The following is a 40,994-nucleotide window of genomic DNA, read 5'->3' as shown; positions in this document are numbered from 1 at the left end:
ATATGACTGATTACCAGATAAATATACAAAATACTCGCTAATATTACAACTTTTTTTAATAAAAAAAACCGCCTCAGTTGTGAGACGGCTTCTTTCTGTAATTAAAAACGATATGAACCTATCTTATAAATACTTTCTGCAGACATATTCTACAGTGGTACTCAGAAGTTTATTTTTATTCAGATACATTTCCAGCACATCATAGTCATCCGAACTTACATTGATATACAACTGAACAGACCCGAAGCTTCTTCCATTTACATATTCCACATTTGCTGACAACACCTTGTGACAGATCCCAAACTGATGGTATATGGTATTCATCAGCTGTTCAAACTTCATTTTACCGTTCAGTTCGATTTCCAGGATCAATTCTTTTTTTGGCAGGTTTATATTACTGTTTAAAATCTGCAGGCTTGGATTAGGTGTTATCATAACAAAACTATTTGGTTTAAATACTAATGCTCATTTTTTCTACTGGGTTAAGCTTAAACAAAAATATAAAAAAATATTAGTCTACCAAATTAGTAGGATAATAATTTTAAATTTATTTTCGCTTTATTTTTTTCTTTCTCAAAATAAAATCCAAATAAAAAAACGGACTCTTCCGAATCCGTTATTATTTCTTTTTTTACAGTTATTTTATTTAAGAATTTTAATCCTTTCCAGCTTTTCTGAAGCAGCCAGTCCGTTAGGATTACAGCCGGGTTCACCTTCCGGAACTTTAAGGCCTTTCTTGCTGTAAAAATTCTCCCAGAAAGCATTGGTTTTTCCTGTTGCAGGATCAATAAAAGTCATGGGTTCCAGTGTAAAAATATGATCGTTCCTGAAAGCCCTTTCAATGTAATCTGAACAGTAATATGAGTTTTCATCCAGAATATAATTAAAATTGTAAGGTTTTCCCAACATAGAATTTGCTTTTTCTATGGCTGAAGGTATCGCATCCTGGAATTGGGCTTTCAGACGGTAAACAACAATTGCTTGTCCATCTTTAGACTGATCTTTCAGAAAATCTTTTAATTGCTGTTTTTGGGAACCGTCTTTTGGAGCGGCATGCAGAACATACAACTTTCCTTTGTTTCTTTCCAGGATTCCCATATGATCAAAAGAAGCATTTTTCTGCTTTTGGGTAACATTATTGATAGCGCCGGAAAGCCCGCTATTTTTCGCAGTGACAAATAGTAAATCTCCGTTTTGAAGCTCTGAAATTTTATAACTTTTGCAGCTAAAAACTAATAGTACTGCAAAAAAACTTAAGAAAAATTTACTTTTTAAAATTTGCCTCATAACAATCGATCCAGTCCTGAACCGTCATTTTTTTACTTACTTCTGCCAATAACTCAAAAGGAATATCATCCATTTTCTTGAAACGCACACAAGATTTCCCCATATCCAGCTTTCTTTTAGAATATTTGGGAAATTCTTCTACAAACCAATCCAGCAGATCCGGTTTTGCATACATTCCCATATGGTAGAATGCTATAAAATTCTTCTGGGAAGCAATACTGATGAAAGGCAAAGGCGTTCCCGGAGCGCAATGATACCCCGCAGGATATGTTTCCAAAGGCACACCCCAGCCGATCATTCCGTAGCTGCTGCCCTGAGAAAAACCTTCCGGTAAATTGTTGTTAATCGTGTCAAAAAGTTTTTTGAAAACCTCCTGTCTTTCTTCAGGAATCTTCGAAAGATAATCATCTAGTGAAACGGATTCTATCTGCATCTTTAAAGTTTTAATAATTTCCAAAATAACGAAAATTTAATAGAACAGGATTTTAAATCGGTAAGTTTTAATAAAAAAAATCAGCCTTAAAATTTAAAGCTGACTTAATCATATTTTTCCGAAGGAATTATTTCACAAAATTGTAAATGCTGAGCATCTGAACATTTTTACCGTCTTTGTCCAGGAACAGTAACTTATTAGTAGCCGGAACAAACTGCACCAAATTTCCATCGGTAAAGCCGTAATTCTGGAAAAAGTTTCTTCCTTTATAATCCAATGTAAGCTCTTTCGGGGTAAGACTTCCGAAATCGAAAGCTTTCATTGAAAAACCTGTATTTCCGAATGCTCCTTTTGGAAAAAACGCGGAAACATAAAGATTATCTCCTGATTCGATCACCTGAATTCTTCTTCCGGAAGGATTGCTTCCCAGCGGTACAAACTGCATTACCTCCCCTTCTTTATTGAATTTCATTAAAACCCCTACACCAAGCGTGTATACAGGATCCGGGAAACGGTTCATTGCCGTAGGCATCGGTCTCGAAACCGTTTCCTGCTGAACCGCCATTAAAACCTCATCGCCTTTTATGATGGTCTTAATTACTTTGACGTCGCTCATGTCTTTGGCTCCGGCAAGATTCGTATTGCTGATTACCGCTTTTCCTGATTTAATATCATAAAACATTACCGTTCCGAAAGTACTTCCGCCCATTGTAACCGCCTGATTTTTTCGTCCGAAAGTTACCAGATAGTCATTGTCATTTTTGCTGATTGCGTATAATTTTTCAGGAATATATTTATCATCAAAGGGTAAATCCTTATCCTCCGTATTGGAAACCATCTCCATTTTGTAAGATTCTTTCCAGCCGGCAGCTTTACGGAGCAAAACGATCTTTCCTGAATTCGTTAAGGTTAAAGATTTTTCCACATAATCGCTGCTTAGAGTAATTTCTTTGTTCCAAAGCGGCGTTAATGTTCTTAAATCAATTACTAAAACATCATTAACATTATCCGTTTTTTTCGTTGCATATCTGTCATTGAACACGGCCACATATTTTCCGCTCTCTGAAAAAAGAACGTAAGTCGTTCCGGATTTATTTGTAGACTCAATCGTGTATTTTGCGATGCTTTTCGTAGTAAAACTTCCTGATTTTTTACTGAAAACATGCTGAAAAACTTCCTTTCTGTTTTCCTTACCGAAATATTCTTCCGTAAATGCCACAAACCTGTCTTCGTCAATTTGCTGTGATCCCAGGTAATTGTGGAGAACGCCGTTGGTTTTATTCGCATAATCCTGAATATACGTGTCTACAAGACTTCCGTTCTGATCCAGTTTTCTCATTAATAATTTTTTATGAGGGAATACATTTCTCATTAATCCGTCGATATTAATCGCACTGAACATATAAGAGTTGTAATCGTCTGCCAGAACCAGCTTTTCATCGGTTTCAAGATTGTCATCGGTTGTAAATTTTGTTCCTTCCACAACCTTTACCTGAGCAAATGCACATACAGAAGCCGTGATCATTACTGAGGCAATAATCTGTTTAATCATGTTATTTTCTTTAGTTATTATAAATTTTTTCTTCTAATCTTTTTAATTCAAGATTGGCATCGTAGGATAATTTGATGTCTACCAGATGTTCCTGAAGTTCATTTAAATACTTTTCCGCTTCTTTAGAATTTCCCAAAGCAAGATTCAGCCTTATTAGATTAAAATAAAGATACTCTCCTATTTTCTGGTTGTACAAAGCTTTCTTATCACTGTAATTCACTTTTGTAAGTGCCGTTTTCCACATATCGATTCCCTTCTGCATATTTTCCATGGCTACTTTATTCGGAGCGTAGTCAGATTTTGCCTGAAGCTTTTTAAGATTAGTTGTTACGTAGATATAGGCTTTTTCCAGATCATCATAATCTCCTTTATTTTTTACCGTTTCTAAAGCAACCGAAGAGTTGATCACCTGGTATCCGAAATGATCATTAATAATATTTCTGGTACGGTCCATTGTTCTCTGGAGGTATGCTTTTTCGTGCGCATTCAGGTTGATTTCGTTGGTAGGCACACTTGCGATCTCTGCAAAGTCGGAAAAATAAGTTTTATCCAGTTTTACCACTCCGTTTTGTTTACCTATAATTCTCACCGGCTGGTTGGCAAATGTTTTCCCCTGATTGTCCTGAAAATTTGTTCTTTCCATTTCAATCTGCAGATCAAGATCATTTCCACCCTTTGAAAAACCTGCGACGTTTATTTGTGAAGCGAGAATTTTGTTGTCTACAATTAAAGCATCTCTCAGGTCAGGCTGTCTGTAAACCGGCATTGGAGGGATATTAAGGACAGGTCTTGAAGGCAGCGTCAAAACCGGTGCTCCGTTCGTAGTGGCAATTTTTTCAACCGCAGACAGTTTGCTGTACTCAGCAGATTCAAGTTTGAATTTTTCCTGAAGCTTTTTTACTTCAGCCTCATAATCTTTCAGTCTTTCCTGATGTTCGATCTTAGCTGTTTCTACATTCGCCTGATAAGTATTTACCTGATTTTGGTGATCTTCTTTAGACATCCTCAAAACATCCTCTTTAGTAATATTATAGGGAGATTTTACAGCAATCGTATAATTTCTGTTTGCAGCATTTGTAGCAAAAACAGGTTCTTTCAGCAATTGGAAGCTGATTGTTTCTTTATCAATTCTTTGAGCCAAAACAGACTGAACCGAAAATAAAACAGCAGGAATAAGGAAATGTATTTTCTTCATGGAAATAGTTAATTCTGCGCAAAAATAGAATAATTTATTAATAAAATATATTTCATAATTATATAATAACATTAATTCTTAGTAAATCATTAAGATTATCGAGAAATTCTTCTTAGATGCTTATTGTATTATTGAGAAATTAAATCTTATTTTTGCCATACAAATTTTTCAACAATGCCGAATATTTCAAACAGAGCACTGCACATGCCACCTTCGCCGGTAAGAAAACTGGTTCCATTTGCCCTGAAAGCAAAACAGAAAGGAATAAAAGTCTATCACCTGAACATCGGGCAACCCGATATCGAAACCCCGGAAACGGCACTGAATGCTTTAAAGAATATTGATCTTAAGGTATTAGAATACGCCCTTTCAGAAGGTAATTTAGAATATAGAAAAGCATTAACAGATTATTATCATTCATTAGGATTCAATGATCTTACAACAGATAATTTCATCGTTACCAACGGAGGATCGGAAGCTTTGAATTTTGCAATCTCCACTTTATGTGACGACGGCGATGAGGTGATTATCCCGGAACCGTATTATGCGAATTATAATGGATTTACAAGCACTTTCAATGTAAATGTTGTTGCTGTTCCATCAACCATAGACACAGGATTTGCCCTTCCTCCGATTGAAGAATTTGAGAAAAAAATTACAGAAAAAACAAGAGCAATCGTTATCTGTAACCCTGGAAACCCTACAGGTTATTTATACACCCGTGAAGAACTTCAGAAACTGGCAGAAATTGCTCTTAAATATGATATCGTGGTGATTTCAGATGAAGTATACAGAGAATATGTATATGACGGGAAGCAGCAGGTTTCCATGCTCGCTTTTCCTGAACTGGCAGAAAACTGTATTATTATCGATTCCGAATCAAAACGTTATTCTATGTGCGGTGTGAGAATCGGATGTATGATTACCCGTTCAAAGAAAATCCATGATGCGGCCATGCTTTTTGCGCAGGCAAGATTAAGTCCTGTTTTATTAGGACAGATTGCCGCTACTGCAGCACACCAGAATGACGGAGCTTATATAAGAGCCGTAAGAGAAGAATATACGCACAGAAGGAATGTATTGGTGGATGCATTAAACGCTATTCCGGGCGTAATCTGCCCGAAACCGAAAGGGGCCTTCTATTGTGTTGCCGAACTTCCTGTAGACGATACTGAGAAATTTGCTCAATGGTTGCTTGAAAAATATTCCAACCAGAATGAAACGATTATGGTCGCTCCGGCCGGAGGATTCTACAGCAACCCGGAATTAGGAAAAAAACAGGTAAGAATTGCTTACGTTTTAAAAGAAGAAGATCTGATAAGAAGTGCCGCTATTTTAAAAGATGCCCTTGACCAGTATAAATTAGAGTTAAGTCTTTAATCTCAAAAAATATAGTTATCAGCAATAAAAACCTGGATTAGGAAATTCATTCCAAGCTTTTATTGCTGATATTTTTTTTAATAAGATCAACGAATTTGTTTAAATAATCCAAATGCAGGAAAATTTTTCACTCAAAGCCCATAACACATTTGGCGTAGATGCAAAGGCGAGGTATTTCACGGAAGTACATTCTACCGAAGAATTAATTGAAGCGTTGAACGATCCCAAAACAAATACTTTACCGCTGCTCTTTTTAGGCGGAGGAAGCAATATTCTGCTGACTCAAGACTTTGAAGGATTAGCGATAAAGCTAAATCTTAAAGGCACTCACGAAGATTTCATCAACGAAAATGAAGTATTGGTAACATCAAAAGCAGGTGAAAACTGGCATGAATTCGTACTATTCTGCCTTGAAAAGAACTATGGCGGACTGGAAAATCTTTCTTTAATTCCCGGAAATGTAGGAACATCACCTATGCAGAATATCGGTGCTTATGGAACGGAGATCAAAGATACTTTTGTTAATTGTACCGTTCTTAACCTGGAAAACCTGCAGCTTGAAACTTTCAACCTGGAGCAATGCAGATTCGGGTACAGAGATTCTGTTTTCAAGCAGGATGGAAAAGGAAAATATGTCATTCTGGATGTTGCTTTTAAACTGTCCCGAAAAAATCATCACATCAAAACAGAATATGGTGCAATACAGGCAGAGCTGGAACATTTGGGAATAGAAAAACCTACCATTCAGGATGTTTCGCGTGCGGTAATCAATATCAGGCAAAGCAAGCTCCCGGATCCGAAAGAAATCGGCAACGCCGGAAGTTTCTTTAAAAATCCAACCATTCCTTTATCTCAATTTGAACAATTAAAGGAAAACTTTACAGAAATTCCGGGATATGACAACGGAGATTTCGTGAAAGTTCCTGCAGGCTGGCTCATCGAACAGACAGGCTGGAAAGGGAAGCAAATTGGAAATGTCGCTTCACACAAACTTCAGGCTTTGGTTATTATCAACGCTAACGGAAAAGCGACTGGAAAGGAAATTTTTGATTTTTCAACGAAAATCATTGATTCTGTGAAAGAAAAGTTCGGGATTGAGCTGGAAAGAGAAGTCAATATTATTTAAGATAATTATTAAAAAACTTTGTCAAAGTTCAGAACTTTGACAAAGTAACTACACATAAAACAAACAAACACACAATATGAAAATCGCAATTCTTGGGGCCGGAAACATGGGCCTCTCCTTTTCAAAATCATTTTTGAAATACGAACTGATAAAGCCGGAAAACCTTCATCTAATTACAAGAAATCAATCAAAATTTTCCAAAATAGCAGAAGAATTTCCAAAATCTAAGATTTCGACTTTTGATGAAGTCACAGAATTGAATGCCGACTTAATCATTATCTCCGTTAAACCTCAGGACTTCAATCATGTTGCGGAAAACTTCAGGTTTCGGCTTAAAGAGAACCAGATGGTTTTATCCATCATGGCCGGAATTAAAATCAAAAAAATTCAGCAATTATTACATCACCCTTTGGTTGTAAGAGCCATGCCTAATTCGCCAACACTTCTGGGGATGGGAATTACGGGGTATACTTCCGCATCAGGAATTTCCTTCAGTCAGCTCATCAATATTGAAAGATTACTCAACTCAACAGGAAGATCCGTTTATTTGGAAAATGAAGAATTGCTTGATGGGGTAACTGCGCTTTCAGGAAGCGGGCCGGCGTATTTTTATTACATTGTAGATGCCATGATTAAAGCCGGAGTTGAAATGGGAATTGATGAAAACCTGTCAAAACTTTTTGTAACGCAAACCATGCTTGGCGCTTACCACCTGATTAATAATTCTGATAAAAATCTGGAAGAACTTATTAAAGATGTTGCCTCAAAAGGCGGAACAACCGAAGCTGCATTGAAAACTTTCAATGAAAATAATTTTAAGGACATCCTGAAAAAAGGTATCCTGAATGCGGAAAAACGGGCTAAGGAATTGAACGGATAGCTTCAACTACGCTCAACATGCACAAGTACTTATAATTTCAAATAACCCAGTTTTTAAATCTTTTTTCAATAATTTTTTTCATTAAAAATCCTAAAAAGACACCAAAGGTATTCAGGAGAATATCATCTACTTCAAAAATTCCCATTCTGGAAAAATACTGGAGCGCTTCTATGATAACAATCGAGGATATGAAGGTGAACAATAACGTTTTCAAATCATCAAGCTTAGGAAATATCCACCCCAGAAAACCGAAAGGAATAAACATAATAATATTACCTCCAACAATTATTATAATATCTTTCCATGAAACAGATCCTTTTATAAAATTTATCGTTGAAAATATAGGTTCAATGGTTAGTAAATTATCTTCAGACTGAGTTCTGCCCATCCCGAAAAACATCAGGTACAGCAAAAATATGGTATAAGGAACAAAAACAATTTTATAAGATTTCTTTAACATCGTTTGCAAATTTATTCATTTCAAAAACATTAAATTTGTATTATAAATAAATTGAATGAAATACGTTTTACTTACGCTCATTTCAGCGATGCTATTATCCATTTCGTGGCCTACTTACGGAGTTCCTTTTTTTATATTTTTTGCGCTGGTTCCGCTTTTGATGATGGAACACGGCGTTTCTAAATTTTCTGGTTATAAAAGAAAAAGCTGGGTCGTTTTCGGGCTGTCATATTTGTGTTTTATAATCTGGAATGTGGTAACTACAGGCTGGCTGTACGGCGCAAAAAATCCGGATGGAAGCCACTCAATATTAGCCGTTTTATTCCCCGTACTGGTTAATTCCCTTCTTTATTCTTTGGTATTTCAATGTTATCACTGGTATAAAAATGCACAGGGAACGTATTGGGGACTGGCATTTTTAGTAGCCATCTGGATGAGCTTCGAAAAATTCCATTTGGGATGGGAATTCACCTGGCCCTGGCTGAATCTTGGAAACGTATTTTCAGACTATCCAAAAATAATTCAATGGTATGATACGCTGGGTGCTACCGGTGGAAGCTTCTGGATCTTACTGATCAATGTTTTGATCTTTTATACGGTGAGGATCTGGCAAGCCGGAAGAAAAAGAAAAGACCTTATCAAAAATACTTCAATCGTTGCAACGCTGATTATTGCCCCAATGATTATTTCAGTTGCACAATACCATAATTTTAATGAAAAACCAATTGGCAGCGTTAACGTGCTGATGCTTCAGCCTGATCTTGATCCTTACGCGGAAAAATATTCCAAAGACAGCCTGGTTATTGAAAATGATCTTCTGGATCTGGCCGAAAAAAATTCAAAAGGAAAAATCGACTATTATATTGCTCCGGAAACCGCACTTCCCGGCAGAGGCTCCATTTCCGAGCGGGGTTTTGAAAAAAGCATTATCCTGAACAATCTTAAAACATTTCTGTCTAAACATCCCGGTTCTGTTTTTGCTACAGGAATTTCTTCACACAAATTTTATACTTCCGAAGAAAACCTTCCGAAAGAAGCCTACCAGCTGAATCCCGGACTTTGGGTTGAGAGTTTTAATTCTGCCGTTCAGGTTATTCCTAACCGAAAAGTGGAAGTATATCACAAAGGAAAGCTGGTTCCGGGTGTTGAGATCTTTCCTTACATGAGCTATTTAAAACCTCTTTTGGGCGATGCGATGCTTAATCTCGGAGGAACGGTTGCTTCCCTGGGAACCGATAAAGAAAGAGTGGCTTTTGCGAATCCTTTCAACAAAGGCAAAATAGCGCCTATCATCTGCTACGAAAGTATTTATGGAGAGTTTACCGGAGAGTACGTAAAAAAAGGAGCCAACTTTTTAGGAATTATGACCAACGATTCCTGGTGGGGCGTTTCAGAAGGACACCGCCAACTTTTGTCTTATGCAAGACTTCGTGCGATAGAAACCAGAAGAGAGATTGCAAGAGCTGCTAACAGCGGAATTTCGGCTCACATTGATGCTAAAGGAGAAATCGTTGAAGATACTTTTTATGGCGATAAAACAGCTTTATTTGCAAAGGTAAGCCTGTATGATCAAATGACTTTTTATACAAGAGCCGGAGATCTGCTTTCAAGATTTTCAATCTTTGCCCTAGGCTTTTTGTTATTTTATTTTTTAATAACCTGGTTTCAGGAGAAGACCAGTAAAAGTCGTGCAGTATAACGCAGTAAGGAAAAGCACCAATAATTTCAAGTAATTATCAGTAACTTATTTGCAAATAATTTTTCAAAAGATTTGTCTATCTAAAAAATTCTTCGTTATTTTGCACTCTCAAATATTATAGTACAAATAAGAACATCGAGATATGTCAAGAATTTGCCAAATAACAGGAAAGCGTGCAATGGTTGGTAACAACGTTTCTCACGCTAATAACAAAACGAAGCGTCGTTTTGAAATTAACTTATTGGAGAAGAAGTTTTACCTTCCGGAGCAAGATAAGCACGTAACACTGAAAGTATCAGCTCATGGATTGAGAGTGATTAACAAGATTGGAATCGAGGAAGCTCTTGAAAGAGCAACCAGAAACGGATTGATTAAAAAGTAATTGAATCATGGCAAAAAAAGGAAACAGAGTTCAAGTAATCCTTGAATGTACAGAGCATAAAGAAAGCGGTATGCCAGGAATGTCGAGATACATTTCTACAAAGAATAAAAAGAACACCACTGAAAGACTGGAGTTGAAAAAATACAACCCTGTTCTTAAAAAAGTAACGGTTCACAAAGAAATCAAGTAATTATTAAAATATAATTTACCATGGCAAAGAAAGTAGTAGCAACCCTACAAACCGGGTCTAAAAAAATGACCAAAGTGGTGAAAATGGTTAAGTCTTCCAAGTCAGGAGCTTACATTTTCGAAGAAAAAGTAATGAATGCAGACGAAGTTGACGGTTATTTGAAAAAATAATCTACACTTTATTTACAATATAAAAAACTACTCAGCTTTTGGGTAGTTTTTTTGTTATCTTTGCTTTAATCTAGCTGGAAGGAAGCTGGGAGCCGGAAGTTATGTGAACTTCGGGCTTTCATCATCATGCCTTCATCAATAACATAAATTCCGTAATTCATAAAGATGAGTTGGTTTAAAAAAATTTTTAAAAAAGAAGAGAAAGAAACGTTAGACAAAGGATTGGAAAAATCCAGTCAGGGCTTTTTCGAAAAAATGACGAAAGCCGTAGTCGGTAAAAGCAAAGTAGACGACGAGGTTCTGGATGACCTTGAAGAAATACTTATTGCCTCTGATGTCGGCGCATCTACCACCATCAAAATCATAGAGAGAATTGAAGAGCGTGTCGCAAGAGACAAATACGTAAGCGTAAATGAACTGGACAAAATTCTTCGTGAAGAAATTTCAGGATTACTGCTGGAAAATCCTCATGCAGGAACCGGAAATATAGATTCTTCCAAAAAGCCATACGTCATTATGGTGGTGGGAGTAAACGGTGTAGGAAAAACAACAACCATTGGCAAACTAGCCCATCAATTCACATCAGAAGGGAAGAAAGTTGTACTGGGAGCTGCAGATACATTCCGTGCTGCCGCAGTAGATCAGCTGGTAATCTGGAGCGAGAGAGTGGGTGTTCCCATCGTAAAACAGGAAATGGGATCAGATCCTGCTTCTGTAGCTTTTGACACCGTACAAAGTGCTGTCGCTCAAAATGCGGACGTCGTCATCATTGATACAGCAGGAAGGCTTCATAATAAAATCAATCTAATGAATGAGCTTTCCAAAATTAAAAGAGTAATGCAAAAAGTTATTCCGGATGCGCCACATGAGGTTTTACTGGTTCTTGACGGCTCTACCGGGCAGAACGCTTTTGAACAGGCTAAACAATTCACTGCCGCTACTGAAGTAAATGCTTTAGCAGTAACTAAATTAGACGGAACGGCAAAAGGAGGTGTTGTAATTGGTATTTCAGACCAGTTCCAGATTCCGGTGAAATATATAGGGGTAGGCGAAAAGATGCAGGACCTGCAATTATTTAATGGTACAGAGTTTGTAGATTCATTTTTCAAGAAGAGATGATCTAAAAAATCATGTTTTCCCAAAATAGCAATAAACCAAACTATAAATATTAACATTAAAAAATGCAACTATGGGATTTTTAACATGGATTATTTTCGGACTACTGGCCGGAGCACTTGCTAAAGCGATAATGCCAGGAAAACAGGGAGGCGGAATGCTTATCACTATGATTCTGGGTATCATCGGAGCTTTTATCGGAGGAGCAATAGGCGTTTATGTACTTCATTGGGGAGATGTAGATTCTTTCTGGAATTTCAGAAGCTGGATCTTAGCCATTGGAGGAGCTTTGATTGTTCTTTGGATTTACGGAATGCTTACAAGGGAAACCAGGGCTTAGCCAATAAAAATTAAAACGGCGGATTTGAAATTCAAATCCGCCGTTTCTTTGTATAATATAATTTAGTTAATTTTAATCTGATAAGGCATTTCCATTTTTATTTCGGATTGCAGTTTTCTCTTTTCTGTAACCTGTTGAAGGATTTCATAGTTTGATTTTCCAATTTTATTTTTGATCACTCTTGCCGAAATTTCATCTTCATTCAAATCATTAAAGATCTGCTCGAAAGGAGTCATACTTTTCGGATATGAAGCCACAGCATAAGATTTCAATCCCGCTTTCTGTGCGGCAAATTTTACAGCATCGTTTAATGTTCCCAATTCATCTACAAGTCCTATTTGTTTAGCCCTTGTTCCGCTCCACACTCTTCCTCCTCCAATAGCATCAATCTGTTCGAAAGTCTGTTTTCTGTTCTGCGTTACAAAATACACGAATCTTTTATAGGTACCTTCAACACTTCTTGTGATAAGGTTTACCCCGTAAGGAGTGACCCCATTTAATGCCGAATAATACTGAGAATTCGCATTTGTTGAAACAATATCAGAACGGATCCCGTTTTTATTGGCTACATCCTTGAAATAAGGAATGACACCGAAAACCCCTATTGATCCTGTTAAAGTATTAGGTTCAGAATAAATTTTATCTGCTGCCATCGCAATGTAATAACCACCGGACGCAGCATAATCACCAAAGGATACAATGAGCGGCTTTTTCTTTTTTAACTGCTGAAGCTCAAAAAGAATCTCATCTGAAGCATTGGCGCTTCCTCCGGGAGAATTAATCCTGAATACAACCGCTTTTACTTTATCATTATTCTGAAGATCTTTAATGTATTTGATGTATTTTTCAGAATGGATATCATTATATTCATCACCTCCATAAATTGATCCTGAAGCATATAAAACAGCAACTTTATCTCCAGACTTTTCACTATCAGAGTAAGAAGCAATATATTTTCCTAAAGAAATTTTATTTAATTTTTCATCATCCTTTATGTTCAATTTTGATTTGATGAGCTGATCATATTCGGTTTTCTGGATCAGCTTATCTGCCAGTTTATATTTAAGCCCCAATTCAGGAATCATTCCATAAAGACTGTCAACTACTGTTCTGAAGGCAGCGGTATCAATTTTTCTTGAAGCTGCCATTTTTGAGGATGTATTTTTCCAGATATCATTCAGAAGCGTACTGAGTTGTTCTTTATTTTCCGGAGAAATATCGTTTCTCAGGAATGGTTCAACCGCAGATTTGAATTTTCCATGACGGATTACCTCAATACCGATACCGTATTTATCTGCAAAATCCTTAAAAAAGGTTACTTCCGTAGCAAGCCCTTTAAGTTCGATCATCCCCGCCGGATTCAGATAATACTGATCTGCAACAGATCCTAAATAATAAGATGCTTGGGAAACAGCATTTCCGTAAGCATATACAAACTTTCCGCTTTTCTTAAAATCTGCAATAGCCTCTCTCAGATCATCAATCTGGGTGACACCGGCGTTCAGATTATCCGCTTCAATACTGATTCCTTTAATATTATCATCTGTTTTGGCTTTATGAATCGCCTCAACTGCATCATAAATCAAAACATTTTTATTCTGCTCGCTGATATTAAACAATCCCGTCTGCTCTTCAGTAGGACTGTCAATAATATTGGTTTTAAGATTAATTGTAAGTACAGAATTCTTTTTTACAACCACAGATTTTTCACTACCCATAGCACTGAAGACCAGCATTATAATGAAAAAGAAGAAAAACACGACACATAATATGACAATAGCCACTATATTTGCCAGTACATTTTTAAAAAAGCTTTTCATAAACAATCATTTTTCAATATGTCGCAACATAAAGTCGTTTTGTTACTGGGAAGTAATCTCGGGGATCAAAAAAAAAATCTGCAGACCGCTCTGGATAAAATAAAACTGGCGGGAAATGAAATATTTAAAGTAAGTGATTTTTTAACATCCGAAGCCGTGGAATTTGCCAGTTCCAATATTTTTTGTAATATTGCATCAATAATATTCACTCATCTTTCTCCATTTCAACTCCTTACCCTATTAAAAAGTATTGAAGCAGAAATGGGACGAACAGACGATTCTGCTGTAACCGGAGGCCATACCGACAGAGTTATTGATATTGATATCGTTATGTTCAATGAGATAAAATTTATATCAGAAAGGTTAAAAATCCCTCATCAAAAACATCTTTCTGAAAGAGAATTTTCAAGAATATTATTAAAAGATTTTATCTAAAAACATAAAAACATATTGTATGAAATTAAGTTTATTGTTATTGGCTGCAATGCCTGTTGCAATGTATGCACAGGATAGTATTGCTGTCAGATCAAATGATATGTATCCTAATACATTTTCTTCGGGTTCTGCTCATGTACAACCTTTCAACAATGCATCCAGACGATTTAATGACTGGTCTGTATCCATTGGCGGAGGTGCTGCATTTATGGTTCACTCAGACCTTAAATCTATTACTGATCAAAAGATTAACTGGGGCTATAATTCGTATATAAGCCTGGACAAACAGATCTCTCATCTTTTCGGAATAAGTCTTATTTACCAAAAAGGTGAAACAACGCAGAAAGCACAGCTGGAAGGAACAGCAGGAATCGCTGCGGGAATCGGGGAAGCAAAAACGAAATATAATCAGATTGCTTTAATGGGTGATGTCAATTTTTCAAATCTTTTGAGAAGAGTAGACAATCATTCCCCCTACCGATGGGCCATGCATGGATATGCAGGTATAGGTATCATGAGCTTTAATACTTCACTGCATGATAATAATGAATTCAGATGGAGTACCGTACCCGCAAGAATTCCTTTGTTTATCAATCAGAAACTGGATATAAATTCCCTTTATTATCAATTGGGGCTTGGTATAAAATATAATGTATCCAGGCTTATTGATCTTGAAGCCAGAACCATGTATATGATTAGTGGTGACGATGAGTTTGACGGCGGAGGATATGCTGGACCGGCAGACTATGATCCGAGTTCTAATGTTTCTAAATACAACATGATCAATAAAAGAAGATCAGATAATGCATGGACCGTAAATCTCGGACTCTCTTTCAAACTGGGAAAACATATGACTCATCTCGCATGGCATGATCCTCTGCAGGAAGCATATTACAGAGCCAGTGTCCTTGAAAATAAGAGTCCGGAGCTTATCGTATGCGAAAAAGGCGATGCAGACAACGATGGTGTGTGCGACGACTGGGACAGACAGCCTGACACTCCTTCAGGAGCAAGGGTAGACGGAGCAGGAGTTGCCCTGGATATTGACATGGACGGCGTTATAGACCTGAATGATAAATGTGTAACCGTGCCGGGTCCGGTTGAAAATCAGGGTTGTCCTACAAATAAATAACTATTATTGAATAACTAAAAAAAATACATATGAAATTAAGTTTAGCAATTGTTGCATTAGCATTAGCTGTTCCCGCAACAGGCTTTGCACAAGACTCAACAGCAGTCTCTTCAGGCAGAGAATACCCAAATACATTCTCTTCAGGTTCCGCAAATATTTCCACGTTTACAAATAAATCAAAAAGATTCAATGATTGGGCAATCTCGTTTGGCGCCGGTGTGCCATTGGTTCAATCTGCGGATTTAACATCCATAAAAAATGGAAACGGTAAAGACTTATTTGGTTATTCAGCATACGTAAGTATTGATAAAGCAATTACTAATGCTTTTGGTATTAACTTACAATATGACAGAGGAGAAACCAGACAAGGCTGGTTCAATACTAAAAAAGATGCGCCTGCCAATGCTTCTATAAATCGACAGGTTGGCGCGAGAACACAGTATGATGCTATTTCATTAATAGGAGATATTAATCTCTCCAACCTGTTCAGAAGAATGGATAACCACTCTCCTTTCCGATGGGCTTTGCATGGATATGCCGGTTTGGGAACTTTGGCATACCGCGCCTATCAAAAAGATGAAACAGGAGACAGGATGGTTGCCGAAGTTAAACCATTTAAGCTGGGATCCATGTTCGCACAAGCCGGTGCAGGTCTTAAATTCAAGGTAAACCGAAGAATTGATCTTGAAGGAAGAGTAATGTATGCAATTACCGGTGATGATGAATTTGATGGCGGCGGTAATAAATACAGCGCTATCAATCAGCAAGAAGAGCAGGTTTCCGATAATTTCTTCAATGCAACATTAGGGCTTTCATTGAAATTAGGGAAACATGAATCTCATTTGATGTGGCATGACCCGCTTCAGGAAATGTATTATAAACTGGATGTTTTGGCCAGTAAAAACCAGGAGATCGAAGTATGTAAAAAAGGCGATCTTGACAACGACGGCGTTTGTGACGACTGGGACAGACAGCTTGATACTCCTGCAGGAGCAAGAGTAGATGGCACAGGTATCGCTCTTGATACTGACCTTGACGGAGTAATTGATCTTTACGACAAATGTGTAACCGTTCCTGGGCCGGTTGAAAACAACGGATGCCCTACGACGCCGGCACCTGTAACAAACGGACCGGTAGTCGAAAACGAAACAAAATTAGACGGAATTGAGTTTGATTTAAATTCAGACAGAATCTTACCTTCGAACACTCCTATCCTGAACAATGCCGTTAATTATATTAACTCATCCAACGGAACTTACACCGTGATCGGAGCAACGGATACAAGAGCTTCTGAAGCCTATAACCAAAAATTGTCTGAAAGAAGAGCAAATAATGTTAAAGATTATCTAATCCAGAACGGTGTCCAGTCGGATAAATTAAATGCTGTGGGAAAAGGTGAAAAAGCTCTTAAATATCCTGAGTGTAATCCCGCCACAAAATGCCCTGAATGGAAAAACAGAGCCAACAGAAGGGTTTATTTCGAGGCTAAATAGTATTTAAAATTTTTAAAATAATATTAAAGTCACGCTTTGCGTGACTTTTTTTGTCAGCTTAGTTTCACTATTTTTATCTCATGATTTCCCAACAAGATTTTCAAGAATTAAAATTCAAGACCTTACAATATTTTTGGGGCTATGATACCTTCCGGGATTCCCAGGAAGCCATTATTGATTCTGTTATTAATGAAAAAGATACACTCGTTCTTTTACCAACAGGTGCGGGAAAATCTCTTTGTTATCAGCTTCCTGCTTTATTGAAAGAAGGAACATGTCTGGTTATTTCGCCTCTTTTGGCATTAATGAAGGATCAGGTAAGCCAGCTGAAATCAAGAGGAATTGAAGCCGAATATTTGTCTTCTGAACTGGATGAATATGATGCTGAAGGTATTTATGACCGATGCAAAGAGGGATTAACCAAGTTACTTTACATTTCTCCTGAAAGATTAACCAATAAACAGTTTCTCCAGAATATCGAAGAAATTCAAATGTCTTTTATTGCGGTGGATGAGGCACACTGTATTTCAGAATGGGGGCAGGATTTCAGGCCTAGTTATCAAAATATTAAAGAATTCAGAAGAAATAATCCTAAAATACCGTGCTTGGCCTTAACAGCAACAGCAACACCGAAAGTTTTGGATGAAATCAAAGCAAAGCTTGAGCTTAAAAATCCCCAGGTTTTCCAGAGAAGTTTTAAAAGAGATAATATCAGAATTTTCACGGAAGAAGTTTCCGATAAATTTCAGAAAATTTATGATATCCTGAAGTTTACCAAACAGTCAGGTATTGTTTATGTCAGAACCAGAAAAGAAGCAGAGCTGCTGAGTGAGTTTTTACAAAAAAACCAGTTAAAAAACGTTGATTTTTTTCATGCAGGTCTTACAACAAAGGAAAAAAATGCCAAACAAACCATCTGGAATAACAGAGATAATCATGTTCTGATCTCCACGAATGCCTTTGGAATGGGAATCGACAAAGATAACGTCCGTTTCGTGATTCACTACTCTCCTGCTCCTTCAATAGAAAATTATTACCAGGAAATCGGAAGGGCCGGAAGAGATGGTGAAGAAAGCTTTGCCTTCTTACTCTGGAACAGGCAGGAACTTTCCAATTTTGATGATATTCTAAAAAACCAAATTCCGAATAAGGCAGAATTCTTAAAGATTCTTACCTACCTCTACTCCATTTTTCAGGTGGCGGAATTTGAAATGCCTGAAAAAGTTTTTGAGCTTAATTTAAACGGAATCCAGAATTTTACAAAACTTTCTTTAGCCAAAATTAAAAATGTTCTGAATTTTCTTCACAATCAGGAAATTATTTATTATAATGATCATAAAAGTCTTTCATCTCTTCAGCTTTTGATGCAGGCCGATGAAATTGACCAGCTTCCGCATAAAGATGCTTATTTTATTGAACTCATGCTTCGTACAGTCTCGGGAATTACCACACACAAAGTTATGTTCAGTGAGCAGCAGGTAAGCAATAAGATCGGCGTAAGTATTCATTTAATTAAAGAACGATTAAAAGAAATTCAACAGAAAGGATATATTGAATACGTAGACGGGGCACTCTCCAGCGTTAAATTTTTAAAGCCGAGAGACGAAAGATTGAATCACTCCCAGTACTGGAAGCTTTTTGAGCATATTCAGAAAAACAAAATCCAGAAATGGGAAGAAATGAAATTTTACATTGAAGACAACCGTTACTGTAAAATGAAGCTGATTCTTACCTATTTCGGCGAAAAGAAATCTAAAAACTGTGGAAAATGTTCAGTCTGTGAAAGAAACAGGCAGTCTATTTTTGGGAAAAATATTTCTTCTGAAATCATTCAGGTTCTTGCTAAAAAGGCTTGCACCATAGAAGAAATTTCCATCCAGCTGAATTATCATCCGAAAGAAAGTATCCTAGAAACCCTTATTTATCTTTTGGATTCCGGTAAGGTAAAAATGCTTAATTTCAGAACATATGCGATTGTCCAACATGAGTAATCAGTAATGCGTAATGAATAATAAATTTTTAATAATTTTTTTTAATCTTTTAATCCTTTGATAAAGACCTTATCTTTGCGGTATGAAATCATTGAAAGTCGTTTTTTTAGGCACCCCGGAGTTTGCAAAGACTTCTTTGGAAGCCATTCATCAATCTCATCATGAAGTAGTGGGTGTTGTAACCGTAGCGGATAAGGCGAGCGGACGCGGACAAAAAGTTAACCAGTCACCCGTAAAAATTTTTGCAGTGGAAAACAATATTCCTGTTTTTCAGCCTGAAAAATTAAGAAACCCGGAATTTTTGGAAGAATTGAGAAAACTTGATGCCGATGTTTTTGTAGTGGTTGCGTTCAGGATGATGCCGAAAGTGCTTTTTGAAATGCCAAAGATGGGAACTTTCAACCTTCATGCATCGCTGCTTCCTGATTACAGAGGCGCTGCCCCTATTAATTATGCCGTAATCAACGGTGAAGAAAAAACAGGAGCCACTACTTTTTTTATCAATGAAAAAATTGATGAAGGAAATATTCTACTCCAGGAAGAATTACCGATTTTCCCCAATGAAAATGCAGGAAGCCTTCACGACAGGCTTATGGAAATGGGTGCAAAACTCGTAGTGAAAACACTGGACGGATTAGCTGAAAATTCTATCACCGAAAGACCTCAGCCCCACGTTGAACATCCTAAAAATGCTTATAAAATTTTTAAAGAAGATACTAAAATAGACTGGACCAAAAATTCCAAAGAGATTCATCAGTTTATCCTGGGGATGTCTCCTTATCCTGCTGCTTTTACGACATTAAAAATCGGAGATGAAGAAAAAGGATTAAAAATTTTCGGCGGTGAATTTAAAGTTGAAAGTCATGATAAGGTAGCCGGAACTTTGGATATCTCAAAAAACGAATTTAAAGTCTACACTGCAGACGGAACATATTTCCCTTTAGAATTGCAGCTGGAAGGAAAGAAAAGAATGAACATCAAAGACTTTCTTAATGGATTCAGAAGCTTTGAACAAATAAAAATGGCTTGAGAAATTCTCAGGCCATTTTTATTTGTTGTCAATGGTAATTTTTCTTCGCAATTGATAGTCAATTTAAGCTAAACTAGGTAAATTGACAAGCGTAGCGAATTGACCATTCACTATTCACTTTTATAGCTGCACCATCTCCGTCACCTCAACATCATACCCTCCAACCTGAGGCTTGATATTAGGATTCTGAGTGATTACCTTAAATTTATTGATTCCAAGATTTTTCAGGATCTGCGTTCCGATCCCGTAATCTCTGTAATTGTAAGCTAATGTCGGGTGCTGAACCTGTCCGTCCTGATAATTCAGGAACTGCTGAAGCTTTCTTAATGTATTTTCGGAATTGGAAACGTTATTGATGAAAATAATAGCTCCCTTTCCTGCTTCATTCACCATACCGGTTACTTTTTCCAGTAAAGGCTTTTCACCGTTATTTAATCTTGTAAGTACGTCAAAGTAAGAATCGGAAGACTGAACTCTTACCAAAACAGGCTCATCCACTGTCCATGCACCTTTTGTTAAAGCAAAATGAATCTGATCATTTGAAGTTTCCCTGAATGCAAAAAAATCATACTCACCATAAGCCGTTTTTACCTTTCTTTCTTCAATTCTTTCGATAAGATTTCCTTTTTTTAGCTGATAATGGATCAAATCTTCGATTGAAACAATCTTCATATCATGTTTCTGTGCAAAAGCATACAATTCCGGTAAGCGTGACATCGAACCGTCTTCGTTCATGATTTCACAGATCACCCCTCCTTCTTTCAATCCTGCAAGGCAGGTAAGATCAATGGCAGCTTCTGTATGTCCTGCTCTCTTCAATACACCTCCTTTTTTTGCACGAAGCGGGAAAATATGTCCGGGACGCATAAAATCGGTTGGTTTTGATCTTTCATCCATCAAAGCAAGAATGGTTTTCGCTCTGTCGGCTGCGGAAATACCGGTTGATGTTCCGTTTCCAAGAAGATCTACCGATACGGTAAAGGCAGTTTCCTTCGGATCACTGCTTCGGCTTACCATTACTTCCAACCCAAGTTCATCACATCTTTTTTCAGGCAATGGCATGCAGATTAAGCCTCTTCCGTGAAGAGCCATAAAATTAATGATCTCCGGTGTCGTCAGTTCTGCGGCACAAAGAAAATCACCTTCATTCTCCCTGTCTTCATCATCTACTACTATGATTATTTTACCATTTTTAAGGTCTTCAATAGCCTCCGGAATAGTATTTAATTTAATATCAGACATTTTTACTTTAAATTTTCGCAAAGATACTCATAAAATAAGCATCTCCCAATTATGATAAGGGTTTGTTATATTTTTAATATAGCGTCTTTAGCTTTTCTGAAAATCGAATAAGAATCTAATCTTTTCTGATGGTCATAAATATGAGAATTAATCATCAGTTCATTAACATTAAATTTCTCCTGGAAGCTTTTAAGCTGTTCTTCAATTTCAGCCTGATCACCTATGAGCGTATAGCGCAGTTTCTGTAAAACCATTGTTTTTTCCATCGGTGACCAGATGTTATCCATATCATCAACCGGCGGAGCAAAAGGCTTTCTGTCGTTTCGGATGATATTAATAAAAGCCTGGAATAAAGTGGTGGAAATTTTGTGGGCTTCTTCGGAAGTTTCTGCAGCTACCCCATTGATACAGGCAATAATATAAGGTTGGTCACAATATTCTGATGGTTCGAAATTCTGTCTGTAAATATTGAAAGCCATTTCCATCTGTTCCGGAGCAAAATGCCCGGCAAACGCATAAGGAAGTCCGAGTTCTGCCGCTAAAAAAGCACTATCCGTACTCGAACCCAGAATATACAAAGGAATATCAAGACCTTCTCCCGGAATGGCCCGTACCAATGCTTCAGAATTTTCTTTAGAGAAATATTTCTGTAACTCCAGGATCTGTCTTGGGAACTGCTGATTGATAATGGCCGGATTTCTTCCTAACGCCTGCGCTGTTAAGCCGTCGGTTCCGGGAGCTCTACCCAGTCCCAGATCAATTCTTCCCGGAAAAAGAGATTCCAGGGTTCCGAACTGTTCGGCGATGACCAGGGAGCTGTGGTTCGGAAGCATGATTCCTCCTGATCCTACCCTGATTTTTTTGGTTCCGTTGGCAATAAAGCCGATCAGAACAGAAGTAGCCGAACTGGCGATGCTTTCCATATTGTGGTGTTCCGCAAGCCAGAATCTTTTATAATATAAATTTTCAGCATGATTTGCCAAAGACAAACTATCCTGAAAGGTATCGTGAATGGTCTTTTCCTGTTTTACCGGAGCAAGATCCAGCACGGATATTTCGAAGTTTTGCATAATTTTAAATTTTAGGCTCTAAAAACCAAGCAAATTTAAAACTAATATTTTGCATTAGTTACTTTTTGTAATTGATAAGACTGATCGGTGAATTCAGGGAAAAGCTATTGGAAATTTAATATTCTTAATTTATCCTACATCAATCTTTATTGTAAAAAGATGTCAGCGGTACCATAAAATTATAGGCTCATGTTAATCAGGATTTGCTCAATAAATAATAAGAAGGCTGGAATTGGTTAACCAGCCTTAATATTTAATTATTTTCCATTCTTATAACGCTTGTAAGTCTGTTTGGATTTTCCTTTTTCCTGATTCTGCATAACAAGTATATCATCAGTAAGCTCATGAATTTCAAAGGTTTTTTGCTTTCCTACCATTGTTATTTTGAGGATTTTCTTGGATTTTTCAATCTTATAAGGTCCTGTCATTCCTCCGATCATCGCTTTCGTTTTACCATCTTTCATTTCCAATGTGGCAGTACTGTCCTTTTCAAATGTAAAAACTCCGGTGGCAGTGGTATTTGCAAAAGAGTCCTGATACCAGGATCCAATTAAAAGATTATAATTTAAATCCTCTTTTTTATCAGAATTCAAAAACAATAAAAAGAAAAAAGTAAATAAATATTTCATGATAAATAGTATTTACTGTTAAAAATACAAAATTATTTTTAAAATAATTAGATCTTTCCTTTTTCTTTCAGGTAATTAAAATGATTAATTAAAATCCGGATTTCATTAAATTCAAAATGGCTTGGCAATGCATTTTTCCATTCCGTTAAAGTTTCTTTAGGTTCAGATTTAAATAAGTCTTCAAAAGCTTTGATTTTATCCGAAGTAATCACCCTTGAAATATCCAGCAATCCCTGCTCTGCAAATTTCGCCAGATGCCCGATTACCGTTTCTTTTACCAATCCTCTTTCTAAAGCAATCTCTGAAATGGTTTTCCCCTGTTCAAACAACTGAAAGGTGAGAACCTGGGACGGTACTTTGGCAATTTTCATGCTTACTTCCTGATTATTTTTTTCATCCAGAAGTTTCGTTTCCAACAGATGAATTTCTTTCAAACTGTTTAAATATTCTTCAATATCCTCCAGCCAGTTTCTGAATTCTTCGTTGTATTGTTTTAAACCTTTCGTTCCTTTAATTTCAGCATAGAAATCCTTCAGCGGACTGAAAACTTTATCCCTGATTTCTGTAAAAAAGAAATTAACCGCACCTTTGGTTTTATTTTCAATTTCAGACCATTCTTCTTTCTGTTCGATAAAATTATTAACCTTCTGGGAAATGACTCTTTCCAGTTTTTCAAATATTTTACCGAGGTTTACAATTTCAGGTTTTAGCTGATTATACAATTGTTTTGTTTTAAGATGATCAAGACTTTTCGTAACAATGGATAAATTATTCCATTCTTCCACCTCTTTCAGCAACCATTGGGAATCTACCGTACGAAGAACCTTTCTGATACTGTAATCATACTTTTCATTATTTAAAATAGTTTCAACCTTATCATTGGCTACCGTATCGCTGTGAAAGTGAAGAATTCTGTTATCTTTAAAAATGACCTCCGGGGTAATTCTTGATTTTAAAACAATACCTTCCAGTGTTCGACAACGGGATAGCGCTACATACACCTGCCCTGCCGTGAAACTTTTCCCTGCATCAATAATCACTCTGTCGAAAGTAAGCCCCTGGCTTTTATGGATGGTAACTGCCCAGGCGAGTTTTATCGGAAATTGTTCAAAACTTCCCAACACTTCTTCCTTGATATTTTTATCGGTATCAAGGAAATATTTCTTCTGTTCCCAGACTTCCCTTTTTACCGTAATTTCTCTTTCGCTGCCGTCAAGAATTACCTTGATTTCATTTTCTTCCAGTGCGGAAATTTCACCAAGTTTTCCGTTAAAATATTTCTTCTCTCCGGAAATATCATTACGGATAAACATAATCTGGGCGCCTATTTTTAAATCTAAAAACTGCTCATTCGGGAACTGGTTTTCCTTGAACTCTCCGAAAAGTTTGGCCTCGTAAGTTTTAGAACTGACCTTTAGTTCATCCAGCTTTTCCTGATTGATATCATCTGCCATTTTATTATGAGAACATAGGTAAACATACGGCTCGCCGCCCATGTCAAAATCAGGATCGTATCTTTCATTTAGATGTTCAAAATCAATATTGGCCACATCGCCGTCCCGGATGGCATTCAGGATGGCAAGAAAATTTTCATCAGACTGCCGGTACACTTTCGTAAGCTCAATCGTAATTAAAGGAATTTCCTTAATGGCGTGACTGTCGAAGAAAAACGGAGAATGGTAATACATTTTTAAAATATGCTCATCTCTCACCACCGGCGGAAGCTGATACAAATCTCCGATGAATAACATTTGAACTCCTCCGAAACGCTGATTATTTCTCCGGATAAACCGCAGGGAAAAATCCATCATATCCAGAACATCGGCACGAAGCATGGAAACCTCATCAATGATGATGATCTCTACTTCCCGCAGAAGTTTCAGTTTATCTTTCCGGTATTTGAAATGCGGCATCAGGTCGGCAATATTATTTGCCAGACTGGTATCAATTCTTTCAGTTGTCGGAAGAAAAGTCCTCAGCGGAAGCCCAAACATAGAATGAATAGTAACGCCGCCCGCGTTGATCGCAGCAATTCCTGTAGGTGCAACAACAATATGTTTTTTGCGGGTTCGTTTTACAAAATCATTAAGAAAAGTGGTTTTTCCGGTTCCCGCTTTTCCTGTTAAAAATACACTTCGGTTGGTATGTTCTATTAAGTCAAAAAAATGATTGTTCATCGCCGTCAAAATTACGGAAAATGAAATGTAAATCCTTACCTTGGCATAACTTTTGAAAATTCTTCAACATAACGAGAGAAAAACAACTTATGAAAATCCCTGTATTAGCCATTTGTACGATGCTTCTTGCGGCTTCCTGCTCTTCTACAAAAAATACGGACGCCAGTCTTCCTAAAGATATTTCGGAAAGACCTGCTGATGAAAACAGCCAAAAATATGATCAGGCTCAGCTGGATAAATTAAAAGCTTCTATAGAATCTGAAATTTCAAAAGAAAAATGCACCAATGCTGCAGAGTGGACATTTGCACCGATGGGAGCCAAAGGATGTGGCGGACCTCAGCTGTATATAGCTTATCCTAAAAAAATGGAAACTTCCATCTTACCAAAAATCAATGATTATACGGAAAAGGTAAAAGCATTTAACCAAAAATATTCTACGGTCTCCGACTGTATGATGGTAATGCCGCCTTCATCAATAAAATGCGTCAACGGAAAAGCCGAACTGGTGAATTCTTAACAATTTATAAAAAAATCTTGCTCTACACAGCAAGATTTTTTATTATGACAATTTAAATTTGGAATGGCTGATTCAAAATAAATTTACCTTTCACAATTCACTATTGCCCATTATCCTTCCACGTGCTTTACGTTTTCTTTGTACCATGAAGAATATTTCACATAATTATCGGCAATTCTGTTTACCTCTCCTTCAAGCAGCTGGGAATTAATATCTTTAATTTTTCTGGCCGGAACACCGCCCCAGACTTCACCGGATTTGATGTGTGTACCCTGCGTTACAACAGAACCTGCGCCTACAATAGAATTTTCCTCAACAAGACAATCGTCCATAACAATTGCTCCCATCCCAATCAATACATTATCTTTAATGGTACAACCGTGCACAATGGCATTATGACCGATAGAAACATTATTCCCTATATTCAAAGGATGTTTCTGATAGGTACAGTGCAGCATCGCATTGTCCTGAACATTCACTTTATTTCCCATCTTTATATAATGAACATCTCCCCTGATTACCGCATTATACCATATACTGCAATCCCGTCCCATGGTAACATCACCGATGATGGTGGCCGTTTCTGCCAGAAAGGTATTCTCTCCTATCTGCGGTGCTTTCCCTAAAAGTTCTTTGATCAGTGCCATATTTAATTTTAAATTTTGTAGTAATTGATTGAAATTAGGATTATCATTCATGATTTTTAAATCACGTCGATAGCAAAAATCTAACTTCTTATCTCCCGCTTCTAATTTCTAATTGCGTATTTTTGTATTTCAAATTTAAAGAAAAAATGCATACTATACTTATAGAGCCTACTGAAAACCCGAAAGTGATGAAATTTGTGGCGGATTATAACCTGATTCCCGGTTCCCTGGAACTGGACAGAGATTCGGACATTTCAGAAATTCCCATGGCACAGGAGCTTTTCAACTATCCGTTTGTGGAAAGAATTTTTATTACGGCTAATTTTGTAGCAGTTGCAAAACAGGATACGGTAGCATGGGAACATGTTGCTGAAAGTCTGAAAAATGTAATTGAAGACGAGCTTCTGGCCAATCCGAGAATTTATCTTCAGAAGAAAAAAGAGCTTTACCAGATTTATGCTGAGATGACCCCGAATCCTAATGTGATGAAATTCGTCTCCAACAGATTGCTCATGGAAGGCTTTGTTGAAGTGAAATCGAGAGACACTGCAGACGGTGTTCCTTTGGCGCAGGCAATTTTTAAAGAATTCGATTTTGCCAAAGAAGTATTTATTTCGGACAATTTTGTTGCCGTAACAAGAGACAATTCCGTAGAGTGGCATCAGGTAATGATGACAGTGCGTGCATTGATTGCAGAATATCTTCAGAACGGAGGAGAAATTTCCAATATTGAAGCCCAGAAACATGAAAATCCTGTAGAAAAAATCATCAACAGAGATTATACGGAAGACGAGCAGAAAATTTCTGACATCCTTAATGAATATGTGGCACCTGCCGTAGAAAACGATGGAGGAAAAATATCCTTAATGGAATATGATCAGGAAAATAAAACGGCAAAAATGCTCCTGCAGGGAGCTTGCTCCGGCTGTCCAAGCTCTACTGCTACCCTGAAAAACGGAATTGAAAATATCTTAAAACAATTTGTTCCCGATCTGGTAGAACATGTAGAAGCCGTGAACGGATAATATAATTTCGCAGAAAGATTGTAAACTTTAAATAAAAAAACTTGGAGAAAGAATTCTCAAATTCAAAGAAAGGAATTTTATTGGTAAATCTCGGTTCGCCAAAATCTACGGATGTAAAGGATGTAAAGGAATATCTTGATGAATTCCTGATGGATGAAAAAGTAATCGACTACAGATGGATCTTCCGTGCACTTCTTGTACAGGGAATTATCCTGAAAACACGTCCACCGAAATCCGCAGAAGCCTATAAAACCGTCTGGACGGATGAAGGATCCCCTTTAATCGTTATTACCGAGAAAATTCGTAAGAAATTACAGAAACAAGTGGATGTTCCTGTAGAAATCGGGATGAGGTATGCCGAACCCAGTATTGAAACGGGAATCCGTGCTCTTGCTGAAAAGGGCGTTACCGAGATCGTCCTTTTCCCGCTGTATCCACAGTATGCAATGAGTACTACAGAAACCGTTATTGAAAAAGCTGAAGAAGTAAGGAAACAGAAATTCCCGGGAATAAAAATCAATTACATCCAACCATTCTATAACCGTGAAATGTACATCAATTGCCTTGCCGAAAGCATTCGCGAGAAGCTTCCTAAAAATTTTGACGCACTGCAATTCTCTTATCACGGGGTTCCGGAAAGGCATATCTTTAAAACAGATCCCACCAAAACCTGCAATCTCAACGATTGCTGCACAAGGGAGAATAACCCGAGTCATCAGTTCTGCTATCGTCATCAGTGCTTTAAAACTACAGAAACCGTTATTGAAAAACTGAATCTGCCGAAGGAAAAGGTTATTGTATCGTTTCAGTCCAGGCTTGGAAAAGATAAGTGGATCGAGCCTTATACGGATGAAACCTTTGAAACCATCCCTAAAAAAGGAATTAAAAATCTTGCGGTTGTCTGTCCTGCTTTTGTTTCCGACTGCCTGGAAACACTTGAGGAAATATCGGTTGAAGGGAAACATCAGTTTACAGAAGCCGGAGGAGAAAATTTCCATTATATCCCCTGCCTGAATGATGAAGACCGGTGGATTGAAGTCGTTAAAACATTATGTGAGGAAAAACTCAATGAATTTTATTTAGTTTAAATATCAGCCTTCAGTTTTTGAAGGCTTTTTTATCATTCGATATTTAATTTCGTAAAAAATACCATTACCCCCCCAAATTCTAATCAATTATCAAATATTTTATATTTTATACCTAAATACCCCTAAAATTTTTAGCAAAATAATTTAAATTTAAATATTTTTCTTACCTTTACCCCAACAAAACAACCTCATTAACCTTTAAAAATAAAAATGATGAGTGCAACTGCAGAAATTTTAAAAAGAAAAATTGAGAATTTCGGTCCTGATGCTTTAGAAGCTTTTGTAAAAATGATGGAAAGCTTTGAAGAGAAGAACACTCCTGCGATTTCACCGTTTCATATGGATGAAATTCTGTACAGGATTCAGTTTCACAATGAAAATCCTTCTACCAAACTGGATTTTTACGAAAATATTTCAGAGCTGAAAAAGTATTGTGCCTAAATGAAAATTCTTCTTTCTTCAATTGCAAAAAATGATATAAGGCTCCTTATGAGGGTTTTTAGTGCAGAAAACAAACAAAGAGGAATCGACTTTCTGGAAGGCCTTAAAGCAACCATCAATGGTATAGCGCAGCATCACGAAAGATGTAACGGGATTAACACCTGCTCAATGGACGGCTTTCCTGTCACTATTCATTACGTTTTTGAGAATGAAGAAACACTTTTTGTAACCGCTATATTTAAATTAAACTGATTTCCAGACTATTATTATATGAAGCCTTGCAGATTTCATCTGTGAGGTTTTTCTTTTTAGTTTATAAAATTATCTTCAAGATTTTTGAAACCTTAAAGGTTTGTTTATGATGCAAATAATTTACTGTTGAAAAATTAAAAGTTATGAAAACTTCAAGTTACCTCACCGGAGTTCTGAACTCGCCATATCCCATCAGTCCATCGTAATTTCTTCCGAAAGGGGCATAGTATAAAAATGCCTGATAGAGATTTTCCGTTTGCCAGAAATTCCCGTTGACTTCCCCGAAATTAAGGCGTCTGTCCGGATTTTTTGTAGCGAGGATATAGTTGTAGAAACCTTGTTTAAGATAAATTCTGGCGACATATTTTTTGTTTTCCGAATCGTATTGCATCAGGTTTTCTTTACCAGGCTTGAAATCATTGAAACCTCCCAATACGTAAATTTCTTTATCTACAGGATCCGAATCAAGGGAAAAATACACCCAGGAATAATCTGCTTCTCTTTCTGCATCTCTTTCCCTTCCCAGATCATTTCTTCTGTAATACCACGCGCCATTAACATCGGGCTGATATTGATAATTTAACGGAAAAGCCCACACCGGATGAAGAAACGTGTTATTGACACCATCTTTCACTTCTGTTGCGCGAACCATATCTGCAGCCATATTCATGTTTTTATTATCAAAATAATAAAACTCATTATTTCCGGGAAAAACCAGAGAAAGCTGCTGAAATAACAATTGATTTCCGAGTGTTGCGCTTGGCTTTAAATTATTTACAGCCATGTTAGGATTATTGTTCTGCATAACATTCAGCGTCATTGAATTGACATTGGAGGAAAGATCCCCACCTTTGGAAACCGCTTTCACCTCGATTCTTTGATTGGCTTCGGGATTTCTGGCATCGGCAAATCTTGAAACACCTACCGCCAGTGTTGCGGCATCTTCCACAAGATAGAATCTTCGCTTGAATAAGGGCTGATCTGCTGAGTTTTTGTAAACGATAATTTCATAATTCCCTGAAATTTTAAGCTGCATTTTATCATTCGGGAATATAAGCTTATAATGAGTATAAGACTGAAGCGTATTGAAAGAATACTGAAACCTGTCCAGCAAAGCATTTAAAGTACCTGTAGCATATTCGGTAAAGAAAAGATTGTCGTCTTCCCAGTTTCTGTTGTAGTGTTTGATGGTATATCTGTAAATTTCGCTGGCATTGGTGAGGTCATCAAAACTCAAAACCAACTGCTGGTTAAAATAGATAACCGGCGTTTCATCGTTGGTCTGTGGATTAAACAGCTGAATGCTCTGGATATTCTGTCCAAAAACAAGTCCGCTCAGGGTAAGTAAAAATATTCGCAAAGTTTTCATTATGACGAAGATAAAGAAAAATGCGAGATTTTTCATCCGATCCAAAGGTTTTAATGATATTTTAATTGGGAAATATTTCGATCTGACTATTTTAAACACAAACTTTTGTGATTACATTTGTTACTTAAAAAAATATAAATCATATGCTTCAGATACAAGGTTTCGTATTTAATTTCGCCAGTGAAAACACCTACCTCATTTACAATGAAAACAAAAATGCCTGGCTGATTGATCCGGGAAATATGAATGATATGGAAACCAAAACACTGGAAAATTTCATCAGCGAAAAAGAATTAAAAATTAATAAAATCCTTTTAACCCATGCCCACATTGATCATATTTTAGGACTTCAGTGGGCTTCCGATACTTTTAAAGTACCTGTTTTTATGCATAAGGATGACCAGGAGGTGCTTGATATGTTCCAGATCAGCGGAATGCGTTTCGGGATGACGCTTGAGCACATCCATGCAGACATTCGATATATCAGCGAAAATGATGAACTGGAGCTGGATGGTGAAAGATTCAAAATTTACCATGTTCCCGGACATTCGCCAGGGAGTATTATCTATCATAATGAGAATCAAAAATTCATGATTTCCGGAGATGTTCTTTTTGAGGGAAGCATTGGCAGAACTGATCTGTTTAAAGGGAATTATGAACAGCTGATTGAAGGAATCACAATGAAACTTTTTATCCTTGATCCTGAAACAAAGGTTTTCTCAGGCCACGGAAATCCTACGACTATTGGTTTTGAGAAAGTGTATAATCCGTTTTTCAGGTAATGAAAATTGTAAAAACCTGCTATCTCAAGGATATATTTGCAAATGTACTAACATTTGCTAAGAATCAATACCGTTTATTTCATATATAAAGAAATAATTTAGATCTAAATATTATTATGTGCATAAAAAAGGTCGTCTCAAAATTGAGACGACCTTTATCATTTTATGTCAGTACTATCCTTTTTTTCAAATGTATTATAATACCATAATCTGATCTTTTCTTCCAATGACTCTGGTTTTTTTTGAGGATCAAATGCTTCTTTACCTCCATTATTAATCATTTCTTCTGAATATCCTCTTTCTCTGAATATTCTTTCTCTGTTTTTATTGGCAATTATTATAAATCCAGCAACAACTGTGATTATAAACAACAGAACCTGAATAACGTTTTTTAGAGAAAAAACATTATTATCCATAAGAAAATTCTTTTTGTTAAGGTAAATATAATTCGGCAGCCATATTATTACGATCAGCAAAAAAATGTACAATGGAGGAATTACGGTATCATTATAACCATTCAATTCAAAAATTCCCTTTATAGAGTACAATACAAGTAATATTAGTAGTGAAATAATAAAGGATGTTTTGAGTACTAAAATCCTTTCATTATCTTTTTTGAAAACAATTTCAAGGAGCTTATAAGTTGAAAAAGCGAAATAGTTATATACTTTCATTTTTATTTAAAGATAAATGGTTGACCAAACAACGGAGTGATCTCGTTTGAAATACCTTCAGGTTTCTTAAATAAAGGTGTTCCTGTGGTTTGTTCCCATAATGTTTTTCCACCGAAATAAAACATTCCGCACAAAGGACACCAAAAACTCAGGACTCCGGCTCCGACATCAAAAAATGCTTCTGTACCTGTGATTTGTCCCGATAAATATTGATAGGACGTAAAGCCCAGACCCAAAAAGCCTAAAGCAGTTCCTCCGGCTTCCAAAGTATTCGCAAGACCGCCCGCCAATCTGGTTGGTGTCCTAAAGGTACCAATAGATTTTGGTCCCCACCAAACTTCTCTTCCTATTTTTCCTACACTTTCTACCGATCGCATAATTCTTGCTGAACTGGAAGCCGTTACCTGTCCCAGTCTTGCCATTGCAGGAGAAGTTGCAGGGTTATTAACTACTTCATCCAGTTTCTGATATCTTGGTATTATACCTTTACGAGCCTGCTGTGTTGTATTATTTGGTACGGAACTAACCTTTGGCATATCTCCTTTTGCAATAACACCCTCACCCGAAGGCGGATTAGCAGTTACTTCGGCCGTAGCGGATTCCGGCACTTCATAATATCCTAAAAAGCCATTTGAAACCGTTGGATTTTCCGGAGTATTTCCGTAATGCTCATACATTTTATTTTGAGCATTCCATCTAAAGATACCATCATTATCGACATAATATGCCAATCCTTTTACGGGAGGATAAACAGCTCTTCCGTCCGGATCAATCATATTAAGCGGATTATTCAAGGTATAATTATATGGACTAAAACCATGATACTTTTCTGATAAGGGGTCAATTACGCCCCATCTTCCTAAATCAGGCATATAAAATCTCGCCCCGAAATCATACATTCCTGTTTCCTGTAGCTCTTTTCCACTATATCGATCAAAATAAGGCACGGAAAACTCCTGCAAATTATCAGATCCATTATAGCCTTTATGCATTAACCCAAAAGGATAATAGTTATTTTCTTTCCAGAAAATAATTCCTCCACCGTCTACTGACCCATATGTAAATCTAATATTTCCCAGGTGGTCTTTATAATTATAGATGTACTGTGTTCTATCATATGCGTAGATTCCTTCAGTAGTAGGAATCACCTTTAAAATTCCATTTTCATACTGAAATCCATCTAAATAATCAGTTGTTGTGGCACTAAGTGTTTTCTTAAGTTTTGTTCCGTCAGCTCTATATAGATAAGATATATTCTCTTGGCTGGTTGTAAATTGTCTGGGAAGATTAAGGTAATTATATAAGATCCCGGATATGCCTTTATCTTTTTGATTGATCATATTACCATTTAAATCATAATCAATTACGTTTCCACCGATTGGATATCCTGAATTATTAGGAATAGCATCTGTTACCTTAGAAAGCCTGTTAGAAAGGTTATTGTTCGCGTATTCGTATGTTAATTCATCGATTTTCATCGGTGTATTTAATCCCAATGAAGGTGCCTGAAATCTATTAAGCGTCTTAATGTTGCTGTTTTTATCATACGTTAGAATTTCATCATAAAAGTGGTTTTGCGTTTCTGATGTTAAATATGGCGTTAAAAATATACCTTCTGTAAGTCTGTTTAACTGATCATATTTATAAGCATATCTCCTGTATAATCCGTCAACAGATGTTTTCCAATCCATTTCTGAAACACTTCCGTTATATTTAGCTATTCCATTTTGAGCATCTTGCGGGTTTTGATATTTCAGCTTCATTGCAAAAAAGCTTGATCCTAAATTTTCCGGATCATTAACCTGTGTAACCCATCCCCTGATATTATATTTATAAGTAATTGTTTGTAAAGGCACAAGATGATCATCATCCTGCCCTACTTGCTTTTGTGCTAACTGGCCTAATTCATTATAAGAATTTATGCTTAAAGGTTCCTCCTGCTGATTATTAACCTTATGCTTTTGAGCTAATATTCTATTTTGTTTATCATACTCAATCGTTTCTTTTGTACGGACTTCTTCATCACTATTTGTTCTTTTATGATACACATAAGATTCCTTGATTAAACCTGAAAAATCCAACAGCTTTTCTCTTTTTGTATATCCTCCTAAATAATTAATTGAATAAGTTCCGATAAGTCTTCCTTTAGGATCATACCAATTATAACCTTTAGTCCAGTTATCATCATCAATGTTTTTGACAAAGGATGCAAGCGGCAAATTTTTAGTATTAACGGATGAGCTCTGCACGTCTGAAAGTACCGTTTGTCCTAAGATTTGTGTAGGAAAGAGTGGTGATGCAAAAGGGTATGTATCATAATAGTTAACACTTAGTATGGTCATACTGCCTGTGGGAAATGCATTTTTTGTATACCAAATATCCAAGCCATTGAGTGAAAATGGTGTGTTAGTCCGCACTTCATTGTTTGCGGCATTAGCAGCCATGTTATTTAGGGCAGTCTGCATTGACAATCTACTTGCAGTATTTGCAAAAAATCCCGTATAGACAATTCTGCCGAACTGATCGTATTTAGTAAAAATCCAGCCTTTCTTATTAAAATTATTATTTAGTGAAGCCAGCATGGGATCTTGTGTAAGAACAATCCTGTTCTGTTTATCATACACGATGAATTCCCATCCTTCTTTTCCGGGTTGTCTCTTTTCAACCAAACGACCTTTATTATCATAACGATACTGATAGCATAAAGCATTTAAATTTGTAGTATCAATATTCGTTAAGCTGGCGGCTGATGGGGGAATAACAAAAGCCAGCTGGTCATATTCATTATATACATAATACGTATCAGCATTTTCCGAGCTGCTGATAACTTTTCTGTTTAATACTAATTTCCCTTGTGCATCAATAAATTCAATAACCTGAATATTATCTTCATCTACCCTTATTTTTTTGTATAACTCACTATTGCCGTAGCTTCCGCTTATATTTAATAAAGAAGATGTTGCTCCATTAGACCAGCTTGTTACCGTTACATATTTTTTTACCTCTCCGGCGATATTCCTGTCGTAACCGAATTGAAGAGGACTGCCCGACCAGTCATTTCCTACCTGAAACTGTTTCTGAATATTGTCGAAAGGGGAACTTTCAAAGATCTTTTCAGAATAGATTTTTTCGTTACCATATATGGCAGGATTTGTTGCATTGGTTAAAGGATTGGTATAAAAAGCCCCATTTTGCGTACCTTGCTGAGGAACCGGAAGATATTCTCTAGCCTCTCTTCCAAACTCATCATAGACCTTGTGACTTACCACGTCATTTCCTTGCGGTGTATATTTTACTTTAACGCTCTGCTTTATTCTTCCAATACCGTCAAAATATTGTACAGTTTGTAAAGGTGGCTTTGTTAAAGTATCTGATCCCTTAGACACATAATTTTTTACTAAAATATAGTTTTCGGCATTTGATAATCCTGAACTCTGGGCATAATATACATTTACCCAGGATAAAAGAATTATAAATAATATTTTATAGCTTTTCATATTAGTATTCGAATTCAAATTTTAATGGGTTAGCCGAGTTATTTCCCACAGACCCTGATAATAGTTTTACATAAACTCTTCCCGCAGTATCTATTCTTACCCGCCAGGTTCTGTTAGCCGGAGTATCTCCGAAATATCCGCCCGGTGGTTCAACATAATTGCTTATTGTCCTTTCCACAGAAGGGATACAGCTTCCGCTAATTTGTGCGATTTGAATTTCATTATTCCAATAACTTGCGTTAATAGGATAACCCCTGAAGGAAAGCTTAAATACAACATTATAATTATTCATATAACTATATACCTCCGAACCTAATGAAACAAAATTGTTAGCCATGGTCAGGGAACATTGTGATTTAGGATAGCATAAGCCATACGTATTAGCTTCGACTTGTCCTACCGTTGCAGCTTCATTCTCTGCCATCTGCTCTGCGTCCGCCTGACTTACCGTTGAAAAATATTTGTTTTCAGGTACAAAGTACAAATGAAGACCTCCGTGCGCATTAGATCCACAATTGTTTCTATATAAAGTTTTAATAAGATAGCTATTGTAATATCTTGTCGGTGCGAAATTATAATCAAATGTCTTAATAGGATCTCCATTGGCATCAAATACTTTTTTAGGCCTGTTGAGTCCGTCATATTTATAAGAGCTTTTTACTCCATTCGCATCAGTTACTGATTTAACTCCTATTAGGGGATCATAAGCGAATGTTTCAATCTGGAAATCTTTTAATTCCGGCTTTGTTCTAAATTTATCCAATTCTAAATTTAGATCCGCTTCAGCAGTTTCATTTTTATCCAGGTTGGATTTTTTTACAATCTCCAGATCAAGATATGAAGTGTTATTAACAGGATCAAGATTAAAAGCCTGCATAACCTGTGCGTAAGTGGCCCCTTTGACTTCTGCAATAGGAAGGGTTTGATTATAACCATAAATCGTAGTATTTGGAATACCGTTACTGCTTCTTGACTGCAGGAGATTTCCCAAATTATCATACAATTCCATAGTCTCTTTATCTTCTACAGTTGCTGCTGCCACATTATCTAAGGAGAAATTAGAATCAAGCAGGGAACTTCTTCTTCGGGTTGGCATAACGAAATTTCCTGTTGCCGCATCTTTAGAATAAATTTCCTCTTCCAAAGCCGTTTTGTTATATGTATTTACCTTTGCTTCAATAACAGGCATTACCAGATTTTGGTTTGCCATATATTTATAAATGGAAAACTTCCCTCCCACCGTATTGTTATCAGGGGGACAATTTCCTGTTACACAAGCCGTATTGGCCCTGAGAATATCTTGTGGATAATACGTTCTTGATATTATTTTTCCATTGTAGACAGGAGGATTTCCCGGCAGGTTCCAATCATGAGACAAATTTTCTGTTGTTTCTATTTCATAGGGATGCCAGTATAAATATTTGGTATTATATTTAATATACTTTTCACTATTAAATAATTTACTACCGACAGGATTACCCGCAACAGTTTGATATGGAATCTGTTCCGTAGTCTCTATAGCTATTGGCAGATATGGCAATACAGGTTGATATTGATAATATCCGATATATTCAAGCTGTGATGGATTATTCACATTTGGTGCCCATAACGCGGCCTTTGCTTCCACGAAATATCTGCTGTCTGATATTTTACAATCTGTGCAGTTATCAGATAGTTCATTAAGCGGATAAGCATTTTTCAAGAAATTCGTGTATCTTATATTTTTTACTAAGACTGCAAACATATCATTATTATGCTTAACCATCTTATACAGTTTTCCTCTCTCGTTATTTTTATTTACTTTTAACGGTAATTTGCTTTGCGCGATCTGTGGTGCATTAGGATTGTTGTTACTAGAGTGGACTTTAGTGGCAATAGAATCAGGATTTGTAACAAGATCCGTAAAATAATAATCATTTCTTTCCTTACCTGTAATTTCTTCTCTTACCTTGCTATATCGTACATATTCATCATAATATCCTTTAAACGAGTTGGATGTTGTTGTAGTACCGGAATTAAACCAGTTCAAATTGTCTACAAAAACGCTGGTTTGATCTTTATAGATAAGAATACCGGACGAGGTTCCATCATCATTTTTATATTCATACTTTTTCAGACCTACCTGAGTATTAGTGTTGTCAAAAGTCTGTATCATTGATAATCGTTGACCGTCAATTTTAGAATCTTTATTCATGAACACGTTATTCTCTGTTCCGAAACTGCTTCTTGTGAAAAAATTTATCTTGGAAACATCATTTTGCTCATAAATAAATTCTTCTCTTCCTTTTGTAGGATACACAACACTTTTGAGATAACCTATATAACCACTTAAATAATTGATTCCTGAAGGGTCCGTTTGGTAATTGTTTCCAGAACCGGTATAATAAGTAAAGCTATATTTTTCATTATTATTATTAATCTCTTGTAACTGAGCATTATTATAAGTAAAATCAATATCCTTTATCTTTTTGCTGTAGCTTTTTAGCTGAATTTTTTTCAGAAAAGGTTTCGTGTAAATATTATTACCCTGAACATAATTAAAGCTTAATGTTCCGTAATCCGATATTTTGACGGAATCAATGACTGCTAATTTCTGAAAGATATTAACTCTGGTCTGGCTCATCGCCCACGAATTCATTGAAGAAGTATCCGTATAGTTATTAAAATCCTGGCCATTACCTTGTCCCAGAAAAATATTATTGTTCAACAAGATATTGTTGGCAGGAATTCCATTAGGATAATCCCCGTTAACATATTCTCCACCATTAGTAAAAGGATCAAGAATTGTTCTGTTACTATTTTTATAATATGCCTCTAGCAGCCTTCCATTTGATAATTTTACCTTTTTCAGGTAAAATGCAGAAATATAATTGGTTTGTCTGTTTGTATAAAAATCAGTAAAATAGCTAAAAGTCCCATCATCGCTAAAAGAGCTATAGTTGTACTTGGTCTTTCCGTAATAGATGTCCATAGAATTATAATCGCCTCCGAAATAAAACTCATTTCCTTTATCATCTTTCATTACAATTTCCGGGAATGACAAAATCGGTTGAAAAATATTATGGCATTTTTCTCCTGACCATGATGCCGTCAGATTTCCATTCTCAGAATACACCAGAAACTTTCCAACGTTGTCATACACCATATACCCTGTATATCCGAGGAAATCAAAATAAAAAGTATTGGGTTCATACGTGTAAAAACTGGTGTCCGTATTTGGATTTGTTAAAAGTTGCTTTTTTGTAGCACCATTACCTGGTGTTGAAATGAGACAATTATTTTTTCCCATACTATGGAATCCACTGGGCGTATTAGCTCCAAGTAGCTGAGGAGAAAGCAAATCTCCCGGCTTTTTATATGCCACTGTTATTTTGCCGAACATGTTAAAGTACCAGTTTGCTCCCACCATGGATGGCTCGGTTTTAGGAATCTCCTGCTGGTAATCTACGGTACCCTTTAAAGAAAGTCTTCCCAGATTGATGTCATATAAAGGTACAGACAAGCTAAGCTTACCAACATTGTAATTATTGCTGACATTTATCTTTTTCCCAAGATTATAATCTTCCACAGTTTTACCCTGCGCATAAATAATCTGACAAGAAATGTATAAAATACAAGTCAGGTATCTTTTTAAGTTTTTCATTAATAGTTATTATTTTTTTATTAGTTTGGCGCTTGCCACTTTACCTTCGTCTGTTTTTATATAAACCAGATACGCAGCCTGAAGCAGAGATTGAGTATTTATTTTTGTAACAGAATTCCTTGTTTTGATGGTCTGAATCTGTCTTCCTCCCATATCATACAATGAAATATCAGCTTCTTTAAACTCAAAGCCAATTTCAACGTAAGCATAATCTGTAACTGGGTTAGGATATATTTTAATATCAGATTTCTCAATAAGTTTGCTAACCTCCTTGTCACCAAGTTTTATGATTTTCCAGTTTTCCTTCCCTAGCTCTTCTGCACTAGTACCTGCAAGTAGTATAGATCCATCTATGTTTAATTTCAGATCTGCAAGCCTTTCAATTTTCTTTCTTGATTCACCTTTAACATATTTGCGCCACATCTCATTCCCAGCGTAATCCAGATATAAAATCCAGAAAGTTTCCTCCTCATCGCCAATGGTTCCTTCCGCCTGACTATATCCTCCAAGAAGAATTCCTTTTGATAATTTATCGTCTGATGTATGTAAAATACTGGCGCCCATCAATACATCTCTGTTTTTGAAATTATATGATTTCTGCCACATTTCCTCTCCTTTTTCATTAAGCATGATCATCCATAAATCTGTTCCATCTTTAACCCCTACAGATTTATTTCCTGAAATATTCGAACGCGATTCACCTGCTATAAAAAATCCGGAAGAGGTTACTGAAATTGTTCTCAGGTGGTCATCCTCTTTACCTCCAAAATTTTTCTCCCACTCTAGTTTTCCGGCTTTATCAAACTTAAGGATCCAATAATCTCCCTCTCCAAAATTATCGGTCTTTTTAGATCCTCCTGCTTTACTTCTTGAATATGCACCAATTAACGCTCCGCCATCCTTCGTTGGAATCATCTTTTCAACAACATCCAAACCTTTTCCTCCAATAGTGACCTGGGATAATTCTTTACCACTTTTATCGAGCTTTATGATCCAAATATCTTTCGAACCAAAGCCGGCTCCCGTGGTTTCAACCGTTCCTGAAACAAAGAATCCCAGGTCTGTTGCCTGGATTACAGCTTTTGCTTCTTCATCCCTTCTGCTGCCTAACGTTTTCTGCCATATCTCATCGCCATTTTCATTGATTCTGATTAACCATATGTCAGATCCTCCTTTGGAATCATCTTTTTTATCCAAGCTTTTTCCTGAAAAAGATGTACCTGCAAGTAAAAAACCACCTTCCTGAGTATTAACCGTAGCAGACAAAAAATCATGATCCTGACCCGAAAAGTACTTTTCCCAAACTTCATTCCCTTGTTGATTGAGTTTTATAAGATGAAAATCGTATCCATCATTCTGTTTATTCTCGGCAGACATTTTTTTTTGCTGAATGGAGCTTCCTGAAATGAGATATTGCCCATCTATTGTTGTTGTAATCTGGCTTAAGAAATCCTGTGAGGACGACTTAATGTTTTTCTGCCATATTACTTCCTGAGCAGAAAGACCCAGAACAGAGCATAAGAATAATGCCCCTGAGTAGATTTTGATCATTCTAAGTTTATTTCGAATTATTGATTATCAATTTTACCGTGCAAAAGTATCCTTTTTATTTCTCCTTTGAAAGATATATTTTGTGAATAATATCATAAAGAATTTATATCAAATTATTTTGACCCCTATAAAACCTAATAGTCAATAACTTATTTTTATAAATCATATAATTATAAACTTGACAATATGTTTTAGAAATATTCCGGAATATTTAAACCGACTGCCAGAAAAGCAACTATGTAAAATAATCAAATTACATAAGAAATATCTTTTACCTG

The 40,994-nt window shown here is 36.5% G+C and carries 37 protein-coding genes; 20 read left to right on the top strand and 17 right to left on the bottom strand.

The window, feature by feature from the left end; genetic code table 11:
* Positions 1-123: 123 nt before the first annotated feature.
* From BUA76_RS14735 to BUA76_RS14715, 5 genes are all read right to left on the bottom strand, one after another.
* Entirely contained in the window at positions 124-435 is a 312-nt protein-coding gene (locus tag BUA76_RS14735) for an NIL domain-containing protein (protein WP_072885550.1), read from the bottom strand.
* Between the two features lie 207 nt (positions 436-642).
* Positions 643-1,287 (bottom strand): YiiX/YebB-like N1pC/P60 family cysteine hydrolase, encoded by a 645-nt coding sequence (locus BUA76_RS14730; protein ID WP_083573244.1) that lies wholly within the window; start codon positions 1,285-1,287, stop codon positions 643-645.
* The gene (locus BUA76_RS14725; RefSeq protein WP_072885549.1) at positions 1,265-1,720 is read right to left on the bottom strand and encodes a DUF1801 domain-containing protein; all 456 of its coding nucleotides are present in this window, start codon (positions 1,718-1,720) and stop codon (positions 1,265-1,267) included. The genes BUA76_RS14730 and BUA76_RS14725 overlap by 23 nt, the downstream gene beginning before the upstream one ends.
* Positions 1,721-1,847: 127 nt before the next feature.
* Complete coding sequence (locus BUA76_RS14720) at positions 1,848-3,272, bottom strand: hypothetical protein (RefSeq protein WP_072885548.1); 1,425 nt, start codon at positions 3,270-3,272, stop codon at positions 1,848-1,850.
* 10 nt (positions 3,273-3,282) lie between these two features.
* Entirely contained in the window at positions 3,283-4,467 is a 1,185-nt protein-coding gene (locus tag BUA76_RS14715) for a hypothetical protein (protein ID WP_072885547.1), read from the bottom strand.
* 174 nt (positions 4,468-4,641) lie between these two features.
* On the opposite strand from BUA76_RS14715, the gene BUA76_RS14710 reads away from it, so the two are divergent.
* The 3 genes from BUA76_RS14710 to proC all read left to right on the top strand — a co-directional run bounded on the left by BUA76_RS14710 (position 4,642) and on the right by proC (position 7,853).
* Entirely contained in the window at positions 4,642-5,847 is a 1,206-nt protein-coding gene (locus tag BUA76_RS14710) for a pyridoxal phosphate-dependent aminotransferase (protein WP_072885546.1), read from the top strand.
* A gap of 106 nt (positions 5,848-5,953) precedes the next feature.
* A complete protein-coding gene (murB, locus tag BUA76_RS14705) occupies positions 5,954-6,973 on the top strand; it encodes a UDP-N-acetylmuramate dehydrogenase (RefSeq protein WP_072885545.1) in 1,020 nt (339 codons plus the stop codon).
* A 76-nt stretch (positions 6,974-7,049) separates the two neighbouring features.
* Positions 7,050-7,853 carry a pyrroline-5-carboxylate reductase gene (gene proC, locus BUA76_RS14700; protein ID WP_072885544.1) on the top strand — a complete coding sequence of 268 codons (804 nt, stop codon included), beginning with the start codon at positions 7,050-7,052 and terminating at the stop codon, positions 7,851-7,853.
* Between the two features lie 37 nt (positions 7,854-7,890).
* On the opposite strand, the gene BUA76_RS14695 is transcribed toward proC, so the two are convergent.
* Positions 7,891-8,313 (bottom strand): VanZ family protein, encoded by a 423-nt coding sequence (locus BUA76_RS14695; protein WP_072885543.1) that lies wholly within the window; start codon positions 8,311-8,313, stop codon positions 7,891-7,893.
* Between the two features lie 55 nt (positions 8,314-8,368).
* Here BUA76_RS14695 and lnt point away from each other — a divergent pair, with 55 nt between their 5' ends.
* From lnt to BUA76_RS14665, 6 genes are all read left to right on the top strand, one after another.
* Positions 8,369-10,012 (top strand): apolipoprotein N-acyltransferase, encoded by a 1,644-nt coding sequence (gene lnt, locus BUA76_RS14690; RefSeq protein WP_072885542.1) that lies wholly within the window; start codon positions 8,369-8,371, stop codon positions 10,010-10,012.
* Positions 10,013-10,154: 142 nt separating this feature from the next.
* Entirely contained in the window at positions 10,155-10,394 is a 240-nt protein-coding gene (gene rpmB, locus BUA76_RS14685; RefSeq protein ID WP_029294538.1) for a 50S ribosomal protein L28, read from the top strand.
* Between the two features lie 7 nt (positions 10,395-10,401).
* Entirely contained in the window at positions 10,402-10,584 is a 183-nt protein-coding gene (rpmG, locus tag BUA76_RS14680; protein WP_027379950.1) for a 50S ribosomal protein L33, read from the top strand.
* Positions 10,585-10,604: 20 nt separating this feature from the next.
* Positions 10,605-10,754: a DUF4295 family protein gene (locus BUA76_RS14675; RefSeq protein ID WP_072885541.1), complete on the top strand. Its 150-nt coding sequence runs from the start codon at positions 10,605-10,607 to the stop codon at positions 10,752-10,754.
* Between the two features lie 165 nt (positions 10,755-10,919).
* Complete coding sequence (gene ftsY / locus BUA76_RS14670) at positions 10,920-11,873, top strand: signal recognition particle-docking protein FtsY (protein ID WP_072885540.1); 954 nt, start codon at positions 10,920-10,922, stop codon at positions 11,871-11,873.
* Positions 11,874-11,943: 70 nt separating this feature from the next.
* Complete coding sequence (locus BUA76_RS14665; protein ID WP_072885539.1) at positions 11,944-12,210, top strand: GlsB/YeaQ/YmgE family stress response membrane protein; 267 nt, start codon at positions 11,944-11,946, stop codon at positions 12,208-12,210.
* Positions 12,211-12,272: 62 nt separating this feature from the next.
* Here the strand turns inward: BUA76_RS14665 and sppA are convergent, their stop codons facing one another.
* Positions 12,273-14,030, bottom strand: coding sequence for a signal peptide peptidase SppA (gene sppA / locus BUA76_RS14660; RefSeq protein ID WP_072885538.1), 1,758 nt, complete (start codon positions 14,028-14,030; stop codon positions 12,273-12,275).
* Positions 14,031-14,048: 18 nt separating this feature from the next.
* On the opposite strand from sppA, the gene folK reads away from it, so the two are divergent.
* The 5 genes from folK (at position 14,049) to fmt (ending at position 20,111) form a co-directional block, all read left to right on the top strand.
* Positions 14,049-14,465, top strand: coding sequence for a 2-amino-4-hydroxy-6-hydroxymethyldihydropteridine diphosphokinase (gene folK / locus BUA76_RS14655; protein WP_072885537.1), 417 nt, complete (start codon positions 14,049-14,051; stop codon positions 14,463-14,465).
* A 19-nt stretch (positions 14,466-14,484) separates the two neighbouring features.
* On the top strand, positions 14,485-15,597 hold the full coding sequence (locus tag BUA76_RS14650) for a flagellar motor protein MotB (RefSeq protein WP_072885536.1): 1,113 nt from the start codon (positions 14,485-14,487) through the stop codon (positions 15,595-15,597).
* A 29-nt stretch (positions 15,598-15,626) separates the two neighbouring features.
* Positions 15,627-17,090, top strand: coding sequence for an OmpA family protein (locus BUA76_RS14645; protein ID WP_072885535.1), 1,464 nt, complete (start codon positions 15,627-15,629; stop codon positions 17,088-17,090).
* 80 nt (positions 17,091-17,170) lie between these two features.
* The gene (locus BUA76_RS14640) at positions 17,171-19,081 is read left to right on the top strand and encodes a RecQ family ATP-dependent DNA helicase (protein WP_072885534.1); all 1,911 of its coding nucleotides are present in this window, start codon (positions 17,171-17,173) and stop codon (positions 19,079-19,081) included.
* An 82-nt stretch (positions 19,082-19,163) separates the two neighbouring features.
* Positions 19,164-20,111, top strand: coding sequence for a methionyl-tRNA formyltransferase (gene fmt / locus BUA76_RS14635; RefSeq protein ID WP_072885533.1), 948 nt, complete (start codon positions 19,164-19,166; stop codon positions 20,109-20,111).
* Positions 20,112-20,231: 120 nt separating this feature from the next.
* Here the strand turns inward: fmt and ribB are convergent, their stop codons facing one another.
* The 4 genes from ribB to BUA76_RS14615 all read right to left on the bottom strand — a co-directional run bounded on the left by ribB (position 20,232) and on the right by BUA76_RS14615 (position 25,229).
* The gene (gene ribB, locus BUA76_RS14630) at positions 20,232-21,353 is read right to left on the bottom strand and encodes a 3,4-dihydroxy-2-butanone-4-phosphate synthase (protein ID WP_072885532.1); all 1,122 of its coding nucleotides are present in this window, start codon (positions 21,351-21,353) and stop codon (positions 20,232-20,234) included.
* A 65-nt stretch (positions 21,354-21,418) separates the two neighbouring features.
* The gene (locus tag BUA76_RS14625; protein ID WP_083573243.1) at positions 21,419-22,423 is read right to left on the bottom strand and encodes an LLM class flavin-dependent oxidoreductase; all 1,005 of its coding nucleotides are present in this window, start codon (positions 22,421-22,423) and stop codon (positions 21,419-21,421) included.
* Positions 22,424-22,680: 257 nt separating this feature from the next.
* Positions 22,681-23,052: a lipocalin family protein gene (locus BUA76_RS14620; protein ID WP_072885530.1), complete on the bottom strand. Its 372-nt coding sequence runs from the start codon at positions 23,050-23,052 to the stop codon at positions 22,681-22,683.
* A gap of 47 nt (positions 23,053-23,099) precedes the next feature.
* Entirely contained in the window at positions 23,100-25,229 is a 2,130-nt protein-coding gene (locus tag BUA76_RS14615; RefSeq protein ID WP_072885529.1) for a helix-turn-helix domain-containing protein, read from the bottom strand.
* 89 nt (positions 25,230-25,318) lie between these two features.
* Here BUA76_RS14615 and BUA76_RS14610 point away from each other — a divergent pair, with 89 nt between their 5' ends.
* Positions 25,319-25,747 (top strand): hypothetical protein, encoded by a 429-nt coding sequence (locus tag BUA76_RS14610; protein ID WP_072885528.1) that lies wholly within the window; start codon positions 25,319-25,321, stop codon positions 25,745-25,747.
* Between the two features lie 110 nt (positions 25,748-25,857).
* Here the strand turns inward: BUA76_RS14610 and BUA76_RS14605 are convergent, their stop codons facing one another.
* On the bottom strand, positions 25,858-26,394 hold the full coding sequence (locus BUA76_RS14605) for a gamma carbonic anhydrase family protein (RefSeq protein WP_029294496.1): 537 nt from the start codon (positions 26,392-26,394) through the stop codon (positions 25,858-25,860).
* Between the two features lie 146 nt (positions 26,395-26,540).
* On the opposite strand from BUA76_RS14605, the gene BUA76_RS14600 reads away from it, so the two are divergent.
* The 4 genes from BUA76_RS14600 to BUA76_RS14585 all read left to right on the top strand — a co-directional run bounded on the left by BUA76_RS14600 (position 26,541) and on the right by BUA76_RS14585 (position 29,200).
* Positions 26,541-27,419, top strand: a complete 879-nt coding sequence (locus tag BUA76_RS14600; RefSeq protein ID WP_072885527.1) for a NifU family protein — start codon at positions 26,541-26,543, stop codon at positions 27,417-27,419.
* A 41-nt stretch (positions 27,420-27,460) separates the two neighbouring features.
* Positions 27,461-28,507 (top strand): ferrochelatase, encoded by a 1,047-nt coding sequence (gene hemH, locus BUA76_RS14595; protein WP_072885526.1) that lies wholly within the window; start codon positions 27,461-27,463, stop codon positions 28,505-28,507.
* Between the two features lie 213 nt (positions 28,508-28,720).
* Positions 28,721-28,948, top strand: a complete 228-nt coding sequence (locus BUA76_RS14590; protein ID WP_072885525.1) for a hypothetical protein — start codon at positions 28,721-28,723, stop codon at positions 28,946-28,948.
* Positions 28,949-29,200, top strand: a complete 252-nt coding sequence (locus BUA76_RS14585; RefSeq protein ID WP_072885524.1) for a hypothetical protein — start codon at positions 28,949-28,951, stop codon at positions 29,198-29,200. It abuts the gene before it with no gap.
* A gap of 157 nt (positions 29,201-29,357) precedes the next feature.
* Here the strand turns inward: BUA76_RS14585 and BUA76_RS14580 are convergent, their stop codons facing one another.
* The gene (locus BUA76_RS14580) at positions 29,358-30,569 is read right to left on the bottom strand and encodes a type IX secretion system plug protein (RefSeq protein ID WP_072885523.1); all 1,212 of its coding nucleotides are present in this window, start codon (positions 30,567-30,569) and stop codon (positions 29,358-29,360) included.
* A 143-nt stretch (positions 30,570-30,712) separates the two neighbouring features.
* Here BUA76_RS14580 and BUA76_RS14575 point away from each other — a divergent pair, with 143 nt between their 5' ends.
* Positions 30,713-31,351, top strand: a complete 639-nt coding sequence (locus BUA76_RS14575) for an MBL fold metallo-hydrolase (RefSeq protein ID WP_072885522.1) — start codon at positions 30,713-30,715, stop codon at positions 31,349-31,351.
* 158 nt (positions 31,352-31,509) lie between these two features.
* On the opposite strand, the gene BUA76_RS14570 is transcribed toward BUA76_RS14575, so the two are convergent.
* From BUA76_RS14570 to BUA76_RS14555, 4 genes are read right to left on the bottom strand one after another with little or no spacing between them, the layout of a single operon-like run.
* Positions 31,510-32,025 (bottom strand): hypothetical protein, encoded by a 516-nt coding sequence (locus BUA76_RS14570; RefSeq protein WP_072885521.1) that lies wholly within the window; start codon positions 32,023-32,025, stop codon positions 31,510-31,512.
* A gap of 2 nt (positions 32,026-32,027) precedes the next feature.
* Complete coding sequence (locus tag BUA76_RS14565; protein ID WP_072885520.1) at positions 32,028-35,522, bottom strand: DUF6443 domain-containing protein; 3,495 nt, start codon at positions 35,520-35,522, stop codon at positions 32,028-32,030.
* Position 35,523: 1 nt separating this feature from the next.
* Entirely contained in the window at positions 35,524-39,165 is a 3,642-nt protein-coding gene (locus tag BUA76_RS14560; protein ID WP_072885519.1) for a DUF5977 domain-containing protein, read from the bottom strand.
* Between the two features lie 9 nt (positions 39,166-39,174).
* Positions 39,175-40,716, bottom strand: coding sequence for a T9SS type A sorting domain-containing protein (locus tag BUA76_RS14555; RefSeq protein WP_072885518.1), 1,542 nt, complete (start codon positions 40,714-40,716; stop codon positions 39,175-39,177).
* Positions 40,717-40,994 lie beyond the last annotated feature (278 nt).

This window comes from Chryseobacterium takakiae (assembly GCF_900129385.1).
Lineage (GTDB): Bacteria > Bacteroidota > Bacteroidia > Flavobacteriales > Weeksellaceae > Chryseobacterium > Chryseobacterium takakiae.
Note: the sequence above shows the minus strand (reverse complement) of the source record. Positions and strands in the feature narration are given on the sequence as shown.

What these genes read in the sequence shown, in the direction of transcription:
- ftsY (WP_072885540.1), top strand. Translation starts at nt 10,920, where the DNA reads ATGAGTTGGTTTAAAAAAATTTTTAAAAAAGAAGAGAAAGAAACGTTA.
- BUA76_RS14585 (WP_072885524.1), top strand. Translation starts at nt 28,949, where the DNA reads ATGAAAATTCTTCTTTCTTCAATTGCAAAAAATGATATAAGGCTCCTT.
- lnt (WP_072885542.1), top strand. Translation starts at nt 8,369, where the DNA reads ATGAAATACGTTTTACTTACGCTCATTTCAGCGATGCTATTATCCATT.
- BUA76_RS14555 (WP_072885518.1), bottom strand. Translation starts at nt 40,716, where the DNA reads ATGATCAAAATCTACTCAGGGGCATTATTCTTATGCTCTGTTCTGGGT.
- BUA76_RS14730 (WP_083573244.1), bottom strand. Translation starts at nt 1,287, where the DNA reads ATGAGGCAAATTTTAAAAAGTAAATTTTTCTTAAGTTTTTTTGCAGTA.
- proC (WP_072885544.1), top strand. Translation starts at nt 7,050, where the DNA reads ATGAAAATCGCAATTCTTGGGGCCGGAAACATGGGCCTCTCCTTTTCA.
- BUA76_RS14695 (WP_072885543.1), bottom strand. Translation starts at nt 8,313, where the DNA reads ATGTTAAAGAAATCTTATAAAATTGTTTTTGTTCCTTATACCATATTT.
- BUA76_RS14720 (WP_072885548.1), bottom strand. Translation starts at nt 3,272, where the DNA reads ATGATTAAACAGATTATTGCCTCAGTAATGATCACGGCTTCTGTATGT.
- BUA76_RS14615 (WP_072885529.1), bottom strand. Translation starts at nt 25,229, where the DNA reads ATGAACAATCATTTTTTTGACTTAATAGAACATACCAACCGAAGTGTA.
- BUA76_RS14620 (WP_072885530.1), bottom strand. Translation starts at nt 23,052, where the DNA reads ATGAAATATTTATTTACTTTTTTCTTTTTATTGTTTTTGAATTCTGAT.
- BUA76_RS14610 (WP_072885528.1), top strand. Translation starts at nt 25,319, where the DNA reads ATGAAAATCCCTGTATTAGCCATTTGTACGATGCTTCTTGCGGCTTCC.
- BUA76_RS14625 (WP_083573243.1), bottom strand. Translation starts at nt 22,423, where the DNA reads ATGCAAAACTTCGAAATATCCGTGCTGGATCTTGCTCCGGTAAAACAG.
- BUA76_RS14600 (WP_072885527.1), top strand. Translation starts at nt 26,541, where the DNA reads ATGCATACTATACTTATAGAGCCTACTGAAAACCCGAAAGTGATGAAA.
- BUA76_RS14580 (WP_072885523.1), bottom strand. Translation starts at nt 30,569, where the DNA reads ATGAAAACTTTGCGAATATTTTTACTTACCCTGAGCGGACTTGTTTTT.
- sppA (WP_072885538.1), bottom strand. Translation starts at nt 14,030, where the DNA reads ATGAAAAGCTTTTTTAAAAATGTACTGGCAAATATAGTGGCTATTGTC.
- rpmG (WP_027379950.1), top strand. Translation starts at nt 10,402, where the DNA reads ATGGCAAAAAAAGGAAACAGAGTTCAAGTAATCCTTGAATGTACAGAG.
- BUA76_RS14640 (WP_072885534.1), top strand. Translation starts at nt 17,171, where the DNA reads ATGATTTCCCAACAAGATTTTCAAGAATTAAAATTCAAGACCTTACAA.
- BUA76_RS14675 (WP_072885541.1), top strand. Translation starts at nt 10,605, where the DNA reads ATGGCAAAGAAAGTAGTAGCAACCCTACAAACCGGGTCTAAAAAAATG.
- BUA76_RS14645 (WP_072885535.1), top strand. Translation starts at nt 15,627, where the DNA reads ATGAAATTAAGTTTAGCAATTGTTGCATTAGCATTAGCTGTTCCCGCA.
- BUA76_RS14570 (WP_072885521.1), bottom strand. Translation starts at nt 32,025, where the DNA reads ATGAAAGTATATAACTATTTCGCTTTTTCAACTTATAAGCTCCTTGAA.
- BUA76_RS14650 (WP_072885536.1), top strand. Translation starts at nt 14,485, where the DNA reads ATGAAATTAAGTTTATTGTTATTGGCTGCAATGCCTGTTGCAATGTAT.
- BUA76_RS14590 (WP_072885525.1), top strand. Translation starts at nt 28,721, where the DNA reads ATGAGTGCAACTGCAGAAATTTTAAAAAGAAAAATTGAGAATTTCGGT.
- BUA76_RS14575 (WP_072885522.1), top strand. Translation starts at nt 30,713, where the DNA reads ATGCTTCAGATACAAGGTTTCGTATTTAATTTCGCCAGTGAAAACACC.
- BUA76_RS14710 (WP_072885546.1), top strand. Translation starts at nt 4,642, where the DNA reads ATGCCGAATATTTCAAACAGAGCACTGCACATGCCACCTTCGCCGGTA.
- BUA76_RS14665 (WP_072885539.1), top strand. Translation starts at nt 11,944, where the DNA reads ATGGGATTTTTAACATGGATTATTTTCGGACTACTGGCCGGAGCACTT.
- BUA76_RS14565 (WP_072885520.1), bottom strand. Translation starts at nt 35,522, where the DNA reads ATGAAAAGCTATAAAATATTATTTATAATTCTTTTATCCTGGGTAAAT.
- folK (WP_072885537.1), top strand. Translation starts at nt 14,049, where the DNA reads ATGTCGCAACATAAAGTCGTTTTGTTACTGGGAAGTAATCTCGGGGAT.
- BUA76_RS14715 (WP_072885547.1), bottom strand. Translation starts at nt 4,467, where the DNA reads ATGAAGAAAATACATTTCCTTATTCCTGCTGTTTTATTTTCGGTTCAG.
- BUA76_RS14735 (WP_072885550.1), bottom strand. Translation starts at nt 435, where the DNA reads ATGATAACACCTAATCCAAGCCTGCAGATTTTAAACAGTAATATAAAC.
- fmt (WP_072885533.1), top strand. Translation starts at nt 19,164, where the DNA reads ATGAAATCATTGAAAGTCGTTTTTTTAGGCACCCCGGAGTTTGCAAAG.
- rpmB (WP_029294538.1), top strand. Translation starts at nt 10,155, where the DNA reads ATGTCAAGAATTTGCCAAATAACAGGAAAGCGTGCAATGGTTGGTAAC.
- ribB (WP_072885532.1), bottom strand. Translation starts at nt 21,353, where the DNA reads ATGTCTGATATTAAATTAAATACTATTCCGGAGGCTATTGAAGACCTT.
- BUA76_RS14725 (WP_072885549.1), bottom strand. Translation starts at nt 1,720, where the DNA reads ATGCAGATAGAATCCGTTTCACTAGATGATTATCTTTCGAAGATTCCT.
- BUA76_RS14560 (WP_072885519.1), bottom strand. Translation starts at nt 39,165, where the DNA reads ATGAAAAACTTAAAAAGATACCTGACTTGTATTTTATACATTTCTTGT.
- BUA76_RS14605 (WP_029294496.1), bottom strand. Translation starts at nt 26,394, where the DNA reads ATGGCACTGATCAAAGAACTTTTAGGGAAAGCACCGCAGATAGGAGAG.